General features: G+C 38.0%; 52 protein-coding genes. 14 read left to right on the top strand and 38 right to left on the bottom strand.

Annotated elements, in window-relative coordinates:
- Positions 1-397: hypothetical protein (locus PX700_RS19135; RefSeq protein ID WP_479521601.1), on the top strand; the 397-nt coding region annotated here is incomplete at its 5' end.
- 233 nt (positions 398-630) lie between these two features.
- On the opposite strand, the gene PX700_RS19130 is transcribed toward PX700_RS19135, so the two are convergent.
- The 4 genes from PX700_RS19130 to PX700_RS19115 all read right to left on the bottom strand — a co-directional run bounded on the left by PX700_RS19130 (position 631) and on the right by PX700_RS19115 (position 4,442).
- Positions 631-2,499, bottom strand: coding sequence for an AAA family ATPase (locus tag PX700_RS19130; protein ID WP_479521600.1), 1,869 nt, complete (start codon positions 2,497-2,499; stop codon positions 631-633).
- 99 nt (positions 2,500-2,598) lie between these two features.
- Positions 2,599-3,420 (bottom strand): TIR domain-containing protein, encoded by an 822-nt coding sequence (locus tag PX700_RS19125; protein ID WP_479521599.1) that lies wholly within the window; start codon positions 3,418-3,420, stop codon positions 2,599-2,601.
- Positions 3,421-3,674: 254 nt separating this feature from the next.
- The gene (locus tag PX700_RS19120) at positions 3,675-3,863 is read right to left on the bottom strand and encodes a hypothetical protein (protein ID WP_479521598.1); all 189 of its coding nucleotides are present in this window, start codon (positions 3,861-3,863) and stop codon (positions 3,675-3,677) included.
- A gap of 261 nt (positions 3,864-4,124) precedes the next feature.
- Positions 4,125-4,442, bottom strand: coding sequence for a hypothetical protein (locus PX700_RS19115; protein WP_479521597.1), 318 nt, complete (start codon positions 4,440-4,442; stop codon positions 4,125-4,127).
- A 127-nt stretch (positions 4,443-4,569) separates the two neighbouring features.
- On the opposite strand from PX700_RS19115, the gene PX700_RS19110 reads away from it, so the two are divergent.
- A complete protein-coding gene (locus PX700_RS19110; protein WP_479520353.1) occupies positions 4,570-4,842 on the top strand; it encodes a type II toxin-antitoxin system prevent-host-death family antitoxin in 273 nt (90 codons plus the stop codon).
- On the top strand, positions 4,839-5,099 hold the full coding sequence (locus tag PX700_RS19105; protein WP_479521596.1) for a Txe/YoeB family addiction module toxin: 261 nt from the start codon (positions 4,839-4,841) through the stop codon (positions 5,097-5,099). Before PX700_RS19110 ends, PX700_RS19105 begins: the two co-directional genes overlap by 4 nt.
- A 510-nt stretch (positions 5,100-5,609) precedes the next feature.
- On the opposite strand, the gene PX700_RS19100 is transcribed toward PX700_RS19105, so the two are convergent.
- From PX700_RS19100 to PX700_RS19035, 14 genes are all read right to left on the bottom strand, one after another.
- Positions 5,610-6,434 carry an alpha/beta fold hydrolase gene (locus tag PX700_RS19100; protein ID WP_479521595.1) on the bottom strand — a complete coding sequence of 275 codons (825 nt, stop codon included), beginning with the start codon at positions 6,432-6,434 and terminating at the stop codon, positions 5,610-5,612.
- Between the two features lie 555 nt (positions 6,435-6,989).
- Complete coding sequence (locus tag PX700_RS19095; protein WP_479521594.1) at positions 6,990-7,415, bottom strand: response regulator; 426 nt, start codon at positions 7,413-7,415, stop codon at positions 6,990-6,992.
- 16 nt (positions 7,416-7,431) lie between these two features.
- Positions 7,432-10,299, bottom strand: a complete 2,868-nt coding sequence (locus tag PX700_RS19090) for an ATP-binding response regulator (protein ID WP_479521593.1) — start codon at positions 10,297-10,299, stop codon at positions 7,432-7,434.
- Complete coding sequence (locus PX700_RS19085; protein ID WP_479521592.1) at positions 10,296-11,462, bottom strand: hypothetical protein; 1,167 nt, start codon at positions 11,460-11,462, stop codon at positions 10,296-10,298. Before PX700_RS19085 ends, PX700_RS19090 begins: the two co-directional genes overlap by 4 nt.
- A gap of 9 nt (positions 11,463-11,471) precedes the next feature.
- Entirely contained in the window at positions 11,472-12,287 is an 816-nt protein-coding gene (locus PX700_RS19080; RefSeq protein ID WP_479521591.1) for a type II secretion system F family protein, read from the bottom strand.
- Positions 12,284-13,159, bottom strand: a complete 876-nt coding sequence (locus tag PX700_RS19075; RefSeq protein ID WP_479521590.1) for a type II secretion system F family protein — start codon at positions 13,157-13,159, stop codon at positions 12,284-12,286. Before PX700_RS19075 ends, PX700_RS19080 begins: the two co-directional genes overlap by 4 nt.
- Entirely contained in the window at positions 13,152-14,450 is a 1,299-nt protein-coding gene (locus PX700_RS19070) for a CpaF family protein (protein WP_479521589.1), read from the bottom strand. Before PX700_RS19070 ends, PX700_RS19075 begins: the two co-directional genes overlap by 8 nt.
- Before the next feature lie 6 nt (positions 14,451-14,456).
- Positions 14,457-15,221, bottom strand: a complete 765-nt coding sequence (locus tag PX700_RS19065) for a hypothetical protein (protein WP_415636086.1) — start codon at positions 15,219-15,221, stop codon at positions 14,457-14,459.
- Between the two features lie 69 nt (positions 15,222-15,290).
- Entirely contained in the window at positions 15,291-15,680 is a 390-nt protein-coding gene (locus tag PX700_RS19060; protein ID WP_197181035.1) for a hypothetical protein, read from the bottom strand.
- Positions 15,681-16,054: 374 nt separating this feature from the next.
- Positions 16,055-16,732 (bottom strand): tetratricopeptide repeat protein, encoded by a 678-nt coding sequence (locus PX700_RS19055; protein WP_479521588.1) that lies wholly within the window; start codon positions 16,730-16,732, stop codon positions 16,055-16,057.
- Entirely contained in the window at positions 16,729-18,651 is a 1,923-nt protein-coding gene (locus tag PX700_RS19050) for a pilus assembly protein N-terminal domain-containing protein (RefSeq protein WP_479521587.1), read from the bottom strand. Before PX700_RS19050 ends, PX700_RS19055 begins: the two co-directional genes overlap by 4 nt.
- Before the next feature lie 259 nt (positions 18,652-18,910).
- Positions 18,911-19,483 carry a MiaE family protein gene (locus PX700_RS19045; RefSeq protein WP_007586685.1) on the bottom strand — a complete coding sequence of 191 codons (573 nt, stop codon included), beginning with the start codon at positions 19,481-19,483 and terminating at the stop codon, positions 18,911-18,913.
- 47 nt (positions 19,484-19,530) lie between these two features.
- Positions 19,531-20,163, bottom strand: coding sequence for a sulfotransferase (locus PX700_RS19040; RefSeq protein WP_479521586.1), 633 nt, complete (start codon positions 20,161-20,163; stop codon positions 19,531-19,533).
- A 14-nt stretch (positions 20,164-20,177) separates the two neighbouring features.
- Entirely contained in the window at positions 20,178-20,549 is a 372-nt protein-coding gene (locus tag PX700_RS19035) for an MAPEG family protein (RefSeq protein ID WP_002962524.1), read from the bottom strand.
- A 152-nt stretch (positions 20,550-20,701) separates the two neighbouring features.
- Here PX700_RS19035 and PX700_RS19030 point away from each other — a divergent pair, with 152 nt between their 5' ends.
- Complete coding sequence (locus PX700_RS19030) at positions 20,702-22,048, top strand: DUF2254 domain-containing protein (RefSeq protein ID WP_479521585.1); 1,347 nt, start codon at positions 20,702-20,704, stop codon at positions 22,046-22,048.
- A 180-nt stretch (positions 22,049-22,228) separates the two neighbouring features.
- On the opposite strand, the gene PX700_RS19025 is transcribed toward PX700_RS19030, so the two are convergent.
- The 3 genes from PX700_RS19025 to ggt all read right to left on the bottom strand — a co-directional run bounded on the left by PX700_RS19025 (position 22,229) and on the right by ggt (position 26,679).
- Positions 22,229-22,954 carry an SIMPL domain-containing protein gene (locus PX700_RS19025; RefSeq protein WP_479521584.1) on the bottom strand — a complete coding sequence of 242 codons (726 nt, stop codon included), beginning with the start codon at positions 22,952-22,954 and terminating at the stop codon, positions 22,229-22,231.
- Positions 22,955-23,066: 112 nt separating this feature from the next.
- Positions 23,067-24,761, bottom strand: coding sequence for an NAD-dependent malic enzyme (locus PX700_RS19020; RefSeq protein ID WP_479521583.1), 1,695 nt, complete (start codon positions 24,759-24,761; stop codon positions 23,067-23,069).
- A gap of 142 nt (positions 24,762-24,903) precedes the next feature.
- A complete protein-coding gene (ggt, locus tag PX700_RS19015; protein WP_479521582.1) occupies positions 24,904-26,679 on the bottom strand; it encodes a gamma-glutamyltransferase in 1,776 nt (591 codons plus the stop codon).
- Positions 26,680-26,776: 97 nt separating this feature from the next.
- On the opposite strand from ggt, the gene rrtA reads away from it, so the two are divergent.
- A complete protein-coding gene (gene rrtA, locus PX700_RS19010) occupies positions 26,777-27,361 on the top strand; it encodes a rhombosortase (protein ID WP_197209229.1) in 585 nt (194 codons plus the stop codon).
- Between the two features lie 88 nt (positions 27,362-27,449).
- Here rrtA and PX700_RS19005 read toward each other — a convergent pair whose 3' ends face one another.
- The 5 genes from PX700_RS19005 to PX700_RS18985 all read right to left on the bottom strand — a co-directional run bounded on the left by PX700_RS19005 (position 27,450) and on the right by PX700_RS18985 (position 34,970).
- Positions 27,450-29,954, bottom strand: a complete 2,505-nt coding sequence (locus PX700_RS19005) for a S9 family peptidase (RefSeq protein WP_479521581.1) — start codon at positions 29,952-29,954, stop codon at positions 27,450-27,452.
- 132 nt (positions 29,955-30,086) lie between these two features.
- On the bottom strand, positions 30,087-31,262 hold the full coding sequence (locus PX700_RS19000; protein WP_479521580.1) for an endonuclease/exonuclease/phosphatase family protein: 1,176 nt from the start codon (positions 31,260-31,262) through the stop codon (positions 30,087-30,089).
- 124 nt (positions 31,263-31,386) lie between these two features.
- Entirely contained in the window at positions 31,387-32,535 is a 1,149-nt protein-coding gene (locus tag PX700_RS18995) for a 5-(carboxyamino)imidazole ribonucleotide synthase (protein ID WP_479521579.1), read from the bottom strand.
- Positions 32,536-32,537: 2 nt separating this feature from the next.
- Positions 32,538-33,020 (bottom strand): 5-(carboxyamino)imidazole ribonucleotide mutase, encoded by a 483-nt coding sequence (purE, locus tag PX700_RS18990; RefSeq protein WP_002962540.1) that lies wholly within the window; start codon positions 33,018-33,020, stop codon positions 32,538-32,540.
- A 360-nt stretch (positions 33,021-33,380) separates the two neighbouring features.
- On the bottom strand, positions 33,381-34,970 hold the full coding sequence (locus PX700_RS18985; protein WP_479521603.1) for an ABC-F family ATPase: 1,590 nt from the start codon (positions 34,968-34,970) through the stop codon (positions 33,381-33,383).
- A gap of 640 nt (positions 34,971-35,610) precedes the next feature.
- Here PX700_RS18985 and PX700_RS18980 point away from each other — a divergent pair.
- Positions 35,611-36,819, top strand: coding sequence for a porin (locus PX700_RS18980; RefSeq protein ID WP_415636099.1), 1,209 nt, complete (start codon positions 35,611-35,613; stop codon positions 36,817-36,819).
- A gap of 436 nt (positions 36,820-37,255) precedes the next feature.
- Here PX700_RS18980 and PX700_RS18975 read toward each other — a convergent pair whose 3' ends face one another.
- From PX700_RS18975 to PX700_RS18965, 3 genes are all read right to left on the bottom strand, one after another.
- Entirely contained in the window at positions 37,256-38,137 is an 882-nt protein-coding gene (locus PX700_RS18975) for an alpha/beta hydrolase (RefSeq protein ID WP_479521578.1), read from the bottom strand.
- A gap of 35 nt (positions 38,138-38,172) precedes the next feature.
- A complete protein-coding gene (locus tag PX700_RS18970; RefSeq protein ID WP_197239505.1) occupies positions 38,173-38,784 on the bottom strand; it encodes a MarC family protein in 612 nt (203 codons plus the stop codon).
- Positions 38,785-38,899: 115 nt separating this feature from the next.
- Positions 38,900-39,382 carry a GNAT family N-acetyltransferase gene (locus tag PX700_RS18965; protein ID WP_479521577.1) on the bottom strand — a complete coding sequence of 161 codons (483 nt, stop codon included), beginning with the start codon at positions 39,380-39,382 and terminating at the stop codon, positions 38,900-38,902.
- Between the two features lie 106 nt (positions 39,383-39,488).
- Here PX700_RS18965 and PX700_RS18960 point away from each other — a divergent pair, with 106 nt between their 5' ends.
- Complete coding sequence (locus tag PX700_RS18960) at positions 39,489-39,689, top strand: hypothetical protein (RefSeq protein WP_002962626.1); 201 nt, start codon at positions 39,489-39,491, stop codon at positions 39,687-39,689.
- 58 nt (positions 39,690-39,747) lie between these two features.
- Here PX700_RS18960 and PX700_RS18955 read toward each other — a convergent pair whose 3' ends face one another.
- The gene (locus tag PX700_RS18955; RefSeq protein ID WP_024593951.1) at positions 39,748-39,942 is read right to left on the bottom strand and encodes a CPXCG motif-containing cysteine-rich protein; all 195 of its coding nucleotides are present in this window, start codon (positions 39,940-39,942) and stop codon (positions 39,748-39,750) included.
- 287 nt (positions 39,943-40,229) lie between these two features.
- Between PX700_RS18955 and msrA the strand changes: the two genes are divergently transcribed.
- Entirely contained in the window at positions 40,230-40,829 is a 600-nt protein-coding gene (gene msrA, locus PX700_RS18950) for a peptide-methionine (S)-S-oxide reductase MsrA (protein WP_479521576.1), read from the top strand.
- 225 nt (positions 40,830-41,054) lie between these two features.
- Entirely contained in the window at positions 41,055-41,969 is a 915-nt protein-coding gene (locus PX700_RS18945) for a 2OG-Fe(II) oxygenase family protein (protein ID WP_479521575.1), read from the top strand.
- Between the two features lie 65 nt (positions 41,970-42,034).
- Here the strand turns inward: PX700_RS18945 and PX700_RS18940 are convergent, their stop codons facing one another.
- The 5 genes from PX700_RS18940 to PX700_RS18920 form a co-directional block, all read right to left on the bottom strand.
- Positions 42,035-44,146, bottom strand: a complete 2,112-nt coding sequence (locus PX700_RS18940; RefSeq protein ID WP_479521574.1) for a TonB-dependent siderophore receptor — start codon at positions 44,144-44,146, stop codon at positions 42,035-42,037.
- A gap of 15 nt (positions 44,147-44,161) precedes the next feature.
- Positions 44,162-45,484 carry a DUF3526 domain-containing protein gene (locus PX700_RS18935; RefSeq protein ID WP_479521573.1) on the bottom strand — a complete coding sequence of 441 codons (1,323 nt, stop codon included), beginning with the start codon at positions 45,482-45,484 and terminating at the stop codon, positions 44,162-44,164.
- Positions 45,481-46,929, bottom strand: coding sequence for an ABC transporter permease (locus PX700_RS18930; RefSeq protein ID WP_479521572.1), 1,449 nt, complete (start codon positions 46,927-46,929; stop codon positions 45,481-45,483). Before PX700_RS18930 ends, PX700_RS18935 begins: the two co-directional genes overlap by 4 nt.
- Positions 46,929-47,729: an ABC transporter ATP-binding protein gene (locus tag PX700_RS18925; RefSeq protein WP_479521571.1), complete on the bottom strand. Its 801-nt coding sequence runs from the start codon at positions 47,727-47,729 to the stop codon at positions 46,929-46,931. The genes PX700_RS18930 and PX700_RS18925 overlap by 1 nt, the downstream gene beginning before the upstream one ends.
- Positions 47,730-47,929: 200 nt before the next feature.
- Entirely contained in the window at positions 47,930-48,766 is an 837-nt protein-coding gene (locus PX700_RS18920; protein WP_479521570.1) for a LysR family transcriptional regulator, read from the bottom strand.
- A 142-nt stretch (positions 48,767-48,908) separates the two neighbouring features.
- On the opposite strand from PX700_RS18920, the gene PX700_RS18915 reads away from it, so the two are divergent.
- Both PX700_RS18915 and bktB read left to right on the top strand, forming a co-directional pair.
- Positions 48,909-50,063 (top strand): YbfB/YjiJ family MFS transporter, encoded by a 1,155-nt coding sequence (locus PX700_RS18915; RefSeq protein ID WP_479521569.1) that lies wholly within the window; start codon positions 48,909-48,911, stop codon positions 50,061-50,063.
- 73 nt (positions 50,064-50,136) lie between these two features.
- On the top strand, positions 50,137-51,330 hold the full coding sequence (gene bktB / locus PX700_RS18910) for a beta-ketothiolase BktB (protein ID WP_479521568.1): 1,194 nt from the start codon (positions 50,137-50,139) through the stop codon (positions 51,328-51,330).
- 178 nt (positions 51,331-51,508) lie between these two features.
- On the opposite strand, the gene PX700_RS18905 is transcribed toward bktB, so the two are convergent.
- Positions 51,509-52,366, bottom strand: a complete 858-nt coding sequence (locus PX700_RS18905) for an EamA family transporter (RefSeq protein WP_479521602.1) — start codon at positions 52,364-52,366, stop codon at positions 51,509-51,511.
- Between the two features lie 6 nt (positions 52,367-52,372).
- Complete coding sequence (locus tag PX700_RS18900; protein ID WP_479521567.1) at positions 52,373-52,864, bottom strand: hypothetical protein; 492 nt, start codon at positions 52,862-52,864, stop codon at positions 52,373-52,375.
- Positions 52,865-53,069: 205 nt separating this feature from the next.
- Here PX700_RS18900 and PX700_RS18895 point away from each other — a divergent pair, with 205 nt between their 5' ends.
- The 3 genes from PX700_RS18895 (at position 53,070) to PX700_RS18885 (ending at position 55,462) form a co-directional block, all read left to right on the top strand.
- Complete coding sequence (locus PX700_RS18895; protein WP_479521566.1) at positions 53,070-53,615, top strand: TetR/AcrR family transcriptional regulator; 546 nt, start codon at positions 53,070-53,072, stop codon at positions 53,613-53,615.
- Positions 53,616-53,817: 202 nt separating this feature from the next.
- Positions 53,818-54,519 (top strand): metal-dependent hydrolase, encoded by a 702-nt coding sequence (locus tag PX700_RS18890; RefSeq protein WP_479521565.1) that lies wholly within the window; start codon positions 53,818-53,820, stop codon positions 54,517-54,519.
- A gap of 340 nt (positions 54,520-54,859) precedes the next feature.
- A complete protein-coding gene (locus PX700_RS18885; RefSeq protein ID WP_479521564.1) occupies positions 54,860-55,462 on the top strand; it encodes a thiamine biosynthesis protein ThiC in 603 nt (200 codons plus the stop codon).
- A gap of 984 nt (positions 55,463-56,446) precedes the next feature.
- Here PX700_RS18885 and PX700_RS18880 read toward each other — a convergent pair.
- Positions 56,447-57,167 (bottom strand): transposase (locus PX700_RS18880; protein ID WP_479521563.1); only part of this gene is annotated, 721 nt, incomplete at its 5' end.

Raw genomic sequence — 57,167 nt, 5'->3', positions numbered from 1 at the left:
TGTATTAAAATGTTTGTTTATTGGGTTACTTATTATAGATACATTTAAAAATTTATTGTATCGCCGTGCTGTGCGGATGCTTGAACAACGAATTAATGGCGGCATGTCTTTACATAAAGATTGGGATGGTTTCTATATTTGCCGTGAAGGTTATTTGTGGACGCCGCGCGGTAAACGCTACGAACCTAGCTACTTAAACAAAATAGATTTTTTGCAAAGCTCAGTTCGTTATCATGAAAGTCACGTAAAAACGTTACAACAAAAAATAGATCATTTGCATGAGCTGGTTGCGGCCAGTGATACCCTAAAAGCCATTGGTAATGATTTAATTAAAATGTCTGATGAGTTCGCACTTAAAGATATTGTGTTGAAGTATGGAGATAAGAAAAGAGCTTAAAGCTGTTAAATGATTTCTCAATCTTACTAATATAAAAGTTATAGCAAGTGCCCTATTAGTAATTGCTATAACTATAGATTGACGCTGTTTCTGCGCCTATTGTTTGGAGTAATTCTACAGCCTCAACGCCTCGTTAAGAGAGAATAAAATTGTTGGTTTAGATATGCGACGAAGAGATAAAAGCCAACAGTTTTTTGTCCTTTTAAATGACTTGTTAGCCTTCACTTTCCAATTTAATAATTGTCTGCAATTCCAGTCCCCATACAATCAAAACATTCTTCAACTTCAACTACTCCATCGCCAAAACAGGTATGGCACTGAGCAAAGGGCTTATCTTCTGTTGGATCATAACCCGAACCTTGGCAATTTTCGCAATCAACACTAAAGCCTCCCCCTATACCATTACAAGTTAAGCATGGTTCATTAGGAGCCTCAGCGTCTTCATCTAAATAATCATCTAAATAATCATCTAATTCATCAACCGAAGTGTATAATCCTTCATGAATACCATTTTCAATATTTAATAAAGAGTTTCTTAATAAGTCATATTTTTCATCTGTTTCAAATTGACTCGATGTTAAATGTGAAAAAAGATTATAAGGCTTATCTTTTTTGGGGGACTCATTTAAATAATATCCCTCAAAATCGGGGGCATGTACGACAGTCCTTACTCTACCCCCAGTCAAGTCAGCTGACTCCCTAATACGTTCATTGATAGTCCACATTGCATTTTTCCTACCGCTATCTAAATATTTTTCATCTAAATCATGAACAGCGATTGCATGAGCATTAAATTGATTGAATATTTTTATAAACGTTGGAATGTTGGCTTTCCCTCTACAGTTGATAACGCAGTGACTGTGATTAAGTCCATGCCTTTTAATTTGGTCTTGATAAGAGATAAATTCTGTATCTCCTTCAACTAAAATAGCTGTTTCATAGAAAAAGAATTCATTAACTGTAGGACAACACCTAGTAAGCATTTTCATGTTTTCTTTTTCATCTTCTGAAAACATACCCCTATCAGTTTGATAATAAAGGACGTCCTTAGCTTGACTGGAAACTTTAATTAACGTCGTATGATCTTTAGACAAGTCAATAAAAATCGGGGAATGGGTTGTACACAGAATTTGCCAACCAGCTAACTCGGCTAATGAGTAAATAGCCTCGCATGCAGACTTTATAATTGAAGGATGCATGTTAATTTCAGGTTCATCTATCAAAAGGATTTTAGAGTCTTTATCCAGAATTTTGGTACGCCCACGCTTTAATAAACCATGTGAGCTAAGAGTCTTGATCGCTGCCCACAAAAATGAACGCTGTACACCAGAACCTTGATTAGACAATGGAGCAAAAGCACCATTATTCTCAAAAATAAATTTACTTCCCTCTTTTATCGCTTTTTCAGGATCAAATTTACCAACACCAGTTTCAAAATGTACATTTACGCCCTTAAATAAGTGTTCTATTTCTGCTTGAATACCTTGATTAATAGCATTTATATCACCCGAAAGTTCTTTTTCAGCTTCTTTAGCTAAGTTATCAATTTCAGCCATTATCTTAGATATCTTAGATTTATCTTTTTTAATACTATTGGCTGCATTTTTAGATATTAGCTCTTTAACGATTTGTTCTAAGCCATCAGTTGAGTCTGTAGGGTTAATTCTAATAGGCGTTGGCAATCTACTACTTAATATTGAATCAAAGCCTCCTGCACCACCAAGCTTCCATTGATTAGTTTGATTACTAAAACTATATTTACTGCCTTTTTCATCTGCTTTAGTCCAAACAATTTTAAATTTTGCACAGTCCCCGAATTCAAAATCGTCTTGTAGAAGCCACTCCTGCCCAATACTATTGACATCCTCTGCACTTAATTCAGTAAAAACACCTGTTATAGAAATAGGTTTTGAATCATCACGACTATGAAAGTCGTCAATTGAAAGTGCAGAACCTATAGAATGATATGCTTCATAAGCATCAAGTATCGTTGATTTACAACAGTTATTAGGGCCAATTAAAATAACAACATTATCTATTAGAATTGTTATTTCTGATTTTATTCCTTTAAAGTTTTCAATTAGAAGTGCAGATAATTTCATTTTAATCCTTTAAATTACGATATGATTTGATGTGAAGGCTAACGCCGCAATTTGCGACGAGCGTAGCGAGTCCGACAAAATTGCTTTGTTAGGCGACTTTTAAACAATGTTATTGATTCTATAGCCACAAGATTTTAACTCTTTTGATACATCTTGTTTCCAAGCGCCTAAGTCATCTAGAGGTACATATACAACCCCGCTTATGTCATTAGGAGTTTCTATGTCACCTTTCACAAGCGAACACACATTTTCTCTACCAAGTTTTGCCATTAAATAGCCATGTTCGAAAACTACATTTTGACGGGCGCGGTTTTTTGGATTTTGATTTGATTCATGAGCGCCCCTTCCATGGTCACAAGCTGTGTAGAGAATTAACGCAAAATCGGCATCATTGGAGTAATGCTCTATTTTTTCAATAATTGTCATGCCGGAACTGGCTTGCTCATGAAGAATAATTGCTTCTAAACCTAGTTTTTCAATAAAACGGCTTACTTCTTGTTTGGCTGCGTTGTCTCTGCCATGCACAATAAAAACTTTACGTTTATTGCGGGTGACAACCTTAGGGGCTTGAGCTTGAACTGGAGTATTTGAAGAAGTTTGTTGAGTGCCACCAGTAGCAGTTGGAGTTGGCATTCCAAACTCTAAATAGTCTAATGCTGCCGTGAACTCTTCTGAGATGTATGTTCGACGCTCAGCATAGGTTGAATATTTTTGCTTGATAAAGCCCCAGAATGAATCCAGATTTCTGTGTTGTCTTAACCAAACGGGCAAGAGATTTAGTAATTCCTCATTACTTAGGAGTTCTTGTCTTAACTCCATATACTCGCGGTCTTCAGCAGCTAAGCCTGTTGCTCTTGCTGTAAGAAGATTGGCAAGATAACTAACTTTATCGAAGTCAGTGTTTAAAAATTCTATGCTCAATTTTTTTCCTTTCTCTGATTTATTTGCCTAACAGTTTAATCAGAGGACACTTTTCTTATTTTTGCGTGAAAATGTCCTTATTTTATTTATCTTTATTAATAGCAGGTTCAGCAAGTTATTACAAATTATAAATGTTACTCTTGGTATAGGCTGTTTTAGGGTGTGAAAAAAGAGGAAAGTGTCCTCATAGTATGATTATGAGGTTTTGCTGAGGTATTACAGGTAACGTTGTTTTATAGCGTGGGCGCTACGTGTTAAATGCCGACTTTAACACGTAGCGCGGTGATGATTTTTTGCATTTCTTTGATGCATTCTTTTAAATCTTCGTTTTGGTTTTGTAAAAAACCTATGTGGGTTCTATTGGTAACAACGACTGTTGTTATCACCACTATTTGCATAATGACAAAAATAAAGTCTTTTAAGTTTAGGCTTAAGCTATCCATTTTTAGCCCTCTTAACTAACGTGATAAACTGCGGTACGACATTTTTTAAACTGGCAATGCCCCACACGCCCCCGTTTATGGCGACCCATGTTTGAATTAACCAGGGCGGGACACCTACTTCAAATAATACGCTAACCTGTTGTATATATTAAGTTATTAAAATTAAGTAAGTAAAAAGTGGTTGAGTTTTTCAGTTCAAAGCAATACTAATGCACAAAGTTATTGTTTATTTATTAGGATGCGTGTCAGCAGGCTATTCGCCTACAGCTTAGGTGAGCAAGAATCACAAAACACCCAAATAATGCCAAAATCACCAAAAATCTCGTAGCCGCCATCAATTTTTGTTACATACTCGAACTCACCCAGACTTGTTATTTCAGAGTCTGGATCGTAGATAATATGTATATCTAAGTCTGAAAAATCTATTTTAATTGGAGTATTATCAATGTTTGAAAACCTAACATTCGATACTTCTCCATCTTCTGTTTTTACAACAAACAATAAATATTGCCGATCTTGTGGCGCTCTAATTTTAAGTACATCACCGCCAGTTACACTCTGCATACTATAAGTACTCATAACGCTCCTATTAACGGGTAAAATATAGTTGGCTATAATATTTGAGGAACGAAAATAGCCAACTGTATTTTGTCCTGTTGAATGGCTTGTTATGTGCCGATGCGCTACAATGTACGGATTAACGTACATGAACACTTTGGAGTTACCCATGGATGCAATTAGTTATACAGCCGCTAGAGCAAATTTAGCAAATACAATGGCGCATGTCTGTAATGATCACGCACCAATTATTATTACCCGTAAAAGTGAAGATCCTGTTGTTATGATGTCATTAGAAGATTATAACGCAATGCAAGAAACTACATATTTACTCAGATCTCCTGCAAATGCGAGAAACCTTTTAGATTCCATTGCCGAACTTGAAGCAGGTAATGGAACTGAAAGAGATCTTATTGAATGAAGTTAACATTCTCTACAAAAGCTTGGGAGCAATATCTTTATTGGCAAACTACCGATAAAAAAATACTTAAGCGTATAAATTTACTTATTAAAGATATTCAAAGAACTCCTCAAGAAGGTACCGGTAAGCCAGAGCCTTTAAAGCATGGTTTATCTGGTTATTGGTCTCGACGAATAAACGATGAACATAGAATCGTTTATAAACATCAAGGAGGCGCTGTTCTAATTGCGCAACTCCGATACCATTACGGCACATAACACTTTAGTATTTAAAATTAGCATGACACCCACTTCAAATAATCCGCTAACCTGTTGTATAAATTAAGTTATTAAACTTAAATAAGTAAAAAGTGATAGAGTTTTTTTCAGTTCAAAGCAATACTAATGCACAATGTTATTGTTTATTTATTAGGATGGCTGTCAGCAGACTATTTGATTTACCAGCGATACTATTCGATTTTTTACTTTGACTATCCACGATTGCGAAAAATTGGTCAAACCGTTGGCTAAAGGTACAGTTAGTATCAAGTTAGCGGTTAACTTTATTATGTTAAATTGGCCGCTAATAACTTTAACCAACCTACTGCGCTTCATTATTTAACGTTGAACTGTATTTTTTTGGGTTATTACTTGTGGATAATGGAAATGTGTCTCTATAAAAAATACCGTTTGACGGTTATTACGTCAAACGGTATTTAATCGAGGTTTCTTATTACAATGTTTAATAAGTTAGCTCTATTTATTAATACTTTAAATCAAATAAAAATTTTAAAACATTTTGTCTGCCATAAACTCTTCAATAAGCTCAGACACTTTATCTGGATGTTCGTCAATAACCCAGTGTGCGGCTTTATCTATCCAAATCAATGACGAATTTGGAATTGCTTCTTCTAACATCGGTGCGTACTTTGGTTTTTGAAACTTGTCTTCTTTACCCCAGAGTATGAGTGTTTCGTGTGGTAAGCTTTTAAGATCGCCTGTAATAGCTTCGGTATATTCTTTATTGAGCCTACGCATATTACTAAATAAAGCGGCTTTTCCTTTTTCATTACTCCATGGTGTTAAGTATATTTTCATCAACTCTTCAGTCATTACGCTCGAGTCGTAAACACCTTTGGGCATAAAATCTGTTAATGTATCGACAAATTCGGCTACCGTTGTTTTTTCTTCTACACCTCGTTCTAGCAAAGGTTCAAATTCTGGTATTGGCCAAGAATCAAAACATACACTATCAATTAAAACCAACCCGTTTACTTTTTCCGGGTGATTCACAGCCATTAATTGAGCAACACCACCACCAATATCATGTGCAGCAATATTAACTTTAGAAATACCGAGTTCTTCCATAAACTTACACATTATTCTACATTGCGCATTTATAGATACATCGGTGTTAATTGGCATATCAGATTCACCAAAGTTTAGTAAATCAGGCGCTATTACGCGATGTTTTGATGCAAGTTTTGGCATCACATTTCGCCATAAAAATTTATTGGTTGGTATTCCGTGTATCAATAATAAAGGTGTTCCTTGTCCCATTTCTTTATAAGCAATTTGATGACCTTCTACTGTAACGTACTGTGTCTTGTTCATAATTTTGCCTCTTTAACTTTAAAAATTATAACATTTAGTAAACTATAAAATTGGAATATAGCCTTATAAAGCAAATTCCGTCCCAATATGAGTATTTATGAGTTTTTAAAAAATCTTAATGTTTTAAAAGTTAAACCCTTGTGATACGTAGCCTCTAGGCTAAGTTGGTTTACTTACCCCATAAAATTATAGGGTTTAATAATTGTGATTATTAAATTGCTTTAGGAAGTGTGAAACGATGACTCTTATATATGCAACAATTACAAAAGCGTAGCTGACAATATTTCAATGGGATTATTTTTACTGAAGAATAAAATAGTTAACCGCCTTGCTGCTGCCCCTTAATTATTCCAAAATGACCTATAACCTGACCCGTAGTCGCGAGTTTACCTCGCGTGTAGTAAAAGCAAAATAAAAAACGCGGTATAAAGCAGCGCCTACAAATATAACCTGACCCGTAGGCACGAGTTTACCTCTCGTAATAAAGTAAAATCCCAAATTAATTTAGATGGGTGTCGTCCTAAAATAGTTAACTGCTCTGTTAATGCCACTTAATTATTCTAAAAACGATCTGATATTTTCAATTAATACAGTTTGCTTAACCGGCTTTAATAAAAGACCGTTAAACCCAAGTTTCACATATTTGTTATCATTATTCTCGTTTTCACTAAATGTATGAGCAATAATTTTTGTTGCTGATGCATCAGCATGCTTTCTTATTTTTAGCATTGCGTCAGTGCCTGTAAATTGCGGCATTACTATATCCATTAGAATAATGTCATAAATATTTTGAGAAACCATGAGTAGCGCCTCTATTGCACTTGATGCGAAATCAATTAAAATATTTTCTTCTTTGAGCATTTTCCTAATTACAATTTCTATTAGTAAATCATCATCTACTAAAAGTAGTCGTTTAGTGTTATCTATAGGTGTTACTTTAAAATCGATAACTTCTGCCATATTTCCAATAGTATTATTCATTTATTACTCCTGTGGCTTATCTTTTTAAAATACGTGATATTTGGTTTATTAAAACACCCTGCTTTACTGGTTTTAATAGTAAGTCATCAAAACCCTGATTTACGTATTTAGAATCTGTATCGGGTGTAGAAGTATGTGCAATGATTTTAGTTTTAGAGTTATCACTGTGTTTTTTAATTTTTAACATCGCGTCAGTTCCCGATAGCTCAGGCATAACTATATCCATTAAAATAATGTCGTAACTATTTTGCGATACCATTAACATTGCCTCTATCGCATTACATGCGTAATCTATTTTAATGTTTTCATTTTTTAGCATTGCTCTAACCACAATTTCAACTAGAGGGTCGTCGTCAACAAGTAATAAAGTACTTTGCTGCTTTTTAGTTAACAGGTCGGTTACCGAATTAGTGTTTATTTTCGAACTGCTTACACCCTCTAGTTCGTCATCTTTAATTTGTTTGCTCGCTAAATTTACAAGCATAGAAAGTGCTATCGTTGTTTTACTCGTACTGCTATTAATTGATATCGCTTTACCACCTAACATTTTAAATATTGAAATAAAAAACTTTAACTCTAATGACACGTCTTTATCATCTATAAAGCGCGTTATATCATCACCCGATATACTTTTAAGTTCAGTTATAAAGTGACTATTGTTGATCAAATTACTAAATGAAAAATCGAGGTGTAAGTAATTACGATTACTTTCATTTTTAATCTGAGCGTTAATTGAAAGCGTAGTATTATTTGATGAATCCAAAACCTCAGTCACTAATTGAATAACCAATTGAGAAATTAACTTTTCATCACTTACGACCGTTAATTCAGACGTAATATTATTTTTAAGAACGATTCTTTTATTTTCAGCCTCTTTAGCTAAAATCGATATATTATTATTGATCATTTGATTTAGGTTTACGTTTTTGGCCTGAAGCTTTAACTTACCTATTTCCGATTTATTTATATTTACGAGTTGTTGAATTACACTTTCGAGTTGATCGCATGCATCAGAAATACTCCCCACATTGTTTTTAAATTCGTTAATGCTTATTGGATCTTTAGATATTTCAACTAATGACTTTAAAGATGATAAAGGCGTTTTTAACTGACGGCTAAGCCTTGTAACAAACTTTTCTTTTAATTGATTTGTCTGTTTTGATTTTTCAAGCACATCAGCGAGTAAACATTCTTTTTGATGTGCCTCTGTATCGTCTCTAAAGTAGCAAACGAAACCGTTAAAATCTGTATGTCTTTGTAATACGGTTATCCATTTCCCATCGGTAAAACCTATATCTATTAATTGGTTACGATCGTCGTCTAGTTTATGATGCTCATGGTAATGGTTTATAATATTTTGTTGCTGCGCAATACTTATCATCTGGCCATACGATAACTGATTATTTTGTTTATTTACCTGTGCGAATAACAGATTGAATGCGTTGTTAGTTATCACTGGAAATTCGTGGCTATTAAAAATAGCAAAGCCATGTGGGAGTGCATCAAGTGAACTTGAAAATAACTCTTCTCGATTAAGGATTAACTTATTTTTTTGTTTTATTTCATTATGTAAACGCCTTGGCAAGCGTAAAAAATAATACACAAAAGCAAATACACAAAAAGCGATTAACCCCAATCTAATTAAGCTATATTTAGTAACTTGTGGCCTTATAATTTTACTCATTGGTTGCACGTGTAAGCGCCACGTAGGTGGAAAACGATTGCTCAAAGCGCTAATGCTATTTTTAATTATACTAGGGTTTACTTCTCCTTGTTTTCCTAAAGTAAACTGTGGAGTTACTATAAAAATGTTATAGTTTTCAGTATTTAATTTACCAATAACGGCTTTTAAAAACTTACTTAAATCAAATGCTGTAAGTGTATAAATAGAGCCTTTCTTTATTTTCATTTCAGAAATTAAGAAGGCTGTATCAGCAACAGTAAACACTTCTACTGATTTTTTATTCGCTCTGTAATCAAATCTTTTTAACCAGTTAGTGAACCCATACGCAGCTAAATCAAAGTTATTTTTAGACCAAAGTGCAAGTTGGTTATATTCAGAATCAAACACAACGTAACCTTTGTAGGTTAAATTTTGTGAAACCTGGCTTTGTACTAAATTATTAAGTTGCTCTTTTGTATAGTTATTTTGACTTTGTAAAAAGCCGGCAATCACTAAATCTTTTTGCGAGATATATAATCCTTGATTATCAAACCGCTCTAATGCATTAAATAATGTTTTACGTAATTGCTGAGTTTGTTGATTATAATTACTTTGCAGTTCCTTTTTTTCAATAGTATAAAGTAGTAAAGCAGTGAATGAGCATAATACTAATGCAATTAAAAAAGCGACAGGCGCTAAACTGAATACATGAATATATTTAGCTCCATTGTTATTTTTATTTATAGATTTAGTGCTTTTATCATCTATCGAATCTGAGCTTTTATTTAATTGTGTCTGCAATAATTGAGAAAATGAAATAAACTGATCTTTTTGCGAACCTATTAATGTTTTAGGTGCTAAATCAGCCATTAGTAATACACCAATTACTTTATTTGTGGCGCTATAAATTGGATATTGTGCATAAAAACGAATTAAATTATGGGTATTACTAGATATTTCATCAAAAAAAGTATCTTCGAATAAATATAGCTTTTCTTGTGTACAGCGCTGTTGATAGCTTAATAACTCATTTTCAACGCTTTCTTTATCGTCGCAAGTTATTAATTCATCGGTATAAATTTCTCTAAAGTCGACAAATTTAACAATTGGCACATCATAAAATTGTTTGAGTAGTGTCAGTGTTTCTTTAATCTCTATCGAAATTTCGTCAGTTGTATCTGTTAAATTTGCATGTGAGGTAAATATATTTGAGGCGTTCATTGACGTTCTCCTTCCCCTTTAGGGGGGGTATGTATCCACGTTGTGCTGTTTTGGCCGCTGTGTACTGGCAGTAAAACTTTAAATGGTGGCGTTAAGCTACTAAGTGCGGGCTCACCTGTGGTGATATTAATTACTTGTTCTGCATTTACTAAATTAAGTGATGTTTTACAGTATGTAACGCCTGGTTCAATCCCTATTAAGCTCAATGTTTCGCTTATAATCAGGTTGTTGACTAAGTCGATTCCGACCAACTCAAACGTTGTTTTTAAAACAGTAAAAACAAGTGTTTCTACAATGTTTTCATCATCTTCTAAGCGTGTACCTTCGGGGCAACATATTGTGCCTAGCTCTATATCAACGTTTGTTCCAATACCAACTAATGACAGCGCATTAAGGGCTGTATTTAAAAGCGGTTCTACCTGTGGTAAATATAAATCAAGAATGTCACCTTGCGATTCGTACCCCGTTTGGCATGTATCACACGATTGCGATAAACCTTGATCGCTTGTACCTAACAGTGGATTTCCTAAAGCTGTTACTCCAACCAAACAACTGCTGTCGGCCGGCTGCTTATCTATTTCGAAGCTTTCACAAGGTGAGCCTGTTACAACCTTTTGCGATACATAACGAGATAAAATTTGTTCGCTATTTGCAGGGCATTGTTGTGGCGTACTTCTTAATAACTGACCAATAACGGTATTACCTAACTGCCCTATTGCATAATTTGGACCTTGCTGCAGCGCATTTATATAACTTACATTACCGGTATTATTTAGTTTACTTACACCTTGGCTATCGGTAGCTTCGTCGCTTAAACCCTTTAAACAGGGATTACCTTGGCAGTTTGGTGCATCGTAATAAACGGCTTCGCGCGATGTAAACCTATCGTCTCGTATGCCAATTAGTGCTCTGTATGTGCTGTTTGCTCCCCGGTCTGTATAAAAAATGAGAGGTGCTTGGTGTTCGTCAAAACTAACTGCAATACCGAGTGGCTTATTATTGGCATCTACTACGGTAATTTGATTATCTACCTTAGTTTGATGGCGCTTAATAAGGGCATCCCTTACTAAAATTACCCCACCAATCGAGCCAATAATTAAAATTGTTATAATTAATATAAGTTCAATAGTAAGTATGTATCCTTGTTGATAATGCTTTTTCATATCTGGCTCCTATAACACTTCTACAAGCATTTTAAGTACGTTCATTACTTGTAATGCTGCCGGAAAAAACACCAATACCAAAAACATCGGAAAACAAATTAAGATAATGGGAAAGGTTGTGTGCATCGCTTTTTTGTTTACTTTTTTAGCCAGTAAAATGTTCTTTTTTAGAGCTAGGCCTTCAAGTTGAGCCTCTACAGCTTGAATAAGTGGCGTGCCGAGTTTTGATCCTATTAACATTAAATTGGCGAGTTTTTTAATGCCCATTACACCCGTTCTTTCAAAAAGTGAGTTAAATGCAATTTCTCTATCTTTACCTGCGCTTAGCTCAAATAAAAATAACTTTAGCTCTTTGTATAATGGATGTTTTTGACTTAATCCATGATCAACAGCCAGTGCAAATGAGCGCTCTAGTGAAAATCCAGCGCGCATGTAAACTAGTAGCACCCGTAAAAAAAACTCTAAACTATTATTAATAGTGGTTTTTCGTTGATTTTTACGTAATAGAAACCAGCATTCAGGTGCAAAAAAACACATAAAACACAGTAACAATTTAACCGATTGGCTCAGCTCATATCCTGTCAGTTCTAATACAATAAACGCGCTAAAAGTAGCGGCCACTTTAAAACAGTACAGGCTTATTAATATTTTATTAATTTGAACCCCAGCCTGTCTTAATTGACGTTTAGAGATAATGATTAGTGGATACCAATTAATATTTTTAGTATCGGGTTTATCTAATTCAACTTTAAGAGACTGCCTGTGAATATGGATAAAAGAGCCCATACTCACTAAAAGACCAACAAGTAAAAGTATATCAATCATAATGTTACCCTTAAGCTAAGGCGTAGCCACAAAAATCCAAATAGCTGACAAATAAGTGCAACTGTTATAAATGCGATTCCATTGGGATCGTTTAGTAAAGGTTCAAACCAGGTTGGATCGGTATAGCTAAATAAAGGAATTAAGGCATAAGGTAAAAAACCACTAAATACAGCCGCATATTTAGTACCCGATAGCTTTGCTTTTAACTGTTGGCGATCGAGAGTTCTGAGTGACATCATGTTACATACGCTTTTTAGCATATCAGTTAAATCGCACTGGCTTTGTGTGTGCGTAATGATGCTATGAGCAAACAATCTAACTGTTTCGCAGTTGTATCTTTGGATTAAAGGAGCAAATGATGTTTCGGCATCGCTCCCCATACTCATGCGTTGTAATAGCAAAGTGCTTTGTTTTTTTATATATGGGTCTGCATGCTCTTCAGCAAACTGCATTGATTGCTGAAGCGACAGCCCTGTGCTTAAGCACGATTGTACGGTTTCCATAAATTCTAAAAAATGATGCTCAAATTTTGCTAATTTATAATGAGCCAGGTCAATCACAGTTATAAAACAACTTACAAAAACCACGATTGAAATTATAAATGCGCTGGTTGATGCCTCTGGGTAGTATAATTTAGCTAAAAACCATGAGCTACTAGAGAGCGAACACGCCATGCTTATAAACCAGAGGTTACTTATGTTTAAGCCTAGTACGCGTAGTGACAAAGTAAGTACGTCTTTTTCTTCTAAAATATCTACTTTTTTAGTAACTTGGCTGCTTTTATTTTTAGCATACAAAGAAACCAAGACACTCGCTGCAAGTGCGAAAGTAATAACCGCTGCTATAGCTAATAAATAATCAAGTTTAGTCATTCTTAGCCTCCGGGTTACTGTGTAGTAATGCTTTTAATTCTTGTGCATTAGCGCCTTGGCCTTTCATAAACTCAATAACACTCGAGTTATCTATTAGCTCACTTTGTACTGGCTCCGCTTCGTTAATACTATAAAGCGGGCTAAAATGTGCGCCGCCATTAACACGCTTAATTTCACCAATACTTTTTAGAGTTCGGGTGCCATTAGTTGAGCGAGAAACATGCACTATAAGTTGAATGCTCGACGCGATTAGCGAACTTGTATGTGTATCACTCAGTTGTGCATTGTGTAACTGCACTAAAGTAGATAAACGAATAACGGCATCATTTGCGCTGTTAGCATGTATGGTCGTCATAGAACCTTGGTGACCACAGTTCATTGCTTGGAGCATATCGATTACTTCGCCAGAGCGAACCTCACCTACAAGTATTCTGTCTGCGCGCATTCTTAGGGCTGCTTTTACTAAATCTCTTAGGCTTACTGCACCTTTACCATCGCTGTTTGTGTCGTGGGCTTCTAATTGCACAACGTGGTTGTGATGCAAATTAAGTTCAGCGCTTTCTTCAATGGTTACAACACGTTCATTTGGGTTAATTGAGTTAGCAAGCACATTTAATAATGACGTTTTACCTGCCCCAGCGTTACCACACACTAAAATATTAACGCCCGTTTTAACTGCAATTTTTAAAAATGATAAGATGTTTTTATCTAAAAAATGGTTATTAACTAAAAAGTCATCGTTTATTTTTTTATGATTAAACTTACGAATAGACACAATAGCAGCGCTAGTACATGCAGGCGGCACAATAATATGAACACGACTACCATCTTTTAATTTGCCATCAACAATTGGCATTAATGCATTTACTTGGCGACCACAACCATCTAGTAAGCGATCAACAAATCGGCGTAAATGGCGTTCGTCATCAAACTTACTTGCAGTGCAAAGTAGTTTGCCTTGTTTATCAATCCAAATGTCTTGCGTGTCGTTTATTAAAATATCACTTACTTGGTCATCAAGCATAAACTGTGCAATAGGACCCAAGCCGTTGATCTCATCAAAAACAGCTTGTACAACTTGCTCTTGTTGGTGTTGATTAAATGAAGTTTGATTAAATTGTGGAATATCACTGCACAACGCAGCTATTTTTTCGAGAATATTATTTGATAAAAGTGCTGCTGGCTCTTGCTCGTACTCTTCAATTACAGCATCGTGCAATAGCTTTTTAAGCTCTTCGAAGGTACTTAAACTGGTTTGAACTTCTTCATGTTTGCTTGATAAATTAAACATAAAAACTCACTTAGCTACATATACAGCTTCATTTTTAACGCCTTTAACCACTTCGATTGTGCGACTGGTTTGTAAACGTGAAAAGTTTTGCAAACGACCTTGTTCAATGTCATAAGCGCTATGCACAATAATTGATACTTTGTCGGCATTATCTATACCAGCCAATGAATAAACATCTTTTGGAAGCACCGCAAGTACTAACGAAACACCGCCAGCGGAGCTCGTCTCTTTTGCTAAATTATCCATTACGCCACTTTTTGCGGCTTGAGATTTAGGCCCTTTTGAAACACCAATAAGCTGTACATCTCGGGCGACTGTTCTTACTAAACGATTAGTTTTAGCAACTATGTCTAGTCGGTCTCCTTTGTGTATACGCGAAAGCGGGATATCTAAGGTATTTAGTTTTAAAGTATATAAAACACGCCCTGCCGGAATAGCTTCTGACAAATTTTGGCTTTTAGCTCTAATAAAATCGGTGTCAAACAAGGGTTGTTCAAGCATTTTATTAGTTGCTAATTTTTGACCAATTAATGCACGCGGATTTTGAACGCTCAGTGCAATATTTGAGTAGTTACTTGGATCTATACTTTTTTGCTCTACATCGTGAACGGTAACTGTTTGACCAGCCGACATATTTTTGTTTACTACCCACGCTGTTACGCTATTTTCATCGTTTACCTGTCTAATGCCCAAAGCCGAAGCTAACATGCCAGAGGTGATGAGTAATGTGAGAGCCGCTGTGGTTGCGCCTTTGTTACTTTTACTTTTCATAATATTCCTCCAGAGTAACTTTCACTGCCACACTTTTGTGGCAGTGAGCCTTAAGCTTGGTATTCAAACTTAGTTACCTTGCGAACCGCCTGCTGCTGTACGTGTTGCAGCATCGCCGCTTGGTGTTGCACTAACAAGTGCGGCACTTTCACTAAAGTCTGATGCAACAAAAGTGAATGAACTGCCATCGCCTGCGTACACATCAACTGAATCTACAAACCCAGAACCTGATACTTCAGCAGTGCCTTCGGCGTTAATCATGCCGTCAAATACATAGCTTTGGTCAAGTGAGCCAATTGCTTCAGCTACATCTTCAAGTTCGCTGGTTACCGAGTCACGTAATGTAGATAAACCAATTACAAGTGCCGCTACCATTGAAGTAGAAAGAATGATTAGCTCTGACGTTAGTACAAAACCTTTTTGCTTTTTGCTATTTAAGTTATGTTTAATAGTTTTCATAATCGTAGCCTTTAAATTAGAAGAGCTTATGCTCACTTTATATATAGCGAGGACCATGCCAACTAATTAAGTCCTTTAAATACATATGGTTAGTGTGTTTTAATTATTTACTCTTTAGCTGTTTTTACTTTTGATTTGCAAAATGCAAATCAATATTAAAAAATAATTTTTAGATACTTAATGCTAGAAACGCTCTGTTAAATTATTAAAACTAATAGGTATTCAAAAAGGGTTAAATATTAGAAGCAGTCTGGTGGGGTAACTTATAAAACGTATGATTAGCGTAAGCTTTACTCCTATTTTTGATAAATAATAAAGTGGTTTTGGCTCCTAAATAATGCCAAATTTTAGGTATAAAAAAAGGCCCGAAGGCCTTAAGAATAACAATTACCTAAAACAGAGAGTTTACCGCGCCTAGCAAGTGCTTTTTGATGCGTGGGTTCGACACGTAAAACTTGCTCATAGTAGCCACAGGCCAATAAATTATTGGCATTCGCTTCTTCAATTAGCCCTTTATGGTAAAAGTAGGCGGTGCTATTTAAACCAAACTTAACCGAAAGCTCTAAGTAGTTTGAAGCGATTACGTAACTGCCCTGTGCATAATGTATAGAGGCCATTTGCAGGTATGGTGAAGCATGTGTACCAAAAACATCAACGCCGTATTGAGCAATGCTTTTTGCTTTAGCTAAATTACCTTGCTCTATTGCTAATGTAACCCCTAAAGTAATTGCGTTTAATGGCGGGTTAGCTTTATTAAGTAGAGTGTTTATAACCTGTTGAGACTGATTAGCACGGCCACTTTTATAAAGTACGTAAGCCGATATCGACAGTATTGCCGTGTTATCGGGGTGTTCAAGCATTAGCTGATTCACCTCATGCACCAATCCCAAACAGTTACTTGCATTAATACCTTCGCACTTTAATGGTTGGGCATTTAATTGGTATTTTTTAACGATGTCACTCAACGCGCTGTAAGGATTTACTGTTGGCTTGTAATCAATATGAGCGCAACCCGATAAAGTAAGCAGTAAAATAATATAAAATATTTTCATAGCCCTTGCTCCTGTATATAGCTAAGTATCTGGGTGTCTATATTTGCCTGTTCCCACGAACGTAAAGTGTTAATTGGCTCACGCACTAAGTTTGGCGTTACAACAATGATAAGCTCGCGGTTGTTTTCACTTTTACTGGTTGTTTCGCTTAACTTTCCTAGCATGCTATTGCCGTTACCATCGGGTACAAAGTCGTGGCTTGCATTGTTATCGGTGCTAATTAAGCCACCAATAATAAGAGGTTGCCCGTCTTTTAAACGTGTTGATGTTTGCATGCTGCGTGTATTAAATGCACTGCTGTTTAAACTGCTGCCTGTACTTTGTGCAATTTCGGCGGTTAACGTGGTATCGGGTAATGAAATTACTGGGTTTAAATCAAGCGTTATTCTATCTTTGTCGTCAACCATGGCGCGTACATTTAATTCAACTCCGAATGATTTAAATTCTGTACCGCTAAACACCGACCCACTACTACCTTGCTGCCCGCTTGTAATACCAGATGGGCTATAACTTGTAGGTACCGGTACTTCACCACCGACTTTAAATACGGCACTTTCTCCGGCTAAAACAGTAATTGTTGGGCGAGAAAGCGTTCGAGATATACCTTCTTGTTCAAGTAACGAAAACAACATATCAATAGCAAACTGTGAGGTAGAAAGCTGTAAGTTATTCGTTAGTTGACCACCAATTAATTGCAGCGCATTTTCTATAGTGGCCGAACCTGATTCTCGATTAGTCATACCGTCACGGCCAAACAAGCCCGCTTCTTTTTCATAACCATTAGAGAGCACGCTAATATCTGGGCGCCATTGCTTTAGTCTACGTTGATTTACTTCGTATAATTGCACCGACACACGCACTTGCGGTAAATCTTCAACTTCAATGCTCGATAATACCTTACCGCCAGCCACAGAAAGCAGCGTTGCCCTCGCAATATTAGAGCTCACATTACTTAAGTTTAATCCTGAGGTAGCATCATTTATTAAGCCGCCAGACTCGTTAGCAAGCACTTCAATACCTGAGTTTTCACTTTGCGAAGCCCCGCCCATTAAATTATTAGGATCAAGGGGCGATCCTTGAGTTTGCATTGCTTGCTCTGGTTCAAACAGTTTATTAATTGTATTTAATAAGCGCACTAGCTCTATTTGGTTTTTAACAGAGCCTGAAAGTAAAAATACATCGCTGTCGTCATTTGATAACTCATCTACCGAAATGCGCTTAATATTAACTTTATCTGCACCCATAGATTTAATTACTTCGCTAATCCGCTCTTCTTTTGGCTTAGGTGCTTGAGTTACTTTTATTAAATTAATGATAGCGACTTTGCTCGAATTTTGAGAGCCACCGCCGTTTGCATTGCCTAAGCCTTGCAAGCGTTGAGCGAGAGAATTAAACATACCTTGATTAGGATTTGAGGTAATAACAGGCTGCGCTGCTTGTGAGCTACTACTGGCGTAAAGATAATTTTTTGCAGCCTCGTAAGCGGCATGACGGTAATTTATTGTTGGTACTTCACCACGCAGTACAACAGCATGACGATCGGGGGCAATTGTTAGTTGCACGTCAGGGTGAATATCATTGAGGGCATTTTCAAGCACGCTGTAATCTTCGGTTACGCCAAGTAAAAATGTTTCAGAGCTTTTATCGTCGTACCATACCATCATAGATGTACGGCCCAACTTTTTAGCTAAAATAAGTAGCTCACGGCCATTAACCACGTTCACATCAAGTGTTGTTTCATGGCCAAGTGCAATACGAGAAATATCACGGGTGAACACAAAGCGAGTGTGCGTCCATTTAACTAAATGCGACACTTTTTGTACCCGCTCACCATTTGCATTTTCTATATAATCTAAATGACTTTCACTGCCTACGGCGGTAAAAGATATTAGTAATAGTATAAAAGTAAATTTTAACATAAGCCTTTCCCTCAATTTGCTTAATGTATAGGTAGCAAGTATGAGACCAAGGGTTTTTATGTTTATTATCAGTGGATTGAGGTTTCTAAATGTGGTTTTTGTTATTTTGATTCGCAAATTGCAAATCAATGATCCACACAGGGGTTAATAAAGGAGTGAGCTTAAAATGACTATGCGCAGAGCGTGTAAATACGCTCTGCGCTAGGGCCTGCTTATCTTTCGAGGTTAACCCTAAAAGGCCTACAGGCACTAGTATTAATTAATGCAATGCCGCAGTAAAAGGAATGCTTTCACAGATTTTCGCTTCAGCTATTAATAGCTCTTCTAGGCGAACATCAACTTCTTCTTTTTCAAAGTATTCGTATGCGAGTTCTACAAATAGATTTTTATGTTTTTCTTCTGACTTAGCAATAGCAACATAAAAGTCTTTTTCTTTGCCTTCAGGTAATGCTTGGGCAACTAGAGAAAAGCGTTCATGGCCGCGTGCTTCAATTACACCGCCAACCAGTAATCGGTCCATTAAAAAGCCATCACGTCCGTGTCTAAATAGTGCACGAATTTGTTTTATGTATGGATCTTTTTTGTCGTCACCTAGGTTTACATCGCGTTCTAAAAGTAACTTAAGTACTTGTTTAAAATGTATTAGTTCTTCTAGTGCTAAGTCGGTCATGGCTTTTACTAATTTACGTTTGTCTGGGTAATGCGAAAGCATAGACATAGCCATACCCGATGCTTTTTTTTCAGCAGCAGCATGATCTTGTAAAAAAGTATTAAAGTCAGCAAGGACAACTTCGGTCCATTCAAATGGGGTGTGGTATTTTAATTCAAACATGTTCTGTACAACTTAAATAATAATGCGGGGATTTTAACGTATTTGATTTAAAAAATCTTGTAAGGCAGTAATTTATCTATGCGCCCTTTAGCCGTAGATTCAACTTTTAACGGGTGTTTAATATCGTTCCATGCGGTGACTTTACCGCCCATATTCATTTTTTCAAAATCAGTTTTGTCACTTTTTAATGCTAAAAAATCGCATAGCTTTTTGTAACTATCAGGCTTTGCTATATCAATAGATAAAAAATCGTTGTTACGGTTGTTAAAGTACGTTTGAGCATCATTAAAGTGTGTTTTATAACAATCTGCTAAGTAACTATCATCGTTAATATTATTAAGCGAAAACTCACTAAACGTATTTAAATAACAGCGCTTTATATGAATATTAAAACCCCCGTCGCCGCGGGTTAAATTAGTGTGCATACGCGTTAAAAGCTGCTTTATTGAAGGTAGCCATGCACTCAATTCGCGTTCTAGGTAAATAAATTTAGAATTTGGGTAATGGATATCAAGCGCTTTAAAGTCATTAAATATGGGAGTATCGGCAATCGCGTTGGCATTTTCAAAGCAAGCATTAGTATACGCGGTATGCGCTGTTGTAATACCAAGTTCTAAAAATGCATGGCACACACTCGTTGTGCCGGTACGCGGTAAACCTATAATAAATATTTTGCTCATTAACTTTTCTTTAATTAGCCGCGTGTTACTAGCAATACAAAGGCGCTGATAATCATGACTAAAAATGTAGTAATAGTACCAATTTGGCGATATTTCAGACTTTTTTCTACTATGCCTAAGTTTTGAAACACACGCCCTACTAATAACGCACCACCTAATATATGGCAGTAATGGCTTGCAAGCCCTTGGTACTCTGCTAAAAAAAGCAAAATTAAAGCAAATGGCACGTATTCCATAAAATTTGCGTGGGCACGCACAGCACGTTGTAGCGTTGCATTACCGTTATCACCAAGTGATATTTGTTCCGCGCGGCGCACTTTTATTACGTTAAAGCTCAAATAAATGTAAAAGAATGCAAGTAATGCAGCATAAGTTGAAATGATCACGGCGTTTTCCTGTTATTTTTATCGCATAAATATGCGCTCTATTATTGTGGGCGTGATAATAACACATAAATTTGAGCAGCATTATCAGAAGTTTAATAAATGCCTATGCTAAGCTAGAGGTATTAAGTAAGTAGAAAAATACAAAGGATTTTATGTTTGTACCTCGCAAAGTAGCCGATAGTTACCGTGGAATGATTAACAGTATTGGCTTTTACCCTTCAGTGCTTTCGGTGGGCTTTTTGGTATTCGCCATTATTACTATGTCAGTTGAATATTTAGCCCCTGTTGAGCAGCTAAAATCGTTTATATCAGTTGTACTCGTTGATAGCGCCGAAAATGCCCGTACTATTTTAAGCACCTTAGCAGGCAGTATTATTTCGCTTACCGTGTTTAGTTTTTCGATGGTTATGGTAGTGTTAAATTCCGCTAGTGCTAGTTTATCGCCTCGCGTAGTGCCTGGACTTATTACGCGTAAATCACACCAAATGGTTTTGGGCTTTTATTTAGGTAGTATAATTTACTCAATAATTATGCTTATAAATATTAATAAGCTTGAAGGTGGCAGTACGGCTATTCCTTCTATTGGTGTGCTGTTCGCACTTGTTTTTGGCTTAATTTCATTAGGTTTGTTTGTGTTTTTTATACATTCAATCTCACGTGCTATTCAGGTTGATAACGTATTAAATGGCTTGTTTAGTCAAACTAAAAACGAAATTAAAACAATAATACAAAGGCAGCAAGATAACCCCGTTGAAGATTTTCCTGATTTTACCAAGTGGCATTCTGTTAGCAGTAAAACAGAGGGGTATTATAAAGGCGTACATACCGATAAGCTGTGTGCAATTTTAGCCGATGAAGATATAAAGGTGTATATCTCTGTTAACCAAGGCTATTTTACGGTTAAAGGCTATCCGTTTTTAAAATGTAATAAAGACATATCAAACGATGAAGAGCTGATAAACAAAATTCTCGACTGCTTTATTTTTTATATAGAAGAGTACATTAGCGATCATTATCGTTATGGATTAACGCAAATATCAGAAATTGCAGTTAAAGCAATGAGCCCAGGCATCAACGATCCTGGTACTGCGGTTAAATCAATTGATATGCTGAGCATTTTACTTATTCAACGACTTTCAATTAACGATATTAATTACTCGTTTAAGCACAGTGATAAAGGACCATTACTATACCTGCACGAAACAAGCTTTGATGAGTTGCTACACGACAACTTTACACCACTGCGTAATTACGCCAAAGGCGATGCATACGTAATGACAAATGTGCTTGAGGCATTTAAAAATATTTTGTTTATTGCCCATAAAGATACCGATGCACGCAACAGTTTATTTAATTATTTAAATGCGATTGTTGATGACATAAATGAACATGTAACTAATGAATACGACAGACGCGAAGTGACTAATATGCTCAATTCAATAGCGCGTATTAGCCAGGAGCAAGGTGAGAAGTTGGTGGCACGTTTTGAGCACCACTAGGGCGTGTTGAATTATTTGGATTGAAATTTGTTCAATCTAGGGGCGATTAAATCGCGGCGCGAGGTTTGTAACCTAGTGGGCTAAGTAAAAACCGAGCAAAGCTTCCGCGTCCTGCTCACGCCCCTTACCTACATCCTGTAGGCAACAAAGAGTTAATCGTCCCTAGGAAGAACCTATATTTTAATCTATGTAGTACACAGCATAGCTTGAGGCAGTAACTTTAATCTCTCCAGCATGGTAAGCATCAGGTACATAGTTACTTGGTGCACTATCAGCCATCATTACTTTTTCTGCACGCATATAAGGCTGCGACTGCACATTGAGTGGACTTAGTGACGCGCTGTATAAACCTTTTAAATCAACACCGTAATCTTCACTAAACTCTTTTGCTGCGTCACGTGCGTCTTTAATTGCTAATTTTTGTGCTTTTTTATGCAGCTCGTTGTAGTTACTTGCTAAAAATTGCGTTTGATTAATTTCGTTAATACCGTTGTTAACTAAGCTTTGTAGTAACTCAGGGTATTTATTTATATCGCTAAGCTTTACAGTTAATGTACGAGAAACCTTAAAGCCTTTAAATTCTTGATTACCGGTAGTGCGGTTGTATTGGCTATCACGGTTTATTGAAATTTGCCCTGCGTTTATATCTCCTTCTTTAACACCAATTTCTTTTACGAGCTTAATTGCTTTAGCGATGGTTAAGTCGGTTTTATTTTTAGCTGCAATTAAGTCTTTATCAATTTCAGTAATACCAACACTTAGTTGAACATAGTCAGGCATTGTCGTTAAGGTAGCTTCACCTTTGACATAAATATGAGGTGCGTCTGGTGTTGAGGCCGCAAACGTATTAAAGCTAAAAGCTGTTAAAGCTAATGCACTGCCTAAAAAGAGTGTGAGTGATTTCATAGCGTTATCCATTGTATTTAATTAACTCTATTAAAGAGCCTACGTGGTTAACAATAAATGAACAAGCACAAAAAAACAGGCAATTGCCTGTTTTTTGTTTTAACTTAACGTATTAAACACTACAACGTTTATAGTTGCGGTATTTAGGTAACCAGTAATTTTTATCGATTGCTGCCCATAACGCATCATCAGTAATCTCAAGAGCAACGCCCTCTTCGATTGCTTTTTTAGCAATGGCAAATGCAATACGCTTACTTAGCGTTTCAATTTCAGTTAGTGCTGGTAATAAACTACCTTTACCTGTGTTGGCACGCGGCGATGATTCTGCAAGCATTTCGCTAGACACACTTAACATAGCATCTGTAATGCGTGTCGCTTTAGCGGCAATAACCCCTAAACCAATACCTGGGAAAATATAACTGTTGTTACATTGTGGAATTGGGAACGTTTCACCGTTGTATTCAACCGGATCAAACGGGCTACCTGTAGCAACAAGTGCTTTACCGTCAGTCCATTTAATAACATCAGCAGGATGTGCTTCTACTTGCTTAGATGGATTACTTAATGGGAAAATAATTGGCTGTTCACAACCGGCGTGCATAGCGCGAATTACTTGTTCGCTAAATAAACCAGGTTGGCCTGAAACACCAATTAAAATGTCTGGTTGTGCACAGTGCATAACATCAAGAAGTGATGCGTATTCACCGCTGTATGTCCACTCACTTAAAGAGCCTTGTGGTTGTGCAAGTGCTTGTTGGAAATCGCGTAAGCCTTCCATACCTTCACTAAGCAAACCAAAACGGTCAACCATAAATACTTGGCTACGTGCTTGTGCTTCTGTAATACCTTCAAACACCATTTGGCTAATGATTTGCTCTGCAATACCACAACCGGCAGAGCCCGCACCCACAAAAACTACTTTTTGTTGACTCAGTGTTGAATTTTTAATACGACACGCAGCAAGTAAAGAGCCTACTGTTACAGCTGCAGTACCTTGAATGTCATCGTTAAAGCTACAAATTTCATTGCGGTAGCGCTTAAGTAAAGGCATTGCATTTGGCTGTGCAAAATCTTCAAACTGAAGTAACACATTTGGCCAGCGGCGTTTAACCGCTTTAATGAATAAATCTAAAAACTCATCATATTCGTCTTGAGCAATACGCTTATGGCGTGCGCCCATGTACATAGGATCGTTTAGAAGCTTTTCGTTATTAGTACCCACATCAAGCATTACAGGTAATGTGTATGCTGGGCTAATGCCACCACATGCAGTGTAAAGTGACAGTTTACCAATTGGGATACCCATGCCACCAATACCCTGATCGCCTAGGCCTAAAATACGCTCGCCATCGGTTACAACAATAACTTTTACTTTGCCTTTGGTAGCGTTTCGTAAAATGTCGTCAATTTGGTAGCGATCTTCATACGAAATAAATAAACCACGTGCGCTGCGGTAAATGTCTGAGAATTTTTCACAGGCATCACCTACTGTAGGCGTGTAAATGATTGGCATCATTTCTTCAAGATGGTCACGCACTAAACGGTAGTAAAGTGTTTCGTTATTATCTTGAATCGCACGTAAGTAAATATGCTTATTAAGATTGTCGGTAAAGCTAGAGTACTGCTGATAACAACGCTCAACTTGCTCTTCTATTGTTTCAAAGCGAGGAGGAAGTAAACCAGCAAGATTGAAATTTTCGCGTTCTTTTTTACTAAAGGCACTGCCCTTATTTAATAGCGGTGTTTCAATTAGGCCAGGGCCAGAATGATGAATATATAAGTAGTTAGGATCAGTATTAGTTGTCATATTTCCAGGCTTTAACGGAGTCTTAAGTTATGATCTGTCATTATCAGTATTAAAGGTTTAATTGCAACGACAATTAAGCTTGTCAGACCATTGAGAGAAAACACATGCGGGCTTCACTGCCCGCAAGCATATTATACATAATTTAAAATTTGATAGTGGCGTTATTATCAGTTAAATCAGATAACGCAACACCTTCACGGCGCGGATCGGCTCCGCCATATAGGGTATTATTTTTAACTTCAACTGCGTGTAAACCCGAGTTTAAGTCAATAATACGTACATTATGGCCACGTTTGGTAAGCGCGGGTGCAATGGCTTCAATGGCGGTGCCTTTTTCAAGGCTGGTGTAATCGTTACGATTTGTTGTACGCGGTAAGTTAATGGCGTCTTGCGCTGATAAATTCCAGTCAATAACCCCCACTACAACCTGTGCAACGTAATCGATGATACGGCTACCGCCAGGTGAGCCTACAATTAAACGTAAGCTGCCATCTTTATTAAATACCATTACTGGTGACATAGAGCTACGCGGGCGTTTACCGGCCTCTACACGGTTTGCTACAAGTTTGCCGTTTTTACGTGGCGATAACGAAAAGTCAGTTAGTTGGTTATTTAAAATAAAGCCATTAACCATAACTGTAGAGCCAAACGCCATTTCAATTGAACTGGTCATCGACACAGCATTGCCTTTGCTGTCCACAATAGATACGTGCGAAGTAGAAGGTAACTCGTATGAGTCATCCATTGCATAACTTAAGTACCCTACTGGATTACCGGCTACAGCTTTTTGGTCTGTTTCGGTAATTAATTTTGCGCGTGAGGCAATGTAATCTTTATTTAAAAGCTCTTGTGTTGGTACTTGGGTGAAATCAGGGTCTCCCATGTACATATCGCGGTCGGCAAATGCAATACGCGACGCTTGGCTAAAGTAATGAATCGCTTTTTCGCCATTTGGCTTAAGTGCACTCATGTCTTTATGCTCAAGTAGACCAAGCATTTGTAGCACCGCTACACCACCACTACTAGGTGGTGCCATTGAACATACGTTGTACGCTCGGTATTGTATACACACAGCGTCGCGCTCTTTGCTTTTGTATTCCGCTAAGTCTTGTACGCTCAACTTACCTGGAGCAATGTTAGAGTGCTGTACTGCGTTAACCATTTGCTTAGCGTTTTCGCCTTTGTAAAACGCATCAATGCCTTGCTTTGCAATGTCTTTGTATAAGTCAGCAAGTGGCTGATTCTTTTTAACACTACCTGCTTCAATTAATTTACCATTTGGGTAAAAATATTCGTTAATAATAGGCATACTCAACACGCCTGGGTTTAACTGGCGTGCTAATAAACCATGTAAACGCGGCGAAATTACAAAGCCTTGCTCTGCAAGTTCAATAGCTGGTTTAAAAAGTTCTTCCCACGGCAAGGTACCGTATTGCTTATGCGCGCTTGCAAAGGCATGTAAAATACCAGGTACACCAACAGAGCGCCCACCTACTACTGCTTCAATCCATTTAACGGCTTTACCGTGCTTATCTAAAAACAGCGTTTCGTCTGCATTTGCAGGAGCTGTTTCACGGCCATCAAAGCTAGTAAGCTTATTGGTTGCTTTGTTGTAGTACATCATAAATGTACCACCGCCAATACCTGACGACTGCGGCTCAACTAAAGTAAGTACAAGCTGAGTAGCAATAGCAGCATCTACGGCACTGCCGCCTTGGGCTAAAATTTGTTGACCTGCTTTTGAAGCATATGGGTTTGCTGCAGCAACCATGTACTTATTCCCTTGCACCACTTGTTTATGGATTAATCCAGTAGCAGCTTCAGGTTCGCGAGTTTCGATTTGAGTTGGTTGTGCAATAGAAGGCAGCGTTACTGCGCACAGTCCAATGGCAAATAATGAGTTAAGTTTAAAATGCATAAAAATACTAAAAACACTTAATTACGTAGTTGTATTTGGCATCTTAAAGTTAAACGGGCACAATATGCAAAAATTTTGACTAAAAAATTACAATAAAATGCTTAATTTACCTATTCAACCTCGTTATATATTACCGCCTATAATTTTGCTGCTTTTTAGTACCATTTTTGCTGCATTTGATTTAAATAATTTACTTGAATTTAACCGAAGCTTAATTGATGAAGGTGAGCTGTGGCGAATTTTCACCAGCCAATTTGTTCATGCTAATTGGGCTCATTTGGGATTAAATGCCAGTGGTGTTTTATTAATATGGCTTTTGCATGGTGAATATACATCCCCTACTCGTTATGCGTTTAATATATGCTTGCTGGCATTATGGTGTGGACTCGGTGTGTATTGGTTTTGCCCAAGCATACATATTTACACTGGGTTAAGTGCTTTACTTCATGGCGTAATTATTTGGGGGGCAGTTAAAGATATAACTGTAGGGCTTAAATCGGGTTATTTATTATTTATAGGCGTATGGATTAAAATAGCGTTTGAGCAATTTAGCGGCCCAAATGCCGATATAGGAAAACTTATTAACTCCACAGTGGCCATTGATGCACATTTAATTGGAGTTATAGGTGGAACTCTACTTGCCATACCACTGGCTATAGAGCTCTTAAAAAAGCAAAAATAGCGCATAAGCTATTGCTCCTCCAATAAAAACGCCGCGTTAGTTTATTAAACTAACGCGGCGTTTTTGTTTTTATACTTTATTTTAAGAATTAAAGCGTTTCTTTAAATAACTTATGAATACGGCGGTATTCGTCTAACCAGCTTGAAGGTTGTACAAAGCCATGTGGTTCAACTGGGAATATCGCTGTTTCAAAATTTTGCTTTTCAAGCTCTATTAAGCGCTGTACTAAACGTACTGAATCTTGAAAAAACACGTTATCGTCAACCATGGGAGAGTTAATTAATAAACGCTTATTTAAACCCTCAGCATAGTAAATTGGCGAGCTACGCTCATACGCAATCGGGTCAACATCAGGATGGTTTAATATATTAGCCGTGTAACCCGTGTTGTAATGTGCCCAATCGGTAACAGGGCGAAGTGCAGCACCCGATTGAAATAACTCTGGCGCGGTAAATAAGGCCATAAAGGTCATAAAGCCACCGTATGAGCCGCCATAAGTACCGACTGCTTTAGTATCAACGTTGGCATTTTGCGCCATCCATTTAACACCATCGGCTAAATCTTGTGTTTCAGGCGTGCCCATTTGACGATAAATCGCAGTACGCCAGTCACGTCCGTAACCTTTAGACGCACGGTAATCCATGTCCATTACTATATAGCCTTCATCAGCGAGCAATGAATGAAACATAAATTCACGAAAATAAACCGAAAAACCCATGTGTGAATTTTGTAAGTAGCCTGCGCCGTGGTTAAAAATAACCGCTTTACGGTTTTTGCCTACTTCACCCTCAACGTAATCAGCTGGGTAGTACACTTTTGCGTATATTGGTTGATCAGTATGGCTCGATGGCACGGCTACAATTTTAGGTGCAGTTAGCTTTTTAGCTAAAAACTCATCCGACACTGTATGAGTTAAGCGCGTGGCTTTTGTATTTGCTTTAGCATCAGCTACGTAAAGCTCATTAGGCATGGTAATTGTAGAGTGCTTAAGGAGTAACTTGGTTTCATCAGGGCTTAACGTGTAGTCAGTCATGCCATTTAAGTCAGTAACTTGCTCACTCTTACCTGTTTGCGGGTTAACACGGTAAATTTCGTAAAGACCTGGGTGCTCAACATTCGCTTTATAATAAATAGCGCTGTCGTCGCTGGTAAGCGTTAAGTTAGAAACCTCAAATTGACCTTGTGTTAGCGCAGTTGCACTACCGTTTACTGGTTTTTTATAAAGCTGGCTATACCCCGACTCTTCCGATAGATAATAAAGCGTGTTTGAGTTATGCAACCAACCAAAGTCGTTAAATGCATAAGCAATCCATGCATTGTCATGTAGGCGGTGCTGCGAAACGAGTTTGTTGCTTTCAAAATCAACGGTAGCAAGCCAACGATCTTTGTTGTCCCAGGCTTCAAGCATGATAGCAACTTGTGTCCCGTCATCGTTCCATACTATTGGGCTTTGCTCAAAACCCCAGTCCATAATAAGGTTTATGCCACGAGGTGCCTTTTTAGACTTATAGGTTTTACCATCACGTGCATAATTTTCTTTTTTAACTGCGGCTAAAACATCTTCATCAAAACCCGGCAAGGTATTAAAGCTAAGTGATGTTTGCTCTTTATTAGTTAAATTGATGTACACAAGCTTTGAGGTTTCTTCTTTAGCATCGGCTACACGGCGGCGTGCTTTTTTAGGCTCAATGGTGGCGTCATTTGTAATGTAGTTAGGCATAATATCACCCTCACCACGCCAATCTGTTTGCTTTTGTACAACAACTAACAGCGCATCACCATTTGGTGAAAGTTGTGCCTCAGATACTTTATTACCGTCACCTAAGTAATAAGCCGTGTTAGCAATTGAATCGTTTTGTTCATTAATTTGCTCACTGCGCGCTTGCTTATCTTTTTTGTTTTTTTGCTGAAGCGCCACAAATTTAATCAGTTTATGCTGCTCTTTAGCAATATACGTGCTTGGCTCTTCAATGCCTTTAGGCTCATCGGCAAGTTTTAAGTTAGCAAGCTCAGTCGTTAAACCTGTTTTTAAATCAACTCTAAAAAACACATTGCCTTGGCGATAAACTAAATCGCCATTGTTTAAAAATTGTGGTTTAGACTCGTTTGCTGATGTCGCTGTAATTTGTTTAAGTTCACCCGTTTTTAGGTTTTTAACAAATACATTGCCTTTAAACGTGTAGGCCGCCATTGTTTTATTTTTTGAATAAACAGCTTTATTTGAACCCACAGTATGAAGCTTATTAAGTGCTACTTGCTCTGCTGTTTGGCTAGTAACAGATTGGCTAAATAAATCGCGTAGTGTATTACCTTGCTCTTTTTGAGCATAAATAATAGTAGCCGAATCACTAGCCCAGTAAGCTCTCTCTGGCTGATTCCCCATCCAATCTGGATCGGCCATTGCTTGTTCTAGCGTTATTTTTTGTGAGCCGATATCTGCTGGTGTGTTTACAACCGCAGCAACCTTAGTTGCTGGTAATACACTTTGCTGTGTTGAAGAGGTGTTAGCTGTTGCGCTACAACCTGCAAGCATGACACTTGAGGCAACAGCTAAGGCCACTAACGTTTTAGATGAAGAAAAATTAAAAATCATAGTGCTTCTATACGGTTATTATAATTAAGCCGTATTTAAGCAGAAGCACTCAAGTTATTGCAATTTTTTAAGATAAATAGCCATTAAACAGGGTAAAGCTCAGTTTACTAACGCCCCCTTTATTAATGGACGTTATTCAACTATTAAATCAAGCCACACCAGTCGATGATCGCTTGAAGCGTTTCTGTCCTTAATTAAACGGTATTCATCGCTGGTTTTAGTTGGCCAAAACACCCCACCGTCTTTAATTTTTAAGCCATAGTTTGACGGTAGTACGTAATCAACACGCGCTTGCCAATTAGCACTGTAATTTTGTGCATAAGGTACATCGTATTGCTCTTTAGCGCCTTCACTTTTTGGAACAAATTGAGCGTTAATAAGTGGGTTTTTAAGCAGTTGGTCGGTGGTATTTGTACGGGCTTTATCGCCCTCTGGTGCGGCATTTAAATCGCCCAAAATAACAAAACGAGAGTAAGTTTTTAAACCGCCCTTTTCGCCTTTATCATCGTAAATATACTTGGCGTTTGAAACGTAATCAGCAATTAGCCTTACTTCATCGTGGTTACGCTTGCCGTTCCTGTCCTCTTCACCATCAAATACAGGCGGTGTTGGGTGAGATGCAATAACATGAATGGTTTTATCATTTACGTTAATAGGTAAATCCCAAAACGATTTAGAGCTGAGCCTTAGTGCTTGCCATTCTTGTTTGCTATACCAGTTTTCGCCTGTTTTAGGCATCACTGGCATTAGTGCATTTGGCATGTCTTTATATTTAAAGGTTTGAAGAGTTCTTACTTTATCAAAATCGATTGGGTATTTTGACAAAATAGCCATACCGTAGTGGCCTTCAAAAAAGCCAAAACCTTGTGCATCACCCATCACGCCATTTTTCTTGCCATCGTTATCTAAATCAAACTCAGTGGCTAGGCCTGTATTTACAGGGGCTATATAAGTGTAAGGGTAGTTAATAGCCGCTTGTTTTTGCTGACCTACATTTAAATAATGTTGATTAAAGTATTCAACACCCTGCTCTTTTGGGATGTAATCAAATTCGTTAAGTAAAATAATATCAGGGCGAACACGTTGAATAATTTCGGCTATGTTTTTAATTTGCTGGTGGTTTGCTTTAAGTGCGTTAACTAAAGCATCACTTTTAATTTGCTCACCTTTAGGCGTGTGATTAGTTGCATCCATACTTACATTAAATGTAGCAACACGAAGAGAGTCTGATGCAAATGCACTGTTACTAAAAAAAGTACTAAAAGAAGCGGCAACAAGTAGTGCGCTATAAATTGCTTTAAGTTTCATTAAATAATTTCACTGTAAAATTTTAGACTCAATCATTATTTCACAAACTGGGTAACCACGCGCCTTTTTTAAACATAAAAAAGCCGAGCAAGCTCGGCATTTAATAAAACGAGTATTTAGCCGTTTAATGAAGGATTAAATTAGCTGCCGCTTTTAAAATACCTGGGTAGTCTTGCTCAGGTAAATATTCAGTAAGCTCGCCTAATTTATCTGCTAGGTCGTTCATGCTAGTGGCCGATACGTTTATATGACCCATTTTACGACCTAGTTTTGCAGTTTTACCGTACCAATGGCTAGTCACATCTGCGTATTTTAGTACGTCAGCTGGAATACTAGGTTGCCCTAGTACGTTTATCATCGCGGTAATGTGTTTAAGCTCTGTATTACCGAGCGGTAAACCTGCAACAGCACGCATGTGGTTTTCAAACTGCGAACAGTGACAACCTTGCTGCGTCCAATGGCCTGAGTTATGTACACGCGGTGCAATTTCGTTTACGAGTAACGTGCCTTGTACATCAAAAAACTCAATAGCGAGTACGCCAACATAGTTAAGTTCGTTTGCTATTTTAGTAAATGCATCGTTTGCTTGCGCTTCAACGCTGCGATTGTTTTTACCAGCAATAGAGAGCGTTAACACACCATTTGTGTGCTCGTTTTCTGTTAGCGGATAAATAGCAACATTACCGTGTTTATCGCGCGCACCAATAATAGAGACTTCACGATCAAACGGGATCATTTTTTCAGCAATAATTGTATGTGGCGCAAGCTCTGTGCCCGATGCAATAAAATCAGCCATTTGTGACCAAATTTCGTCTATTTGATCATCTGACTTTAATCGCCATTGACCTTTTCCATCGTAACCCGCTTGGCATGTTTTAATAACAAGTGGCTTACCTAAGGTTTTAACAGCCTGTTCAAGGTGCGCTTTTTCAGTAATTAATTGGTACGGCGCACAAGTTACATTTGTTTTATCAAGCAATGCCTTTTCAAGCGAGCGATCGCCACCGGTTTTAATCGCGGCTTTTCCTGGGTAAAACTTATTGCTGTTGCAGCAAAGTGTTAGTACGTCATCAGGAATGTGCTCAAACTCAGCAGTAATTGCATCTGCGTTTAATATTGCTTGCTCAAGCGATGTGGTATAAACCTCGCCAGTTAGCGGGTGCATAATTTGCTTGCTGCCTACATCGTACGCCACTACGTTTAAATTAAGTGGCGCGCCTGCAAGGCTCATCATACGTGCAAGTTGCCCTGCACCTAATATTAAAATATTCATTATTACTCTGCAGGGTTTGGATTAGCTAATATAGTGTCGGTTTGCGCTTTTCGAAACGCTTCAATTTTTGCAAAAATTTCTGGATTTTGACACCCTAAAATTTGTGCAGCTAGTAAACCTGCGTTTGCAGCGCCCGGCTCACCAATGGCAAGCGTACCAACAGCAACACCTTTAGGCATTTGGCAAATAGATAAAAGTGAATCAACACCATTTAATGCTTTTGATTTTACAGGTACGCCCAGTACAGGAAGCGACGTAAAAGCAGCAGCCATACCTGGTAAATGCGCAGCGCCGCCAGCGCCTGCAATAATCACTTTAATACCACGTTCTGCGGCTGAACTTGCGTAATCAGCAAGTAATTGAGGAGTGCGGTGTGCAGACACTACTTTAGTTTCGTACTTAATGCCAAAATGCTCTAGCATAAGTGCTGCATGTTCCATGGTTGGCCAATCTGATTTAGAACCCATAATAATGCCAACAGTCATAAATACTCCTCAGTAATGTATTTTTCAAAATAGCGGACTTATGTCCGGTTTTAGGCGGGTATTATACCCAAAGCCATATTAATTGCGACTAATACAAAGCCACAAAAACAAAAAAGCCATGTTTAAACATGGCTTTTTAGAATTAACGGGTAGATAACCTGAACTCTGGTTAAGAGATTTACTAACGTGTTGAATCATGGTGATATTTAAATTTATCTTCTCTAGCCAGAGATTTTCAGTGAAAACAAGGCGAATTTACGCGTCAATAGCTAGCCTATTGCAAGTAAATTCAACGCAGTTAGCGCTGAAAATAGCGGCTCGAGATAGGTTTATTATCCAGAGTTCAGGTTAAATAGCTAATTAAGCTTCTTTACTCGCTAGGTACTCTGCGTAGTTGCCTCTAAAGTCGATTACTTTACCGTCTTTAACTTCCCAAATTCGGGTAGCTACCGATGATACAAATTGACGATCGTGCGATACAAACATTAATGTACCTTCGTAGGCTTCAAGTGCTAGGTTAAGCGCTTCAATAGATTCCATATCCATGTGGTTAGTTGGCTCATCCATTAGCAGTATATTTGGTTTATGCATCATAATTTTACCAAACAACATTCGGCCTTGCTCACCACCAGAAATTACTTTAACTGACTTTTTAATATCGTTTTGCGAAAACAACATACGGCCTAAAAAGCTTCGAACCACTTGCTCGTCATCGCCTTCTTGTTGCCATTGCTCCATCCACTGAAACAAGTTCATGTCGGTAGCAAATTCATCAGCGTGGTCTTGCGCGTAGTAACCAATGTTCGCGTTTTCAGAGAACTTAAACTCACCGGCTTTAGGTGCTAAGCGCCCTGCTAATGTATTAAGTAATGTTGTTTTACCAACACCATTTTCACCAATAATAGCAATTCGCTCGCCAACTTCTACTAAACCTTCAAGGCCAGAAAACAACGTATTGTCGTCAAACCCTTGCGTTAGATTATTCATTTCAAGCGCGTTTCTGAATAACTGCTTTTCTTGGTCGAAACGAATAAACGGTGTTTGACGTGATGAGGCTTTAACTTCGTCTAACTGAATTTTGTCAATACGTTTAGCGCGCGATGTAGCTTGTTTAGCTTTAGATGCGTTAGCAGAAAAACGTGATACAAACTGTTGAAGTTCAGCAATTTGATTTTTCTTCTTTGCGTTTTCGCTAAGTAACTGCTCACGTGCTTGCGTTGCTGCAAACATGTATTCGTCGTAGTTACCTGAGTAAATACGTAGCTCACCGTAGTCAATATCGGCCATGTGAGTACACACAGAGTTTAAAAAGTGACGGTCATGCGAGATGATTATCATGGTACAGTCGCGTTGGTTTAACACGTCTTCTAACCACTTGATGGTGTAAATATCCAAGTTATTGGTAGGCTCATCAAGTAGCATTATATCTGGGTCTGAAAACAACACCTGTGCAAGTAGCACGCGTAGTTTAAAACCAGGTGCAATTTCTGACATTGGGCCAAAGTGTTGCTCAGTACCAATACCTACGCCTAATAATAGCTCGCCTGCTTTAGATTCAGCAGAGTAACCATCCATTTCAGCAAATTCAGTTTCAAGATCGGCTACTTTCATACCGTCGTCTTCACTCATTTCTGGTAAAGAGTAAATACGATCGCGTTCTTGTTTAATTTTCCACAGTTCTTTATGGCCCATAATTACAGTATCAATTACTGAGTATTCTTCGTAGGCAAACTGGTCTTGGTTTAGTTTAGCAACGCGTTCATTAGGATCAGTACTTACATTACCTGAAGACGCTTCAAGCTCACCACTTAAAATTTTCATAAATGTTGATTTACCACAACCATTTGCGCCAATTAAACCATAACGGTTTCCATCGCCAAATTTTGCTGAGATATTTTCAAATAATGGTTTAGCACCAAATTGCATGGTGACATTAGCTGTACTAATAATAGCGCTACCCTCCAAGGGAGTAAGGATGTAATTAAATTGCGCGCAGTTTAAACCAAAATGGCCTGTTTTTCTATGAAAGTTTAATGGCAAACCACGTCGTTTAAGGCAATTATTATCGCTGAGCTACTCGTAATTAAAATAACAAATTAAATTTTGTTTTTTTGCAAATTGTTATTCAACTTAGATAAATTAAAATTCATAAATACATTCATAATAAACCGATATGAGTGTTTATAATTTGGTATATAAATTAGAGTAAAAACACTTTTTAACGTGTATGTGTGTTTACTTAACTCATTTTTGTACAACCTAAAGTAATAACAAGCTATATTAATGAAAATAAAGCAATTTTAGAGCTTTTACACTAGCTATTATTTTTTAACCAAGATGAAATTAATTCAAATTGGATTTTTAACAAATCACAAATTCCTCATCCTATTTACTTATTAAATCGTAAAAAACTTAAACTCTAGCAACACCTAAAAAACAAAATTAACCTCTCGTGAATACCTATTAAGTTTTACACTCAATTTTATTGAATATTTTTCACTTTTGAGCCGTTTATCGCTTTGTTAGTCTTCAAATCTGAATTTTTACCTACGTAAAAACACTGACCAATTTACACAGGGCAACACACAAGATGAGCAAAAAATTAGCAACACTGATTAGCGCAAGTATTGTACTAGCACCCGCTGTTTCGGCGGTAGAGCTATACAAGGATGATAAAAACACTCTAAAAGTAGGTGGTTATCTTGATGTGCGTGTAATTAATACACAAAACGAAACCGAAGTTGTTAATGGTACTTCACGCATCAACTTTGCCTTTACCCGAAAGCTTAAGAAAGACTGGACCGCCCTTGCACTTGTCGAATGGGGTGTAAATCCGGTAGGTAGTAGCGATATTATTTATAACAATCGTTTTGAGTCAATTCAGGATGAGTTTTTGTATAACCGCTTAGGTTACGCTGGCCTTTCGCACGAAAAGTACGGTCAACTTACCATTGGTAAGCAATGGGGTGTATGGTACGACGTAGTTTACGGCACAAATAATAGCTTTGTATGGGATGGCAATGCCGCAGGCGTTTACACTTATAATAAAGACGATGGCGCTGTAAATGGCACTGGCCGTGGCGATAAGCTAGTGCAGTACCGCAATAGTTATAACGATTTTAGTTTTGCAGTACAAGCGCAGCTTAAAAACAGCGAATTTTATACCTGTGACGTAAGCGATATTTCAGAAGAAGAATGCGAAACACTTTGGAACTCAGGCGATAGCGCAGCCCAAGAAGTTGAATTTAATTACACATTTGGTGCTTCTGTTACTTATACACCAACAGATATGCTAACGCTTACTGCAGGGGTTAACCGTGGTGAGTTTGATTTAACGTTTGGCGATGGCTCTACACGAAACGTTGAAGATTTAATTTATGGTGCAGGCATTATGTGGGGCAGCATTGAAAAGCGCGGCCTTTACGTTGCTGCTAACGTAAATAAAAACAAAAACCACGACACCGATAACATTGGTCGCTTAATTGATGACGCAATTGGCATAGAAACATTTGCATCTTACCGCTTTGATAACGACTTTCGCCCTTTTATTGCCTACAACGTGTTTGATGCCGGTGATGATTACGTAATACAACCAAACTTTAACGCCGATCCTAACGATGTATTTAAACGCCAGTTTGCTGTTATTGGCCTTCATTATTTAATTGACGAAGACACTATTGCCTACGTAGAAGCACGTAAAGACTTTAGCGACTTTGAAAGCGATAACGACGATCAACAAGCACAAATGGAGCAGTCTGAAGATGACGGTATAGCATTTGGTTTTAGATATAAGTTTTAAATACTCGTTTAACTAAAACGAATACAACTTTCTCTTAGCACAACCCTTTTAGCCCTTTTAACTTTTTAGCTGGGCTTTTTTATTCTGCCATACTTTTGAATCCCACCGACCTGTATTTTGCACTATTCCTTTGATTACTTTATTAACAATTTAACTCTATTGCTTAGTTTAGCATTAAACCAATATTTAGTATGATGTGTTCTTTTGCTGTAAAGCCACCAGCCAATTTATATTAATTGTATTAAGAGTGTAAAAAGATGGTGAAACTATATTGAAATTGCAAAGTACTTACACTGCTTATTGCTGATTACAAAGGCGTAAGGCTAATTAAAAGCAGTAACAAATAGATGTGTATATGCTCATAAGTACTGACAGCATTCTAACCCAATAGTTGGCTACTGTATATGCATACAGCTGTTACTTAAGCCTACCTAACCTACTTTTTAATAAACGCACTATAACCAGCTAATGCCTTAGCTACACTAAGTGGTGGATTGTCTGAATGCTCAGCACCTTCGTTTATAGCACTTTGCCAGACAAGGTTATTATTAGGGTTTGCTGTTAAAGCAGTCTCTAAATTATTAAATGCTGTTAACATTAACGGATGCTCTGCTCCACCCACCGAAAGATACAAATAAGTAGGTGACTTCACTTTATTTGCTTGAGCCGTTAAAAACGCATCTACGTTATTAACCACAGTCATGTCGTCATACCAAGCTGCTGGGCTAAACGCAAAATAACCATTAAATAACTCAGGCTTTGTATGCAATGTATAAAGTACAAAGCTACCACCTGCCGAAAAACCACTTAATACACGGTTATTAGTCAACTTATATTTTGCCGATAAATATGGAAGTAACTCAGTTTCAATAAATGCTAAAAACTTATCAGCTTCACCGTTTTGCTCGGGTAGTGTTTCGTGCTCTAAACGCGCTTGTGTATTTACATCTTGGCGGGCATAAGGGGGCACTAAATCGCGATTACGAGTATCTTTAAAAAATAAATTAGGGATAGACACCAATATAGCCTTCTCCCCTTTTTCGCTCTTAGCTTGTTTTGTAAGTGCTTTATCCCATGTATCTAAATTAAAATTACCATCGGTTTTAATAATTAACGGGTATGCTTTTTTAGGATTGTAATCAGTCGGTAATCTAATAAACACCTTACGTGATTCGTTAAGTACTTTAGAGTTAATAGTTATATCCGTATAGGCCGATACATAATGATTGTAATAATTTATCGCCAATATTCCCAAAATAAGTATAACTAGCGCTAAAGCTAAATTTGTAAGATAGAGTTTTGTTATTTTTATAGCCATTTGGCATCCCTTTAAATATTTACTTTAATAATTACTTAATCGAGCTTAACCCATTGTTTTATTTCAAGCGCAGTCATAATAAGCTCAACCGAAAACGCAGCTAAAATCATCCCCATCACACGCGTTAAAATAGACGCGCCGCCCGTTCCAATCAACTTAATTATTTTGCCCGAAAGCAGCAACAGTATTAAGGTAATACCCAGTACTCCAATAGTAACAAGCGCGGTGCCTATTTGTGTGGTAATTGGGTGAATATGGTTGTCGGTAAGTAGTATCACTGCCAAAATAGCGCCTGGAGTAGCTGTGGCTGGTATAGCTAGCGGGAACACAGCAATATCGTGATCGGGGTCTTGTTTAGCTTTGTTAGAATCGTTTCCAAATATCATTTGCAGGCCAAACAAAAACAATATAATTCCGCCTCCTAACTGAAACGAAACCAGCCTAATCCCCATCGCATTAAGTATTAGCTGCCCTATTAAAATAGAACCCAATAGAACGCCACCCGCATATAGCACGGTTTTAAAGGCTGTTTTACGACGTTGTTGATCAGTTAAGTGAGTAGTAAGCGCAGCAAACAGAGCCATAGTGCCTATTGGGTCAATGGTAGCCCAAATAACAAGCGCATCTTGAGATAGTTTTTCTAGCATATAAAATCCTTGTTAAGCGTTAATGTTTAATTAAACACGGGTAACAAATTCATTTGCTTACGCTTAACTATAAGACAAAGTGATTAAATTTTATAATTTATTTACATGTGTTCGTTTACAGTTTTTTATGCCAAATAGAATGCTCGTGCAAACTAAACCCTAACTTTATAAGTAAATTATGAGAACGTGCATTATGTGCACTCACCTCAGCCGATAAATGTTTAAGTGGAATATGCTCAAGTAGCGCTTCAATAAAACCGGTCACTACTTCAAACATCACTCCCTTATCCCAAAAATCGGGATGCAGCTCAAATCCTATAAACGCACTACTTTTACAAGGTGTTAATTTATAGAGCCCACAGGTACCCATTAACTTCCCTGTTATATTATGTTCAATTGCAACTCTAACCACTTCGCCTTCGTAATAGGCACTTATATCATCTTGAATTAATTGTTTGATTTGTGTTTTGCTAAGCGGTGTTTCGTAGTCGTTAAATTTACTAACCTGAGGATGGTTTAAAATATCAAATAAACACGCAGCGTGTTTGTGGGTAATTAAACGAAGAGTAACGCGGTCAAGCTGTGTGGTATTAAACATTTTATTTAAGTAGTTAGTTAAATTAGCTCTTTATGGGCAAGCATTATTAACTTACCATACCCCATTAACAAGCATTATCTTTAAAGCAAAAAGAGTAGATAACGTAATGAGTGACGATTTTAAAGTAATACAACCCACTACCACAGTATATTGCCCAAAACGCGGCGAAGGCTGGACCTTAACAGGCATTACTAATATTAACGAGTTTACCTCAGTAATGTTTGACGGCACACGCTATACACTTCCAGCACGCGAAATAGTAGAAGAGCTTTTGCCAAACCAACTAGCGCGTGAGCAAAATAGCTAACCAAACACATACACAATAAAAAGGCTGCAATTTTGCAGCCTAATATCTAATTAACTAGTTAAAATGCTTCGTCTTCACTGTAAACATTAACGTTTAACTCGTCCTCATCTTCAAATACTACAAACGAAATAGGCTTACAGCATACTTGGCAGTCTTCTATGTATTGCTCATCAATATCTGCTGCATCAAGTAATACTTCTATACTTTCTCCACAATAAGGGCAGCTTATTGATTTTTCGGTTAACTGGTTCATTTATCACCTGCTAATTTATATCTCGAATGTTGTCACTTTAATAAACAAGCTCGCATAATACAACCGCGTATCAAATAGCGTTTATTTTACTGAATTAATTAAACCATCCTACTTGCTTGAAAAGTGATCTCACTCCCGGTTTTATGCTTATAAAACTTTTTAAATGATATTACTTTGCACCATAAATAGTTAACCGGCTAAAACTATACCTCTACAATGAAATAGTATTAGCACTTGGCGGGTCTAATTTATAAGTATTTAAACTCACACTTCAGGTGGATAATTTTATGAAAAAATCACTCGCATTAGCATTAACATCTGCCGCAATACTGTTTAGCACGTTTACTCATGCAGCTAAAACCGAAAAAGCGGTGTTAGCCGGAGGTTGCTTTTGGTGTATGGAAAGCGATTTTGAAAAGCTAGAAGGTGTAACCGATGTAATATCGGGCTTTACTGGCGGCAAAATTAAAAACCCAACATACAATGGTAACCATAAAGGCCATTACGAGGCGGTAGAAATCACTTACGATCCTGAGATAGTTAATTACCAGGGCATACTAGATCATTATTGGGTTAATATTGATCCCTTTGATGCCAGAGGTCAATTTTGCGATAAAGGCCCGAGTTACTTAAGCGCTATTTTTGTAGAAAACGACGAACAACGTAAATTAGCTGAAAAAACAAAAGCAGCTGTAGTAGCCGAGTTTCCTAATCAAACCGTGGTTACACCTATACTAAACGCAAGTACCTTTTACCCTATTAAAGGGAGGGAAAGCTTTCACCAAGATTATTACAAAAACAACCCAATCCGATACAACACTTATCGTTGGCGTTGTGGTCGCGATAGCCGCCTAGAAGATATTTGGGGCGACAGAGCAACCCACTAGTATTTATTAAGCAACTTAAATTACACCAACAAAAGGCTGCATATTGTGCAGCCTTTTACATATCTACAAAGCTAGCTTTCTCTGCTTCAAAAAGTATACAAACCTTCATTATCAATAAATAGTATATTCTGTTTCCTAAAGCTGGCTGTTTATCTACTAAATCAAATGCAATAAATTGCACTCCTAGATTGATACAAACCAATTCAACAACTGGAGTTACACAATATGTCTACCAATCAATTACAACTAGCACGTGCTCTAGATTTACCATCGAGAACAGCCATGTTAAACCGTGACCACTCGGTACAACAGTTTTGGTACAACAACGACGACCTAATTACAGACGCGTGGAAAGAATGGGAAGCAAGCGAAATTGACCCTTCTACATTCACGCTAGACGATTCATTACTCGATAAAGATTTACGCGAAGCCGTACAACAAGCATGGCAAGACCCATCTAAAGAGCATTTAGTAAAAGCGCTTTTAGAAGAAGTGGCTCCTGATGTGTTTCAGTTTCAATTTTTTGACCCTGAGCGCCTAGCCGTTTTACGTGGCTACCTTGAACAAGTATGGAACTCTAACATTCCTATGCGCCCACCGTACGGTATTGTATTAAACCGCCGTGGTGCCATGCTCGACAAACGATCAGAGGGCTATTTAGCAGCGCCAAGTTTTCAAGCATTTTATAACGAAATGCTAAACACTTATATGCGCCCTATTTCGCGCTTATTGTTTCCTGAAATAATTGGCTACGATACGCAAACATTTGGGTTTTCTATTTACTACGATCCAAGTACAGATGCGTCTATTCGCCCACATACCGATGCATCGGCGGTAACGTTAAATATTAATTTAAATTTACCGGGTGAGGAGTTTACAGGTTCTGAGCTTGATTTTTACGACCAAGTCAATGGAAAGGTTATACAGCTTGGCTTTAAACCAGGCACCGCAATGATACACCGAGGCAATGTACCTCACGCGGCAAAACCTATTACCAGTGGCGATAGAACCAACTTTGTACTATGGCTGTTTGGCGATCGCGGTCGTTTACCAGCTCAAGGTGCACAACGATCTGAAATAGAAGCTAAAGAGCGTTGGAGTACACCTGTTACAATACCTGATGGCTATGCACCATTTTAAGTAAGCGCTTTAAATACAAATGGCTGCCTAATTTAAGCAGCCATTTTTAGCATTCGTTTAAAAGTTTAAAACTTATATGATGCAGATAGTCTTACGCTTCTTGGAGTGCCAGGTTGTACCCACGCATCAGCAAACGAGTTTGTGTAATACGTTTCGTCAAACAGGTTATCTACTTCGGCGCGTAAACCAAATACTTTAGTTACATCATAATCAACAAATGCACGTGCAGTTGTGTAGCTTGGCAGCTCAAAATCGGTACCAAAAAAGCCGTTTCGTGAATCTACATAAACTAAACCACCACCAAATTTAATAGCTTTACCGTATAATTCAGCCGATTTAACCAGTTGTAAACTAAATTGATGCTCAGGAATATTTAATAAAGAACTTCCCGCTTCTACGGTGTAGCCAAAGTTAGCATCAAAAAATGAGTTTTCAATCGTTGCATCAACATACGCATACGATGCCCAAATATCGAGAGAGTCGGTCAGTTCACCGTTTATATCAATTTCAAAGCCTTTACTTTGCGCTTCGCCTATAGCTGCAAAGCTAAACGCCGTTGGGTCGTCTACTACCAGCATGTTGTCTTGCTCTACTTTAAATACAGCAATGGTGCCAAACAGCGCGCCATCGTTTAAAGTAAACTTAACACCAACCTCAGATGACGTAGACTGATTTGGCTCAAACCCATCTCCGTTTGAATCAGTACCCGATAAAGGCCTAAAGTTTTCACCATAAGCAGCATAAACAGATACAAACTCGCTTGCCTCATATACAACGCCAAACTGTGGGCTAATACGCGATTCACTTTGTTTAGATTGAGTCTTAGATAAGCGGTTATTAAGTGTTTGTTCGTAGTCATCAAAACGAGCACCTACACGTATATCTAACTTATCGGTTAAGCTTATTTGGTCTTGTATAAACACACCTAACGATTCTTGTATTTCTACCTTGTCGGTATTGGCTGTTGGCGTTGGTAACTCATATGCACCATACTCAGGGTTATATACATTTATAAACTGATCACCTTTTACACGAAGCACAACTTGATCATTTTCAAACTTATCTGAATCAACACCCATAATTAAACGATGCTCTAACCCAGCAATCTCTAAATGACCGGTTACTTCTGCACGGTATACTTGGTATGTAGCGTCGTAATCGCGGTAGCGTCTAAAACGATTTACTTCGCCATCTACTACACCATCAAAGCCTGTTTCGGTTGCAAAACCTTCAAGCGATGTATCACGGTAGTTAGCGCCCAGTAATACGCTCCAGTTATCATTAAAGTCATGAACAAACTCTAATTGATGGCCAAGTACGTCAGCATCTATTGGGCCATCACCTGGCTCGCCTAAAAAGCGGCTTTCTGGTATTAAGCCAAGCTCGCCGTCTATTGCTAATACACCTCTATCAAACGGAACTTCTTGGTCGCTATATTCAAGCTCGTAAATTAGTTGGCTATTGTCGTCAATGTTCCACGTAATTGATGGACTAAAGCCTTGTTTAGTTGTTTCTATGGTATCGCGAAAGCTTTTTGCGTCTTCATAAAAACCAACCAATCTAATTGCTACGTCGTCGCTAAGGGGCGTTGTGTAATCCACATCGGCGCGGTAAGTATCAAAGCTGCCTATACTGAGTTTTAGCTCGCCGCTTGTATCAAACGTTGGGCGCTTAGTAACAAGGTTTACTGTGCCGCCTGGCTCACCTCTGCCAAATAAAGCTGCGCGAGGGCCTTTTAACACCTCAACCGATTCAATACCCGACAAATCACGCGAGCCACCAAAACCACGCCCTGCATTAAACCCATTTACTAAATAGTTACTTGGCAGGTTTTCGTCGCCAACAAAGCCGCGTAGCGCAAAGCTATTCCAAAGCCCGCCAAAGTTATTTTGACGCGCAACCGATGCCGACAAATCTAGCGCTTGGTTTAAATCTATTGCGCCTGCATTTTCGAGTGCTTCTAAATCTATTTTCAGCTCTGATTGCGGAGTTTCTAAAGGGCTAAAATTACCTTGGTATGCTTGACGAGACCCAGTAACCGCTAAACGCTCAATAGGCTCATTAGCACTGTTTTTAGCGCTAGTGTTTTCATTGGCTGCAATAGCGTGGCTTGCAAACATACTTGCTAAGCAGGCACTAATATAAGTGAGCTTAAGCCCTTTTTTATTGGTATTCATGATAAACCTTGTTCATTAGTTAGCTGATAAATTTTGTTTTGGCTGAGCGTCTACATTGCTTAGCTTTTTTTGTTCATTGAGTATGGTTTTACTAAAGCTTGGCATATTCTCAAGCGCTGCTTTAGTAGGGTTACCTTTTACAAATAACCACGGGTAGTAAAACGTCCGTAAGCTTTTATGAAATCCACGCATTTGCGATTCATACCTAAATGCCGCTACGGCATCTGTTTTAGCCATTCGTGTTAAACCACGTTGAAGTAATAATGGCGGTGATAACCACGATACAAACCCGGCTAATGAATACTTTTTACGTGCCGCATCTTGGTAAGCGTGTGATAGCTTCGCCGCTTTTTCATCGCCTACTTGCTGAAATGCGTAGTACCATTTCCATTCAAACTCACTTTGCATATCGGTGTAGTTTGTCCACTTTGGATGATTTGCCACAAAGGCGTCCATGGTTATTTGCTTTGGAATATCCCACGCACCATTAACAGCTTCTCGCTGGGTAAGCACAATGTCGCCACCTTTTGGCGAATGCACCGCTTTGTTTATCGCTAAATCACCTAAAATAGGAATAATAAACGCAACTAATACCCAAAAACCTATTAAGGTTGAGGCAACACGTGGCGCACTACTGGCATTTTTGCCCCACCACACACTCAATAACGTCCAAAAAGCCAAGTAAATAACACATATAAAAGTAATAAATCCAACATCACCCAATACTGAGCTACTAAGAAAAGCGCCTACATAAAATGGCAACATTAAGCATATTATTACCGCTATAAACCTTACCGTTATACGTGCGCCCCACAGCGCAAAATACGATTTAGCCGTAGTGACCAGCAAATCGTGTCTGCCACTGGTGCGCTCACTAGCAAATAAGTCATGAAATAATAAAATAATCACCAATGGCGCTAAAGCACTTAATACAAATACAAAATCAATTTTACCGGCTTGAGCAAGCTCTGCGTTTTGTGCATCGCTTTCGTATATTTGCCCTTCTAACGCAAGTAAATTTAGGCGGTGTTTCCACGGGTAAATATCGCGCTCGCCTAAAGCAGCAAATGCTAAATTTGAAGGCGATGAATACGTTAAATGAAAACTGTAATAAGCAAGCGAGCCTGCATCATCGTACTTATGCTGTACGTTCGTTAAGTCTGTTAAATCGGCTGCTTTTAAGCGCTCAATAGTTTGCTTTTGTTGTGTTACTTCGCTAAGCCCGCTATAAACGGCAAATCCCGACATAACAAACGTACATACCAGTAATACCACTAAGTATTTTTGACGAAGTAAAAAACGCCATTCACGCACAACTTGTTTTAATAGGTAACTCATAACAAACGCCTCCCTACAAATTTAATACCGCCTAACAACACTGCAATCCAAAGTAGTAGCTGTAAAAAAGCAGGTATGCTTCGCTGCGTTCTTACTTCAGGAGTGTCTACATTAAAGGTAAAGTCTTGCAGTATTTGCCAATTTTGAGCACTTACACGTGCCTTTTGGGTTGCTGCAGTATTTGCATTTCGGTTCATGTCGTCTTGGTAGCTAAGTTTTTCTACATGAACTTTATTAAGCCCTTGTACAAAATCAAAGCGCAGCTGCTCGGTTTCGCGTAAAAAACGATGATGCGTTTCAATACTCGTTCCCACTACAATCATTGATAACGACCGAATTGCCACCATTGGTGAAACCCAGCCAAAATAACGCGACACCTTTGTTTGGTTAAGCTCAGCTTGCATACGCTGCTGTGCAAACTTATTGAGTACGCTAGTTAGCTTAGCCTCAGATTCGCTTGCGACTAGCCCTCTAAAATTAACGGGTAACTCATCAATACTGCTCACGTTGTATTTAGTAAGGAGTGATTGTTTAAATTGCTTAAATGCTGGGTCGTTGGTGTTGTGGCCGTCACCTAGTTTTCTAAGTTCGGCTTTTACAGCAAAGTCGGTTTCTATTTTGCCTGCTGACGGTACAGCTGTTGAAGCCGTTGTACTCGCTACTCGTGGCATTACAATACACAGTAAAATCCATACAAAAGCGAGTGTTGTAAAACTACCGCAGTTTTTACTAAACACGCTTGATGCCAATAAAACAAGCAGCACCCACACAGTTAAATATAAAGCGTAGCCGAGCACAAAGCTTGCCACAGCAAGTAACCCTTCGCCTGAGCCAAGTGTAAATAAAGCCGATACCGTAAGCGGAATTAAAATTAATCCTACAACCGACATTAACGCAAGCCCTTTACCTGCAATGAGTGTTGCGCCCGATGTACCTTGCGATAACAAATAAGATAACGTTTGCGACTCACGCTCGCGGCTAATAGCGCTATAACCAATTAATATCAGTAATAACGGTGCGAGTGTTTGTACAATAAATGCAGGGGTTAAACTGCCTAATTTAGTTAATGCTGTACCTTGGCGGCTATCTGCAAACATTGCACTGTTTTGTCTGTGTCCTTCTAAAAATATAGAGTTACCCGTGTAGGCATCAATACCTGGGTCGAGTGTGCTCAGTGGCGAAGGCGTTCTAAATGCATAATGCCCATAATGCACCATTCTGTGCGGGTGGCGGTCGGGTTGATCAACAAAGCTTTGCTCAGCGCTTGTTTGCAGTTCGTGGCGAGTATGGCTTAGCTCCATCATAGTAATAGCGGTAACAATTACCGATGCAAGCGTGAGCACTAAACCAATAGCAAGTACGGTCATTGCAAGTTTTGAGCGAAACCAATAGCGCCACTCATCCTTTGCAACTATAACCACCTTTGAAAAGTTATTTATACTCATTACGCGCCTCTTTGCGCAAAAGCTGCGTGGACTTGTTCGGTATCAATACGGCCATTTTGTGGTGCGTCAAATTCGCCCACCAGCTCACCAGCTCTTAATAAACCAATACGATTAGCCACTTGGCATGCGCCGTATACATCGTGCGTCACCATTAAAATAGTCGCTCCCGTTAATGCAAGCTCACGCACAAGTTGGTTAAACTCGTCAATTGCAACAGGATCTAAGCCCGACGTAGGCTCATCAAGTAAAAATATCGGTGCTTCACGTAAAATGGCTAATGCAATCGCTGTTTTTTGTCTCATGCCTTTTGAGTAGGTTTGCATGTGGCGATCCCACGCAGCTTGTTGCAAGGCTACGCGATTAAACGCGGCATTAATTTGCTCGTCTGATTTTTTAATATCAGCAAGTGATAAAAAATACGCTACGTTTTCGCGTGCTGTTAAATGCGGATACAACGTTGCCGACTCGGGTAAATACGCGGTTTTACCACGTACAAAATTAAGCGCTTGTGTTACCTCTTTACCCGCTACTTTCACCGAGCCTTGCGTGGGTTTATTAAACCCAAGTAACGTTTTTAAAGTGGTTGATTTACCCGCACCATTACCGCCTAGTAGCGCGTAAATTTCGCCCGAGCCCACACTAAAGTTTAAGTTTTTTAAAATAGCGTTGTTTTTAATACTAAAACAAAGCGAGTCCACTTCAATAATTGCATCGCGATTATTGTGTGTACTACTAACGGGTTGCTTAGGGATTTGTGATTCTATTGGTGATGTTTTATTAATTGCGGTAGGTGTTGTCACACTAAACTCTATATGGGGAATCAGAATTTTTGAATGTTATACTATATCAAATGGTAATTGCAACAATATAACATTGTAAACTTAACAAATACGTAAATTTAACGCTATTAAGTAAAATTGATGTACCAAACGCTAATTTAAGCCTAGCTGTTAAGTGTAATTAATTAACCTTTAGGTTTGCCCCCTATTTAGTTTTTGTCCTATTTAGTTTGTAATAGTTTTGCTAAAGCGAGTACGCCAGGTTCTAAAGGGCAATCTTTTCGATAAACAATCGAAAGCTCCACATGCTTAGGGCCAAAGCTAACAGGGTTTATACACAGCGATTTTTCGTATCGGCTACCTATAACCATGTTTTTACCCATAATTGTGTAACCTAAACCAGCAGATACACACCCTAAAACACCATCTGCACTACTCATAATCATTAACTCTTCATTAGTGCGCCCTGCTTTTTGTTGCCAAACAAGTGCATGCTTTCGATAACCACATCCCTCGTCTCTCACAAATAATACAGGGTAATGATCGCCATCAAGCGGAGTAACCATCACTAATTCCTCATGCACTACGGGTATAACAATCAGGTTTTCGTGTCTGGGTGCATTCCCTATTGCCGCGCAATCAACTTTATTATTTAAAACAGCAAGTACCAACCTATCGCTCGTATCTGTAAAAATTTTAGCTCTAATTTGGGCGTAATTATCTTTAAGCTGCTTTAAAGCTAAAGGCATATGCACAGCAGCAAATGTTTCGGGCATTCCAATGATTAACTCATAACTGCCTTTGTTACTTAAAATTGCTAACGTAGCTTGATGCTCTAACTGCAATATTTTGTCGGCATAGTCGCAAAGTTGCCGCCCACTTGGTGTTAATTCAAGCCTGCGCCCGGTTAATGTAAATAGCTTTGTATCGAGTTCTTGCTCAAGCTTTTTAATGCGATTAGTAATATTAGATTGCACCGTATTGAGTTTTTCAGCAGCACCTTTAATACCGCCCTCATCAACAATAGCTTTAAACGTTTTAAGAATTAAAATTTCCATAGTTCTCTTTATTAATTTTAAAGTTAGCCATTAAATTGGTTCTCTTAATAAGAAATTTTAGTTCTTAATAATTCAATTTTTTAGATTAGCAGAACAACGTAATCTGTGCGAATAACAATCTAACAATAAAAAGAGCACACCTATGACAATCACCAAAACACGCGCTTATATTGCGGGCATTTGCAGTATTGTTGTAACCGTTGGAGTGGCAAGGTTTTCATATAGTTTGCTTATACCCATAATGCAAAAAGGTGCTGGTTTAACCGAGCTAGGCTCTGGCTGGTTAGCCACCTCTAACTTTATGGGGTATATGTGTGGAGTGTTTATTGCCGCGAATATGCATAATTTAAATCATAAATATAATTTGCATCGCCTTTACCTTATTTTAAGTGTTGTTACCTCTGCAGCAATGGTGATCACTAGTAATATATACCTATGGGCGTTATTGCGATTTATTGCAGGCACTTGCGCCGCTGGCGGGTTTATTATTGCCTCAGGCCTTATTTTAAAATGGCTTGTAAATAATAATCATCGCGCAGAGCTAGGCATTCACTTTGCCGGAGCAGGCATAAGTATTGTTGTTACCTCACTACTCGTACAGTCAATGCTAGCCACAAATAGTAACTGGCAACAACAATGGATAGCGTTAGCTATTTTGGCTGCAATTATTGCAATACCCGCATGGCTGTGGATGCCACACCCAACAGCTCACGGGCAAGTAAAAGTAACTAAAAAAGACAACCCACCAAGTAAAACGTTTAAATTATTAATGATGCTAGCCTATTTTTGCGCAGGGTATGGCTACGCCGTAAGCTCTACTTTTATTGTTGATATTGTAGAGCGTGTTGAAGGCCTAAAAGGACAAGGTAGCATTGCTTTTTTATTAGTGGGACTTGCAGCAACACCCGCCGCATTAATATGGGATCGGGTAGCACGGCGTACCGGATTTATTAAAGCCTTAATAGCCGCATACACTTTACTTGCAATTGGTATTATTTTGCCCGCTATTAGCGATACGCTCCCCGCAATTTTAATAAGTACCTTACTGTTTGGAGGCACCTTTATTGCTTGTGTAAGCCTTGTTTTAACCATGGCGGGTAACTTTTATCCTAGTAACCCTGCAAGATTTATGGGCACGATGACCCTAGCCTATGGCGCAGCACAAATAATAGCGCCTATACCAAGTGGCTACCTGCTGGTATATTTTGGTAACTATAATATGGCGCTTTATTTATCAGCATTCATAGTAATGATTGGTACTTGGTTTTTGTTTGGGCTTTTAAAATGTTCTAAGTAGTTATTTATAATTACATAACAACTCAAACTATGTTTTGATAAGTAAATAGGCATAAAAATAATAAGAGACAAAAATGACAAAATTTAATAACAATAGTGTAGTTATCCTAAGCGCAGTGCGCACCGCTATAGGTAGCTTTGGAGGGAGCCTTAAAAACTTTACTCCTGCAGAACTTGGTACACTTTGCGCAAAAGAAGCCTTAGCCAGAGCAAATATATCACCAACCCAGGTGGGTTCATGTGTAATAGGTAAAGTTATTCATAACGGCCCTAAAGATGCTTACCTATCCAGAGTCATTGGCCTTGATGCCGGATTACCAATTAATAGCCATGCGGTAACACTCAACCGTTTATGTGGCTCAGGTTTGGAAGCCATCATACAAGCAGCTCAGCAAATTCAATTAGGTGAAGTAGATGCAGCCTTAGCAGGTGGAGCAGAAAGCATGAGTAGCTCAGCCTACACACTTGAAAGTAGCCGCTGGGGCCAAAAAATGGGTAATAGCACAATGGTTGATGAGCTGACCACCACATTACAAGACCCATGGGATAACAACCCTATGGGGATCACCGCCGAAAACATTGCAGAAAAATATAATATTACCCGCAACCAACAAGACGCTTACGCAGCGCAAAGTCATCATAAAGCTGCTAAAGCGATAGCCAAAGGACACTTTAAAGAGCAAATAGTGCCTATTGAGATAAAATCAAGAAATAATATCCATGTGTTTGACACAGACGAGCATGTACGTGCAGACACAACAGAGCAAAAACTAGCTGCGCTAAAACCTTACTTTAAACAAAATGGAACAGTGACAGCAGCAACCTCGTCGGGTATTAACGACGCAGCAGCCATGCTAGTACTTATGTCGGAGCAAAAAGCGAGCGAGCAAGGCTTAAAGCCACTGGGCCGATTAGTAGGTTATGCAAGAGCAGGCGTAGAGCCCGCATTAATGGGCACAGGCCCAATCCCTGCGGTACAGCAAGTGTTTAACAAAACTGGCTTATCAATTGATGACATGGACGTAATAGAATCAAATGAAGCCTTTGCTGTACAAGCATTATGCGTAGCAAATGAATTAAACTTTCCTGAGCATAAAGTAAATCCAAATGGAGGTGCTATAGCGCTAGGCCACCCCGTTGGCGCAACCGGTGCTATTTTGTCTACCAAGTGTTTGTACGAACTAAAACGTATTAATGGCAAGTATGGCTTAGTTACTATGTGTATTGGCGGCGGCCAAGGTATAGCAGCCATTTTTGAAGCGCTTTAATTTAAAATTCAGGAGAAACTAAAAGATACTGCGTTATTTAAAACAGAGGCGATTGCCATGCCTCTTTTTTAAACACTATAAATACCCAATGGGCAAAAATAAACGAGACAGGTAAATGATTTATACCTGTCTCGTTTATTTTAACGTATGAGTTTATTATTAATCCTGATCCCAAATATCAATTATTAGCATAATTTTTCTTACTGATTAGCAATGAAAATATGATAGATAATACGATAATAATAAACGCATATTTTTGACCATTCGACACAGATTCATGATAAACCCATACCGCCAATGCTAAATGCAATGTCGGCTCTATGTATTGAAGAATACTAATTTTGGTTAATGGCATCTTTAAAAGCGCGATACTCAGTAAAAATATCGGTAATAATTGCAATGGGGCAGCCGACATTAATGTAAGCCATTCACCATAAGTCTCATCAGATATGTTTAACCAAATATAAATTAATGCTATTGGAGCAAATACAATGTGTTCTAAAAATATTGCAGCGAATGTCCCACTATTCATGCGCTTTTTTGCCACAAAATAAAAGGTAAATAAAAAGGCAATAACCAAACTTAATATAGGCAGCTGCTTATCAAAATATACATAAACAGCGATAGCTAAAATCATTAGCGACAAAGAAATCTTTTGGTATTGTGTTATCTTTTCTTTAAAAAATATAAAACCAGTAACAAATACCATTACAGGTGTAATGTAAAACGCAAGTGATGCCGCCATAATATTGTTTGTAATAGTAGCGTATACAAAACCCAACCAAGACAGGTTCATCAATAAGCCTGCTACAAAAGCCAATCCGACATCTTTGGTATTTATTTCATTAAAGCTAATCAACTTTGGTTTTATAATGGCAATTAAAATTAAGATAATAGCAGACCAAAAAACACGTTGAGACAAGATCAAAATTGGGTCAACTTTGTCTAATTGGTGAAAGTATATAGGGACCAATCCCCATATACCAAAAGCCAACGAACCTAATAATACATACAGACTCGCCCCCATCTTTGGCATCAACTATTAGTCCCCTCTTCCCAAAATATTAAGAGAATGGCTTACAGCGGCAATACGCATAGAATAATCAATATTTTCATCCGACTCATTAGCCCCTTGAAGTGACCCCACGTGTGAGCTTAAACACATGTGACCGCCATTAATAAGCGATATAGCCACGCATGCGTGATGATACGCTTGTTCGTTTTCGATATTCAGCATAGAGAAAGCCCTAAAATTTAAGTCATCAAGGCTACCACCAGCCTTCACTGATACAAACTGGCGGGCAATAAAATAAGGATTAGTCACTCCCATTCTGGCAACCGCAAATTCAATATCACGCTTATGTGTAGGTGATGGTTCATCGATCACTTGCAGCACTAGTTTTTTAAGGTATTCACTACCTGTAGTGTAAACAGATGCCCAAGCCGCATACATAATACTTAATTGATTTGAATCGTTTGTATTGGTAAGTAGGGTTTTAAGCAAAGTTACCTGATTAACTCTAGTTTCTAACATAAGACTTCCTCTTTATTAAAATTTATAGAGAATATGGAAAGCTATAAATTTTCACTGTATTTACTTTTAAAATAAATTACACAGATCGGTATAATCAGATGGTAAAGCCAAAGATTTAAGCATGCAAGAACTTTTTACACCAACCTGTGTATTTTAAAAGGGTTATGATAAAATTATTGCGTTCCTGTAAGGCGGAGATAATTCATTGAGAAAAAAAGATTATTTAATAGAGAGCTTTATCTCTATGGTCGCAGAGCGTGGTATGGCAGCTTCTGGGGTTGATGCTATTGCTAAGTACGCTAACGTATCTAAAAAAACTATTTACAATCAGTTTGGTAGCAAAGAAGCGTTAGCCATTGAAGCAATAACTAAATTTAGCGAAACGATACAGTCGAAATGGCTTACAGATAGAAAAGAGATAAAAGATCCCACAGAGTTACTGTTGAAGTTTTTTACTGAGCTTGAAGAGTCAATACAAAATGATATGTTCTACGGTTGCATTTTTATTAACATGTGCAGGGAGTACCCTAATTTAGATCACGATTTACACAAAATATCCCAAATACATAAAAATGCAGCTCGGGCTGAACTCAAAACTAGGTTGAAAATATATGGGTGCGACAGCTCAGACAACTTGCTTAAAATTGAAATTATGTATGAAGGGTTAATATCTCAACTGCTCGTTACTCAAGACCCAAGCCTAGTCAGTAAAGTTAAAGAATTTGTATTAGAAGCAGCCAATAAAGGCTGAACTATCATAAATTTCAACATTAGAGTTGAATGTTTTTGGTAGCGCCATGGATGGCAAAAAAGGCAAAAGAAAGACGTGATCCTATTTATTTTCGATTTATTATCCATAACTTAGGTAATTTAAACTTCAATCTTTAAAGAACATTGAACAATAAACTTTTCACTTGGTAGAATGCCCCCCTATTTTCCTATCAAGAGACACAATGGCAAACTTCAATACTCATCTTAATACTGCGCTAATCATCACAGGCTTAACCTCAGCCACCTTATTATCTGCAGGCCATATTGATTTAAAGGACGCGCTCTGGTTATGGTTTTTAGGCTCAATCGGCGGCTTATTACCCGATATAGATTCAGATAACTCAACATCACTCGATACTATTTTTAACTTATTTGCACTCAGCGCTGTATTACTGGTACTGCATTACATAACCACCGAGCTCATTATTGAAATTAGTTTTATCGAATTAATCGTAGTGCCGTTATTGGTGTACGGATTTATGAAATACATTATTAGACCCATTTTTGAATGGATAACAGTACATAGAGGCAGTTGCCACTCTTTACTATTTATACTGTTATGCGCGCTATTAACAACGCAAGTAGCATGGAAACTGAATAACCAATCAACAGCACAAGCCGCCACTTTTGCCTGGTTAACAGGTGGGTTTATTTTACTTGGCGGGTTAATCCATTTATTGCTCGATGAACTTTACAGTGTAGATTTAAATAATGTCACTATTAAACGCTCTTTCGGTACCGCTTTAAAAATAGCTGACTTCGATAATAAATTAATTACGTTGGCATCGGTTGTTGCCATTGCAGGTTTAATCTATGTAGCCCCGCCTACAGAGCAGACTATTACCGCATTAAGTGATTGGTCTCAATTTAGGCTTTTATCTTAAAGTAAGTGGCTTTGTTCAACGTCGTTTATGCCCATTGCCAAAATGCATCTAAATACCCTCTTAGTAATTAAAAGTTAATTCACAAAGAGGGTAAAAGGCGCAGTGCTTTTAAAGGTTTACAGCTTAACTCAATGCGACTTTGCCAGTTTAAGTTTTATAAAAAGCCAATGCTTGAGTCTATTTGTAATTAATTATTATTTTTATTGGTTTTAGTGAAATTTTAAAATCGCTTTGCCTGTCTTATAGTTTCAATATTTATATAAAAGTTTCAACGGCTTGATGTGTGCAAAACTACTGCATCTTTTAAAAGCGTTAAATATAAAATTATAAGAGGTCCCTAATGGAATTTACACAAAAACGCACCACCCTAATTGCAGCATCGTTATTATTGATATTGGCAATATCACAGGGTATTTATTCAGCCCTTTACAGTGCTGAAATTAGTTTTTCAAGGCAGGTGGCTTGGGGACTAGAAGCACTTGTATTTACTTTGCTCGTTGCCTTTGCAGGTTCTGCTATGGTGCAAGCAAAAAACGCCCAACTAGGCTGGTCAGCTATCGCGTTTAGCGCAGTACTTAACATAGTTCAAGTGAGCATTGGCCTTACGTTGTTTTCTACATTTGGTAAAGTAGCGGGCACAGTAGAAGGCGCACAACCTTTAATTGGTGGCGTGGTGTCTTTGTCATTCATGATTTACTACGCAGCTAAATTATTATTAGGCTTAGCAGCACTTGTTTTTGGCCTATCATTTATCGCTAAAGGCGGCAAAGCAATTGGTAGTATTACATCACTAGCAGGCGCAGTTGCAATGATTGCCAATGGTATTTTAATAACCTTTGGCCGTGATGGATTTCTTCCATCAGGTGTTGCTGGCGCATCAGGTATGATCGCAACGTTACTTTTAGCAATCTGTTTAATAAGCCTTTACCGTAAACAAGACTAAGGCTTAATACCTTACAACTAATGTGCTTATTTAAATAAGTTATAAACATCGGCGTGTATTAGATTGCTAATTCGCCGATGTTTTGCGTTTAAAGCATTGTTTTACGTTTAAAGTGACAGCCATCTTATTTTTTAAGACTAATTCACAAAGAGGATATGAGGCGCTTCGCTTTAGAGGGCTAATAGATTGAATCAAAATTTATATGGGTCGACGCTCTCTTTTACTGAGAATGCTCAATCATTTTCTATAAATAACTTGGTGATATAATTATTACCGTTATCTTGGATATAATGTATTTCAACATAACCTCCATTAAAAATAACCTTATCGTTATATTTCCGATTTGCAAAAAAATATGGCGCAGTTTGATAGTTATTATATTTAAAAAACACTCCTGACACTGAAAATGACTGTGTTAGACTTGCTCCTTCTTTTACTACTAATTTTCAATTTCGCCTGTTACAACCCCCTCCTCCTGCGATTTTATTTTAGCTATATATTCCATTTTCGAATATATAGACGTTATAGAAGCTAGATTGTAAAGAATAAATATAAAAAATAAGACGAAGAAATTAAACTTAAAAAAACGCTTAATATATAAATCGTATAATGTTTTGAGTCTCCCAATAAAGATTATACTTATAACTATAAAAAGCACATATGGCAAAAATTCAATGCTATTAAAGCTAATTGTTGTCTCGTAGTAAATTTTCATCATATCCACTTAAAATGTCTCAACTTTGGCACGACTAATACGCCATCATGATCGAAATATTAAACTAGACAGCCACTTTAATTGAACAAACTAAACTATACCAAAAAATTCGATCTTCAAGTTCAAAACTTATCTTTTATGACTGGGTCACTTTATTTCATCCGTTAAATGAGTAATTAGCCCTATTAAACCTAAATTACACGCATGAAAATAACTGCATAATGCAGTTGTGATTTATTACTGAATAGTTTTACTGAGTAGCTTAAGTTTTATGCGAGTAGCTTTTCGCAGTTGCTAATACTTGATCGCCGTTTCCGCTTTAAGTTTTCACAGTAACTTGCTTGTGAAGTGGGCCTACCTACTGCACCATGGAATACGCGCGTTAATTGTGTGGTGAGTTTTAACCAGTTTTCGGGGGATATATTAAGTCTTTCTAGCAAAGGAAGGTTCATACTATCAATGTGCCCGCGTTTATCCTCTCGTATTATTCGCCCTGTTAACTCAACAAGTTCAAGGTACGATTTAAGCTCAAATGGCAGCCCTTTAGGTATAATCTGACGTGGCATACCTGCAAAGCGGAGTAACTGTTTAGGTTGTTTACCTTCTGCCGCGCATGTTAAGCGCTTTTGTACGCTGGTATGGTCTGACTCTTCTGGTGTGTTAGCCATTTTAGCTCTAATGGGATTTAAATCGACATAAGCTATACAGGCTGCAAGTGCTGCTTCATCTAGTAATGCTTGCGATTTGAATCTGCCCTCCCAGAATCGTCCTGTGCAGTTATCTTCTTTATTTGCTCTGCGGGCAATGTCTTCATTTAGTAACCGCATAAACCAGCTAATACTGGATAGGCGTTCGCGGTATTGTCTAACCGTTTGATTGAAAAAGATAAGTTCAACTTTACTTAGCTTTTCACCTTGTACATATTTTTGCGTTAGCAATGTGCCTTTACAGAGTTTATGCCAGCGAATAACAATCGCTTTATCATTTAGC

It is taken from the genome of Pseudoalteromonas sp. TP27 (assembly GCF_056470645.1).
This window is presented reverse-complemented; position numbering and strand designations above follow the sequence as displayed.

Coding starts and splice junctions, on each gene's coding strand:
- PX700_RS19110 (WP_479520353.1), top strand. CDS start 4,570: ATGAACACTTTGGAGTTACCCATGGATGCAATTAGTTATACAGCCGCT.
- PX700_RS19080 (WP_479521591.1), bottom strand. CDS start 12,287: ATGATTGATATACTTTTACTTGTTGGTCTTTTAGTGAGTATGGGCTCT.
- PX700_RS18890 (WP_479521565.1), top strand. CDS start 53,818: ATGGCAAACTTCAATACTCATCTTAATACTGCGCTAATCATCACAGGC.
- PX700_RS19115 (WP_479521597.1), bottom strand. CDS start 4,442: ATGAGTACTTATAGTATGCAGAGTGTAACTGGCGGTGATGTACTTAAA.
- PX700_RS19020 (WP_479521583.1), bottom strand. CDS start 24,761: ATGACAACTAATACTGATCCTAACTACTTATATATTCATCATTCTGGC.
- PX700_RS19090 (WP_479521593.1), bottom strand. CDS start 10,299: ATGAACGCCTCAAATATATTTACCTCACATGCAAATTTAACAGATACA.
- PX700_RS18970 (WP_197239505.1), bottom strand. CDS start 38,784: ATGCTAGAAAAACTATCTCAAGATGCGCTTGTTATTTGGGCTACCATT.
- bktB (WP_479521568.1), top strand. CDS start 50,137: ATGACAAAATTTAATAACAATAGTGTAGTTATCCTAAGCGCAGTGCGC.
- PX700_RS19005 (WP_479521581.1), bottom strand. CDS start 29,954: ATGATTTTTAATTTTTCTTCATCTAAAACGTTAGTGGCCTTAGCTGTT.
- PX700_RS18885 (WP_479521564.1), top strand. CDS start 54,860: ATGGAATTTACACAAAAACGCACCACCCTAATTGCAGCATCGTTATTA.
- PX700_RS19105 (WP_479521596.1), top strand. CDS start 4,839: ATGAAGTTAACATTCTCTACAAAAGCTTGGGAGCAATATCTTTATTGG.
- PX700_RS18975 (WP_479521578.1), bottom strand. CDS start 38,137: ATGGCTATAAAAATAACAAAACTCTATCTTACAAATTTAGCTTTAGCG.
- PX700_RS19025 (WP_479521584.1), bottom strand. CDS start 22,954: ATGAAATCACTCACACTCTTTTTAGGCAGTGCATTAGCTTTAACAGCT.
- PX700_RS18960 (WP_002962626.1), top strand. CDS start 39,489: ATGAGTGACGATTTTAAAGTAATACAACCCACTACCACAGTATATTGC.
- PX700_RS19050 (WP_479521587.1), bottom strand. CDS start 18,651: ATGTTAAAATTTACTTTTATACTATTACTAATATCTTTTACCGCCGTA.
- PX700_RS18915 (WP_479521569.1), top strand. CDS start 48,909: ATGACAATCACCAAAACACGCGCTTATATTGCGGGCATTTGCAGTATT.
- PX700_RS19000 (WP_479521580.1), bottom strand. CDS start 31,262: ATGAAACTTAAAGCAATTTATAGCGCACTACTTGTTGCCGCTTCTTTT.
- PX700_RS18955 (WP_024593951.1), bottom strand. CDS start 39,942: ATGAACCAGTTAACCGAAAAATCAATAAGCTGCCCTTATTGTGGAGAA.
- msrA (WP_479521576.1), top strand. CDS start 40,230: ATGAAAAAATCACTCGCATTAGCATTAACATCTGCCGCAATACTGTTT.
- PX700_RS18940 (WP_479521574.1), bottom strand. CDS start 44,146: ATGAATACCAATAAAAAAGGGCTTAAGCTCACTTATATTAGTGCCTGC.
- PX700_RS18980 (WP_415636099.1), top strand. CDS start 35,611: ATGAGCAAAAAATTAGCAACACTGATTAGCGCAAGTATTGTACTAGCA.
- PX700_RS18930 (WP_479521572.1), bottom strand. CDS start 46,929: ATGAGTATAAATAACTTTTCAAAGGTGGTTATAGTTGCAAAGGATGAG.
- PX700_RS19060 (WP_197181035.1), bottom strand. CDS start 15,680: ATGAAAACTATTAAACATAACTTAAATAGCAAAAAGCAAAAAGGTTTT.
- PX700_RS18900 (WP_479521567.1), bottom strand. CDS start 52,864: ATGTTAGAAACTAGAGTTAATCAGGTAACTTTGCTTAAAACCCTACTT.
- PX700_RS19120 (WP_479521598.1), bottom strand. CDS start 3,863: ATGGATAGCTTAAGCCTAAACTTAAAAGACTTTATTTTTGTCATTATG.
- PX700_RS19085 (WP_479521592.1), bottom strand. CDS start 11,462: ATGAAAAAGCATTATCAACAAGGATACATACTTACTATTGAACTTATA.
- rrtA (WP_197209229.1), top strand. CDS start 26,777: ATGCTTAATTTACCTATTCAACCTCGTTATATATTACCGCCTATAATT.
- PX700_RS19065 (WP_415636086.1), bottom strand. CDS start 15,221: ATGAAAAGTAAAAGTAACAAAGGCGCAACCACAGCGGCTCTCACATTA.
- PX700_RS18905 (WP_479521602.1), bottom strand. CDS start 52,366: ATGCCAAAGATGGGGGCGAGTCTGTATGTATTATTAGGTTCGTTGGCT.
- PX700_RS18935 (WP_479521573.1), bottom strand. CDS start 45,484: ATGAGTTACCTATTAAAACAAGTTGTGCGTGAATGGCGTTTTTTACTT.
- PX700_RS19045 (WP_007586685.1), bottom strand. CDS start 19,483: ATGTTTGAATTAAAATACCACACCCCATTTGAATGGACCGAAGTTGTC.
- PX700_RS18920 (WP_479521570.1), bottom strand. CDS start 48,766: ATGGAAATTTTAATTCTTAAAACGTTTAAAGCTATTGTTGATGAGGGC.
- PX700_RS19030 (WP_479521585.1), top strand. CDS start 20,702: ATGTTTGTACCTCGCAAAGTAGCCGATAGTTACCGTGGAATGATTAAC.
- PX700_RS19040 (WP_479521586.1), bottom strand. CDS start 20,163: ATGAGCAAAATATTTATTATAGGTTTACCGCGTACCGGCACAACGAGT.
- PX700_RS18965 (WP_479521577.1), bottom strand. CDS start 39,382: ATGTTTAATACCACACAGCTTGACCGCGTTACTCTTCGTTTAATTACC.
- PX700_RS18995 (WP_479521579.1), bottom strand. CDS start 32,535: ATGAATATTTTAATATTAGGTGCAGGGCAACTTGCACGTATGATGAGC.
- PX700_RS19100 (WP_479521595.1), bottom strand. CDS start 6,434: ATGAACAAGACACAGTACGTTACAGTAGAAGGTCATCAAATTGCTTAT.
- PX700_RS19055 (WP_479521588.1), bottom strand. CDS start 16,732: ATGAAAATATTTTATATTATTTTACTGCTTACTTTATCGGGTTGCGCT.
- PX700_RS19070 (WP_479521589.1), bottom strand. CDS start 14,450: ATGTTTAATTTATCAAGCAAACATGAAGAAGTTCAAACCAGTTTAAGT.
- purE (WP_002962540.1), bottom strand. CDS start 33,020: ATGACTGTTGGCATTATTATGGGTTCTAAATCAGATTGGCCAACCATG.
- PX700_RS18945 (WP_479521575.1), top strand. CDS start 41,055: ATGTCTACCAATCAATTACAACTAGCACGTGCTCTAGATTTACCATCG.
- PX700_RS19075 (WP_479521590.1), bottom strand. CDS start 13,159: ATGACTAAACTTGATTATTTATTAGCTATAGCAGCGGTTATTACTTTC.
- ggt (WP_479521582.1), bottom strand. CDS start 26,679: ATGCATTTTAAACTTAACTCATTATTTGCCATTGGACTGTGCGCAGTA.
- PX700_RS19095 (WP_479521594.1), bottom strand. CDS start 7,415: ATGAATAATACTATTGGAAATATGGCAGAAGTTATCGATTTTAAAGTA.
- PX700_RS19130 (WP_479521600.1), bottom strand. CDS start 2,499: ATGAAATTATCTGCACTTCTAATTGAAAACTTTAAAGGAATAAAATCA.